General features: G+C 70.5%; 35 protein-coding genes (1 of these 35 only partly in view). 16 read left to right on the top strand and 19 right to left on the bottom strand.

Going from position 1 to position 42,809, the window contains the following annotated elements:
- The 4 genes from ACZ53N_RS15455 to ACZ53N_RS15440 all read left to right on the top strand — a co-directional run.
- A partial coding sequence (locus ACZ53N_RS15455) for a transposase family protein (protein ID WP_469141355.1) occupies positions 1 to 536 on the top strand: 536 nt, incomplete at its 5' end.
- 210 nt (positions 537 to 746) lie between these two features.
- Positions 747 to 1,826 carry a YihY/virulence factor BrkB family protein gene (locus ACZ53N_RS15450; protein WP_469141354.1) on the top strand — a complete coding sequence of 360 codons (1,080 nt, stop codon included), beginning with the start codon at positions 747 to 749 and terminating at the stop codon, positions 1,824 to 1,826.
- Positions 1,827 to 1,927: 101 nt separating this feature from the next.
- On the top strand, positions 1,928 to 2,587 hold the full coding sequence (locus ACZ53N_RS15445) for an NADPH-dependent F420 reductase (RefSeq protein WP_469141353.1): 660 nt from the start codon (positions 1,928 to 1,930) through the stop codon (positions 2,585 to 2,587).
- A 184-nt stretch (positions 2,588 to 2,771) separates the two neighbouring features.
- A complete protein-coding gene (locus ACZ53N_RS15440) occupies positions 2,772 to 6,626 on the top strand; it encodes a wHTH domain-containing protein (RefSeq protein WP_469141352.1) in 3,855 nt (1,284 codons plus the stop codon).
- An 18-nt stretch (positions 6,627 to 6,644) separates the two neighbouring features.
- Here the strand turns inward: ACZ53N_RS15440 and ACZ53N_RS15435 are convergent, their stop codons facing one another.
- The 4 genes from ACZ53N_RS15435 to ACZ53N_RS15420 form a co-directional block, all read right to left on the bottom strand.
- A complete protein-coding gene (locus tag ACZ53N_RS15435; RefSeq protein ID WP_469141351.1) occupies positions 6,645 to 7,061 on the bottom strand; it encodes an SHOCT domain-containing protein in 417 nt (138 codons plus the stop codon).
- Between the two features lie 74 nt (positions 7,062 to 7,135).
- Positions 7,136 to 8,485 (bottom strand): hypothetical protein, encoded by a 1,350-nt coding sequence (locus ACZ53N_RS15430; protein ID WP_469141350.1) that lies wholly within the window; start codon positions 8,483 to 8,485, stop codon positions 7,136 to 7,138.
- Between the two features lie 38 nt (positions 8,486 to 8,523).
- Positions 8,524 to 8,721 (bottom strand): hypothetical protein, encoded by a 198-nt coding sequence (locus ACZ53N_RS15425; protein WP_130880756.1) that lies wholly within the window; start codon positions 8,719 to 8,721, stop codon positions 8,524 to 8,526.
- Between the two features lie 129 nt (positions 8,722 to 8,850).
- Positions 8,851 to 11,583, bottom strand: a complete 2,733-nt coding sequence (locus ACZ53N_RS15420; protein WP_469141349.1) for a winged helix-turn-helix domain-containing protein — start codon at positions 11,581 to 11,583, stop codon at positions 8,851 to 8,853.
- 437 nt (positions 11,584 to 12,020) lie between these two features.
- Here ACZ53N_RS15420 and ACZ53N_RS15415 point away from each other — a divergent pair, with 437 nt between their 5' ends.
- Together ACZ53N_RS15415 and ACZ53N_RS15410 are read left to right on the top strand one after the other, a co-directional pair.
- Entirely contained in the window at positions 12,021 to 13,427 is a 1,407-nt protein-coding gene (locus ACZ53N_RS15415) for a DUF2252 domain-containing protein (protein ID WP_469141348.1), read from the top strand.
- Positions 13,428 to 13,554: 127 nt separating this feature from the next.
- Positions 13,555 to 14,649 (top strand): PP2C family protein-serine/threonine phosphatase, encoded by a 1,095-nt coding sequence (locus tag ACZ53N_RS15410; RefSeq protein ID WP_469141347.1) that lies wholly within the window; start codon positions 13,555 to 13,557, stop codon positions 14,647 to 14,649.
- Positions 14,650 to 14,717: 68 nt separating this feature from the next.
- On the opposite strand, the gene ACZ53N_RS15405 is transcribed toward ACZ53N_RS15410, so the two are convergent.
- Genes ACZ53N_RS15405 through ACZ53N_RS15395 form a run of 3 tightly spaced genes read right to left on the bottom strand, consistent with a single transcriptional unit; the run spans position 14,718 to position 17,878 of the window.
- On the bottom strand, positions 14,718 to 15,866 hold the full coding sequence (locus ACZ53N_RS15405) for a trypsin-like serine peptidase (RefSeq protein WP_469141346.1): 1,149 nt from the start codon (positions 15,864 to 15,866) through the stop codon (positions 14,718 to 14,720).
- A 45-nt stretch (positions 15,867 to 15,911) separates the two neighbouring features.
- A complete protein-coding gene (locus ACZ53N_RS15400; protein ID WP_469141345.1) occupies positions 15,912 to 16,754 on the bottom strand; it encodes a hypothetical protein in 843 nt (280 codons plus the stop codon).
- A gap of 32 nt (positions 16,755 to 16,786) precedes the next feature.
- Positions 16,787 to 17,878, bottom strand: a complete 1,092-nt coding sequence (locus ACZ53N_RS15395; RefSeq protein WP_469141344.1) for an alpha/beta hydrolase — start codon at positions 17,876 to 17,878, stop codon at positions 16,787 to 16,789.
- Between the two features lie 196 nt (positions 17,879 to 18,074).
- On the opposite strand from ACZ53N_RS15395, the gene ACZ53N_RS15390 reads away from it, so the two are divergent.
- Positions 18,075 to 19,046 (top strand): LuxR C-terminal-related transcriptional regulator, encoded by a 972-nt coding sequence (locus ACZ53N_RS15390; protein WP_469141343.1) that lies wholly within the window; start codon positions 18,075 to 18,077, stop codon positions 19,044 to 19,046.
- A gap of 58 nt (positions 19,047 to 19,104) precedes the next feature.
- On the opposite strand, the gene ACZ53N_RS15385 is transcribed toward ACZ53N_RS15390, so the two are convergent.
- Positions 19,105 to 19,503, bottom strand: a complete 399-nt coding sequence (locus ACZ53N_RS15385; protein WP_469141342.1) for a nuclear transport factor 2 family protein — start codon at positions 19,501 to 19,503, stop codon at positions 19,105 to 19,107.
- 241 nt (positions 19,504 to 19,744) lie between these two features.
- On the opposite strand from ACZ53N_RS15385, the gene ACZ53N_RS15380 reads away from it, so the two are divergent.
- The 4 genes from ACZ53N_RS15380 to ACZ53N_RS15365 are packed head-to-tail and all read left to right on the top strand — an operon-like array spanning position 19,745 to position 24,729.
- On the top strand, positions 19,745 to 21,160 hold the full coding sequence (locus ACZ53N_RS15380; RefSeq protein ID WP_469141341.1) for an NAD(P)/FAD-dependent oxidoreductase: 1,416 nt from the start codon (positions 19,745 to 19,747) through the stop codon (positions 21,158 to 21,160).
- A gap of 11 nt (positions 21,161 to 21,171) precedes the next feature.
- A complete protein-coding gene (locus ACZ53N_RS15375; RefSeq protein WP_469141340.1) occupies positions 21,172 to 22,170 on the top strand; it encodes a terpene synthase family protein in 999 nt (332 codons plus the stop codon).
- Positions 22,171 to 22,199: 29 nt separating this feature from the next.
- Positions 22,200 to 23,402 carry an acyltransferase family protein gene (locus tag ACZ53N_RS15370; RefSeq protein ID WP_469141339.1) on the top strand — a complete coding sequence of 401 codons (1,203 nt, stop codon included), beginning with the start codon at positions 22,200 to 22,202 and terminating at the stop codon, positions 23,400 to 23,402.
- On the top strand, positions 23,386 to 24,729 hold the full coding sequence (locus tag ACZ53N_RS15365) for a cytochrome P450 (RefSeq protein WP_469141338.1): 1,344 nt from the start codon (positions 23,386 to 23,388) through the stop codon (positions 24,727 to 24,729). The genes ACZ53N_RS15370 and ACZ53N_RS15365 overlap by 17 nt, the downstream gene beginning before the upstream one ends.
- Here the strand turns inward: ACZ53N_RS15365 and ACZ53N_RS15360 are convergent.
- Positions 24,698 to 25,627 (bottom strand): helix-turn-helix domain-containing protein, encoded by a 930-nt coding sequence (locus tag ACZ53N_RS15360; RefSeq protein WP_469141337.1) that lies wholly within the window; start codon positions 25,625 to 25,627, stop codon positions 24,698 to 24,700. The genes ACZ53N_RS15365 and ACZ53N_RS15360 overlap by 32 nt on opposite strands.
- Positions 25,628 to 25,762: 135 nt before the next feature.
- Here ACZ53N_RS15360 and ACZ53N_RS15355 point away from each other — a divergent pair, with 135 nt between their 5' ends.
- Positions 25,763 to 26,458, top strand: a complete 696-nt coding sequence (locus tag ACZ53N_RS15355; protein ID WP_469141336.1) for an SDR family oxidoreductase — start codon at positions 25,763 to 25,765, stop codon at positions 26,456 to 26,458.
- Positions 26,459 to 26,491: 33 nt separating this feature from the next.
- Here ACZ53N_RS15355 and ACZ53N_RS15350 read toward each other — a convergent pair whose 3' ends face one another.
- The 5 genes from ACZ53N_RS15350 to ACZ53N_RS15330 form a co-directional block, all read right to left on the bottom strand.
- Positions 26,492 to 27,196: a restriction endonuclease gene (locus tag ACZ53N_RS15350; RefSeq protein WP_469141335.1), complete on the bottom strand. Its 705-nt coding sequence runs from the start codon at positions 27,194 to 27,196 to the stop codon at positions 26,492 to 26,494.
- A 199-nt stretch (positions 27,197 to 27,395) separates the two neighbouring features.
- Positions 27,396 to 28,013 (bottom strand): pyridoxamine 5'-phosphate oxidase family protein, encoded by a 618-nt coding sequence (locus ACZ53N_RS15345; protein WP_469141334.1) that lies wholly within the window; start codon positions 28,011 to 28,013, stop codon positions 27,396 to 27,398.
- A gap of 38 nt (positions 28,014 to 28,051) precedes the next feature.
- A complete protein-coding gene (locus ACZ53N_RS15340) occupies positions 28,052 to 29,221 on the bottom strand; it encodes a globin domain-containing protein (protein ID WP_469141333.1) in 1,170 nt (389 codons plus the stop codon).
- Between the two features lie 493 nt (positions 29,222 to 29,714).
- Positions 29,715 to 30,659, bottom strand: coding sequence for a VOC family protein (locus ACZ53N_RS15335; RefSeq protein ID WP_469141332.1), 945 nt, complete (start codon positions 30,657 to 30,659; stop codon positions 29,715 to 29,717).
- Positions 30,660 to 30,780: 121 nt separating this feature from the next.
- Positions 30,781 to 31,920, bottom strand: a complete 1,140-nt coding sequence (locus ACZ53N_RS15330) for an FAD-dependent oxidoreductase (protein WP_469141331.1) — start codon at positions 31,918 to 31,920, stop codon at positions 30,781 to 30,783.
- A gap of 325 nt (positions 31,921 to 32,245) precedes the next feature.
- Between ACZ53N_RS15330 and ACZ53N_RS15325 the strand changes: the two genes are divergently transcribed.
- A complete protein-coding gene (locus ACZ53N_RS15325) occupies positions 32,246 to 33,178 on the top strand; it encodes a LysR family transcriptional regulator (RefSeq protein WP_469141330.1) in 933 nt (310 codons plus the stop codon).
- Positions 33,179 to 33,187: 9 nt separating this feature from the next.
- Here the strand turns inward: ACZ53N_RS15325 and ACZ53N_RS15320 are convergent, their stop codons facing one another.
- Both ACZ53N_RS15320 and ACZ53N_RS15315 read right to left on the bottom strand, forming a co-directional pair.
- Positions 33,188 to 33,904: a DUF6585 family protein gene (locus ACZ53N_RS15320; protein ID WP_469141329.1), complete on the bottom strand. Its 717-nt coding sequence runs from the start codon at positions 33,902 to 33,904 to the stop codon at positions 33,188 to 33,190.
- Positions 33,901 to 34,971 carry an AfsR/SARP family transcriptional regulator gene (locus tag ACZ53N_RS15315; RefSeq protein ID WP_469141328.1) on the bottom strand — a complete coding sequence of 357 codons (1,071 nt, stop codon included), beginning with the start codon at positions 34,969 to 34,971 and terminating at the stop codon, positions 33,901 to 33,903. The genes ACZ53N_RS15320 and ACZ53N_RS15315 overlap by 4 nt, the downstream gene beginning before the upstream one ends.
- 159 nt (positions 34,972 to 35,130) lie before the next feature.
- On the opposite strand from ACZ53N_RS15315, the gene ACZ53N_RS15310 reads away from it, so the two are divergent.
- Positions 35,131 to 37,473: an NACHT domain-containing protein gene (locus ACZ53N_RS15310; RefSeq protein WP_469141327.1), complete on the top strand. Its 2,343-nt coding sequence runs from the start codon at positions 35,131 to 35,133 to the stop codon at positions 37,471 to 37,473.
- A gap of 42 nt (positions 37,474 to 37,515) precedes the next feature.
- On the opposite strand, the gene ACZ53N_RS15305 is transcribed toward ACZ53N_RS15310, so the two are convergent.
- From ACZ53N_RS15305 to ACZ53N_RS15295, 3 genes are read right to left on the bottom strand one after another with little or no spacing between them, the layout of a single operon-like run.
- Entirely contained in the window at positions 37,516 to 38,745 is a 1,230-nt protein-coding gene (locus ACZ53N_RS15305) for a beta-ketoacyl-[acyl-carrier-protein] synthase family protein (protein ID WP_469141326.1), read from the bottom strand.
- On the bottom strand, positions 38,745 to 39,014 hold the full coding sequence (locus tag ACZ53N_RS15300) for an acyl carrier protein (RefSeq protein ID WP_469141325.1): 270 nt from the start codon (positions 39,012 to 39,014) through the stop codon (positions 38,745 to 38,747). Before ACZ53N_RS15300 ends, ACZ53N_RS15305 begins: the two co-directional genes overlap by 1 nt.
- Positions 39,015 to 39,052: 38 nt before the next feature.
- Positions 39,053 to 39,892, bottom strand: a complete 840-nt coding sequence (locus tag ACZ53N_RS15295) for a methyltransferase domain-containing protein (RefSeq protein WP_469141324.1) — start codon at positions 39,890 to 39,892, stop codon at positions 39,053 to 39,055.
- Positions 39,893 to 40,173: 281 nt separating this feature from the next.
- On the opposite strand from ACZ53N_RS15295, the gene ACZ53N_RS15290 reads away from it, so the two are divergent.
- Together ACZ53N_RS15290 and ACZ53N_RS15285 are read left to right on the top strand one after the other, a co-directional pair.
- Positions 40,174 to 41,517 (top strand): condensation domain-containing protein, encoded by a 1,344-nt coding sequence (locus ACZ53N_RS15290; protein ID WP_469141323.1) that lies wholly within the window; start codon positions 40,174 to 40,176, stop codon positions 41,515 to 41,517.
- A 36-nt stretch (positions 41,518 to 41,553) separates the two neighbouring features.
- A protein-coding gene (locus tag ACZ53N_RS15285) for a condensation domain-containing protein (protein ID WP_469141322.1) crosses the window boundary here: on the top strand, positions 41,554 to 42,809 show its 5' portion. It continues 115 nt past the right edge of the window; 1,256 of the gene's 1,371 nt are visible here — the first part of the coding sequence; it begins with the start codon at positions 41,554 to 41,556; the stop codon falls past the right edge of the window.

The following is a 42,809-nucleotide window of genomic DNA, read 5'->3' as shown; positions in this document are numbered from 1 at the left end:
ACGCCCAGGCCGAAGGCATCGAGCTGAGGCTGGATGCCACTGAGATCCAGGTCCGCCGTCCGCCGGCCGGCCGCGGCGGACGACGCGCGTTCGTCTCCGGGAAGAAGAAGCAGAACACCATGAAGGCCACCATCATCGCCGACCGGCGTGGCCGCACGTTATGGACTGATGCCCTGCGACCTGGGCGTATGCACGACGCCACGGCCGCCCGCAACGAGGGCATCGCTGTCTGCTTCCAGCACTTCCCCGACGTCGAGGTCCTCCTGGACGACGGCTACCTCGGCCTGAGCCGTGACCACCGCGGGCAAGCGATCACACCGCCCAGAAAACCGCGGCCGGGAGCACTGCCCGGCAGAGTCGAACAGTGGGAACGAGACCGCCACGCACACTCGTCCGACCGCATCACCGTCGAACACGCCCTCGCCGACCACAAACGCTGGAAGCAACTGACCCGCTGGACCCACAGACGCGACCGCCTGCCCGACACCTACCGTGCCATCGCCAACCTCGTATCTGACCGCTACACCACCGCCTGAGGACAGGCAATGAGCAGGTCAAACACGCCTCATCCGCTATCACGCACCAGCTCGTTAGAGAGCTTTCTAAGCTTTAGGGGTGCCCCTGGATGCAGGTCAAGCGTTGAGGCAGACCCGCCGCCGCCACCCGTGTGGGCCGTGTGGGTGACGGTGCGGCAGCGCTTCGTCCGTCGGGGTTAGCGGGAACGGGGAGCGGTTACCCGTACGGGCATGGCACCGATGTGGCAGCACAAGCGCGGGAAGGAACAGCCCGGGGACGGCCGGGACACGTCCGGGGACGGCGGGAAGAGCGCCGAGCCGGGCCGGGGCCCGGGGCCGGACCCGCAGGTGGAGCGGGAGGCTCCGGACGATCCGACCGCTCTGGGCAAGAAGTCCTGGTGGGCGGTGCTGCGGCGGACGGTGACGGAGTTCAAGGACGACGAGCTGGCGGACCGGGCGGCGGCGCTGACCTACTACGCGGTGCTGGCAGTCTTCCCCGCCCTGCTGGTGCTGGTCTCGCTGCTCGGCGTGGCGGGCGAGTCGGCGACGAAGAGCATCCTGGACAACCTCAAGAAGCTCACGCCCGGCCCGGCCCGCGACATCGTGACGGACGCGGTCGAACAACTACAGGGCGCCGGGGGTGTCGGTTCCGTCCTGGCCGTGGTCGGATTGCTGGCCGCGCTGTGGTCCGCGTCGGGATATGTCGCGGCGTTCATCCGCAGCTCCAACGCCGTCTACGACATGGCGGAAGGCCGTTCGGTGTGGAAGCTCACCCCGCTGCGGCTGGTCCTGACGGTGGTGCTGGTGGCGCTGGCCTGCGCCAGTGCGCTGATCGTGGTGTTCACCGGCGGCCTCGCCCGGCAGGCCGGCACCGCCCTGGGACTCGGTGACACCGCCGTGACGGTGTGGTCGATCGCCAAGTGGCCGGTCTTGCTCCTGCTGGTCACCGTCATGATCGCGATCTTGTACTGGGCGGCACCGAACGCGAGGAGCCGAGGCTTCAAGTGGGTCACCCCGGGCAGTTTCCTGGCCCTGGGGATCTGGATGATCGCCTCGGCGGGATTCGCGCTGTACGTGGCGAACTTCGCCTCGTACAACAAGACATACGGCACCCTGGCCGGGGTGATCGTGTTCCTGGTGTGGTTGTGGATCACCAACCTGGCGATCCTGCTGGGCCTGGAGTTCGACGCGGAGCTGTCCCGTGAGCGCGCGATCATCGGCGGCCACCCCCAGGACGAGGAGCCCTACGTCGAACCCCGTGACACCAGCAAGTGGAGCGAGAAGGACCGGAGGGAGGCGGGCGACACCTGACTCCCGCTCGACGTCCGAGGCCCGGAGCCGGAATAGGCGCCCCGCACACGAGGTTGTGAGCAGGCACGACACCCCGTCGCCAGGCCTCTGGAAGGACTCCCATGAAGTTCGGCATCATCGGCGCCGGCAACATCGGCGGAAACCTCACACGACGGCTCACCGCTCTCGGCCACGACGTATCCGTCGCCAACTCACGCGGCCCGCACACCCTCACCGCACTCGCCGAGGAGACCGGTGCCACCCCCGTCACCGCGGCCGAGGCGGCGCGCGGCGCAGCGGTCGTCGTGGTCACCGTGCCCCTCAAGGCCGTACCGGACCTGCCGTCCGGACTGTTCGACAAGGCCGCGGAGGACGTCGTGGTCATCGACACCGGCAACTACTACCCCAAGGAGAGGGACGGCCGGATCGCCGCCATCGAGGAAGGTCTGACGGAGAGCCGTTGGACCGAGCAGCACCTCGGCCACCCCGTCATCAAGGCGTTCAACGGCACTTACGCCCAGGACATCCTCGACAGGCCTCTGCCCAAGGGCCACCCCGAGCGGATCGCCGTGCCGGTGGCGGGCGACGACGAGACCGCCAAGAAGGCCGTCCGCGACCTCATCGACGAGCTCGGTTTCGACACCGTCGACGCCGGCGGCATCGACGACTCCTGGCGCCAGCAGCCCGACACCCCCGTCTACGGGCTCCGGGCCGGCACCGAAGCGGTCGGCAAGGCCCTCAACGAGGCGTCCCCGGAGCGACCGGAGGCGTTCCGGGCGTAGAGCGTCGGACTCCGGGCGACGCGGCCTCGTCGCCGGGTGCGAAGCGCCGGTCCTGGTGCGGGGGTTGGGGAACTCCCCGGGGGCTCAAACGCTCGCCGTCGGCTCCGTTCTCGCCCGATCCGCACCGCCCAGGGACGCCGGGCTCCTACACTGGGCCACCGTCGCGGCGGCGTGAGGGGGGCGGATGCGGCAGGACGAGACGTGGAACGAGGTGTCGGGTTCCGCGGTGGGCGCCCTGTTCCAAGCGGGAACCATCAACTTCCACAGCTGTCCGGTAGGCCCCGCCCCGGCCCCGGCCGACCCGTGGGTCGAGTCGGCCGCGGACTCCACCGTGTGGCAGCACGTCCCGGCCGGGCGCAACGCCGACTTGTTCCGGCAGCACGTCGCTGAGGCCGTCGCCACGCTGGCGCGGTTGCGTGAGGCGGCGGAGTCGGAGACGACTGCCGACCCCTGGCGGGACGGCGGCTTCGTGCCGCGGTTCGCCGAAGCCGTGGAATGGCTGCTCGGCGAGCCCGACCCCGAGCGGCGGCTGGACATCTATCCGGCCGAGGCGGCCCTGCTGGTGCTCATGCCGTTTCTCCACCGCGCGCAGTGCCTTCGTCTGACGGCCTCGCTCGCACCCGTCGTCGAGCCGGGCCGACTCGGCCGGATCGCCGGGGCGCATCCGCTGCGGACCGCGTTCGAGGTGTTCTCCGAAGGACACGACCTCCTGGTCGAGCGCGGACGCCGGCGTCCCGACGCGGCGGAGCCCATCGGCTGGTGGCTCTTCCACCGCTGGCTCGCCCAGCGGGAGGAGTTCTCCGATCCCGTCGTCGTCCAGCAGCTCCTGCGGGCCGTCGGCCCGTCCGCCGAGGCCCTCGGCGAGACGCTCGACCTCCGACGCGTGTGCCGCTTCTTGCACGGGCTGCGACGTGGCCCCGGTGTCTGTGACCGCGAATACCTCGATTCCCTCCCGACGGACGACTCGGCCCGGATCCGCCGCGGCGGACAGCAGCGGATCCGGGATCAGCGCCTTGGCCTCCTGCTCACGCTGGCCCACGGCATGAGCCGCGAGATCACGGCACTGCCGCAGATCGTGGTGGAACACGTCGGGATCCCCTTCCCGGTCGACCTGGGACAGCTGCGGCAGACCCTGGACTCGTCCGGATGGGGCGGCTCCCACGATCTGCCCGTCCTCAGGGCGGAGTGTCGTCATGAAGCCGTGATCGAGGGTTTGCGCGAGTACGCGGCCCGCGCGGACGAACTCCTGGCCGCTGTCCGCCGCACCGCCCACGAGCGCGTCACCCAGCCGATGCCGCCGTTGCCCGCCCGCCTGTCCGCCGACGAGGTGACGCCCTCGGAGGGCGCCTTCACCGGCTGGGCCGCCTTCCGCCTCGACGAGCGCCGCGTCCGCGACCTCCTCATGGGAATCCAGCTCTACAAGGACCGTGACCTCGCCGTCCGCGAGCTCTACCAGAACGCCCTGGACGCGTGTCGCTACCGCCGGGCCCGCACCCAGTACCTGGACCGGACACGGGAGGCGTCCTACGCCTACGAGGGCCGTATCGACTTCGAGCAGGGCACGGACGAGGACGGCCGCGAGTACGTCGAGTGCCGCGACAACGGGGTCGGCATGGGAGAGTCCGAGCTGCGCGGCGTCTTCTGCCGGGCGGGCTCACGGTTCGCCGAGCAGCTGGACTTCACACTCGAACGCGCGAAGTGGGCACAGGCCCGGCCGCCGGTCGAGTTCCACCCGAACAGCCGGTTCGGCATCGGTGTGCTGAGCTACTTCATGCTCGCCGACGAGATGCGGGTGCGTACGTGCCGCATGGACGCGACAGGAGAGCTCGGCCCGCTCCTCGAAGCGCGCGTCTTCGGCCCGGGGCACTTGTTCCGCATCGTGCGGTTGAAGGAACACGGGCGGGAGGCGGGCACGCAGGTCCGTCTGTATGTGCGGAAGCAGGAGACGTCCTGGTCCTGCCTCGACGTCCTGGAACGGGTCCTGGGGATCGCCGAGTTTCCCACCGAAGTGGCGCACGGATCCCGGCGCGCCCGGTGGGAAGCACATCTGCTCAAGACCAGAAAGGCACCTGCTGCCGAACGCTTCGGTCTCAACGCCCACGGCGTGTCGCAACCGTGGCGGCGAGCGCCCGACGGGTTGCAGCTGACGTGGTGTGAGTACGGTGGTGCGCTTCTGGTGGACGGTCTGGTCGTCGAGCCCGGAACGCGCCGCGGAGTTCTGTCGTCCAGCCCGTCGGGGATGACCGGCGCGGTGATCAACTTGACCGGTGCTCTGGCACCCGAGCGGCTCTCGGCCGACCGGCGCACACTGCTCGACGACGTCTCGGACCGGCTTCGGCAGGTGTGCGAACGGGCCGCGGCCGCGCTGTTCGCGGGCGGCGGGGCGTTGCCCGGCTACGCATGGATCTGCCGGGTGGCCGAGAAGAGCATGGTGCTGGGCGACCTGCTGACGACGGCAGCCATCGGGGCGGACGTGCGAATGGAGTTCGCCGACCGGAAGTTCGACATCGCGCGCACGGGTTGTTTTCTTGCCGACTCCAAGGTCCTGCCGGCTGAGCTCTTCGGAGGCGGCGGAGGGGGCAGCCGATGGCTGCCCGACCCGTGGAAGTCGCCACGGGGGCATCCCCCCGACGCCATCCTCCTGTGGCGGCTCCTCGCCCACCGGCCCCATGCTCTCCTGGCACAGCTGGCGGAGTCGTGTCCCGAGATCACCGAGGTCAAGGCCGTGCTAGCGGCGTTACCGTCCGACAGGGACCTGCTGTCCGCTCCGGCCCTCGATGGCGGCGAGCCGTTCTGGAACTGGTCCATGGACTCCCGCTACATAGCGGACCACCTGCGCACAGTGGCCGAGACCTGGGGAGCGGACCTGCCCGCGCTGGTGCACCGGGCCCGGGTCCTTGGAGCCATGCCGGGCCACGCACCGGCCAAGTTCGCCGAACTCATGGAGGAGATGGGTGAATCCGCTGCGGACTCCGCCGCGTCCATCGTCTCCGAGTGGCGCCGTTGCGGCATCGACGTGCCCGAGAGCTACGTCGAGCTGGCCACCGCGGCACGGCGAGACCCCTTGCTGCAACGGGATCTCGGGGACCGGAAGGGCGCCTTGGGCTGGGTGGACCCTGAAAAGACGGTCCCGCCCGGCCATATCGCGAAGGCCGGCCTGCTGCTCGGGCTGCCGGTGAGTGAGGTGTGCGCACGCCTCACGGAATACGGGCTGAGTATCGATGCCGAAGGACTGCCGGAGCGGCCCGGCGCCGCAGTGGCCACGCTCCTCAGCGAGCGGGCGGATGGCCTGTGGCCCTGGCTGAGCCGCTCCCAGGAGATCCCTCCAGGACATGTGGCAGCAGCCGCGCACGCGCTCGCTCTCGGGCCGCGCGACGTCCTGGACCGGCTGGCAGGGCTGGGTTTCACCACACCGCTCGCCTTCCCCGGGGACGCGGAACCCGATGACGCCGACTTTCTCCGCAGTGGGTCGGACTGGCCGCTGCCCCCGCACAAGCCTGTCCCCTATACGCACATCTTCGACTCGGCACGCCGCCGGAATTGCTCGCTGAGGCATGTGATCGACCGCATGCGCGCTTACGGCTTCACGGTTCCTCTGCGGCCGCCGCGCTACTGCACGGCCCTGGACAAGGAGTTGCTGCGGCGGGAGGGTCCGCTGGAGTGGACCGGGGTCACCACCGCGGACGCGATGCCGTTCGCCCATGTGCTGGTGGCGGCCCGCAGTCTGCTGATGAGCCCCGGGGCACTGGCGGAGCGGCTCACCGGCTACGGCGTCACCGTCTCCTGCCCGGACGTCCCGGCAGGACTGTCCTTCGCCTCGGCCCTCGAACTGCTCAGGATCAGTGAGGGCGAGGACATGTTCCTGACCATCGACTGCGAGGTGGACCTGTACGACCTCATCGAGAGGTCACGCGCCATGAAGACCTCGATCGCCCGAACGGTCCGGTGGCTGCGGGAGCTGGGCATCCCCGTCCCCGACCTGCGGGAGATCGTCCGGTCCGCCCTCGACCGCGTTCCGGGACGGGTCGGCGGCATCTAGCGAACGGGGGACGCGCCCTCAATGCAGGATCTTCTCCTTGGCCCGGCGGAACTCGTCGTCGGTGATGTCTCCCTTGGCACGGATTTCCGAGAGCTTCGCGAGGGCTTCCACGTCGCTGGTGTAGTCCGGGCTGCCGACCGTCTCGCGAATGTAGTCGTCGACTGCCTGTTGCTGTGCCCGCGCATGGTCCCGCTCGCGCCGGCCCATGTTCTTGCCTCTGGCGATCACATAGACGAAGACGCCGAGGAAGGGCAGTCCGATCACGAGGACGAGCCACCCCGTCTTGGCCCATCCGCCGAGGGAGTCGTCGCGGAATATGTCTGCGATGACCCGGAAGAGCAGGAGGACCCACAGGACCCACATGAAGATCCATACCGCGGTCCAGAACGCGCCCAGGACCGGGTAGTCGTAGGCCAAATACACGTAGGCGTTCATGTTCTCTCTCCTCCTGTCGTCTCCCCCCGATGCGTTCCAGCGTGTCCGGGCCGGGGTCCGTGCGCCTCCCCCGTCTAGGGCGAGGACCGCGTGCGACGATCGCCCGTCGCGGTGTCGCCGGAGGCCGCGGCGAGGATGCCGAGGAGTATCAGTACGGCGACCACGATGCCGAGGACCAGCGCCACGGAGGCGGGGGTGGGGTAGTTCCACAGGATCAGGGCCAGCCCGCCGCCGGCGATGACGATGCCGGTGGTCCAGCCACGGTGGGTGTCCAGCCAGTGTCCGGTGCTGCCGGTGCGCGCACCGGAGTGGGCCATGGCCCGGCCCGTGGCGCCGGTGGCCCGGGCCGCCACCGAGCGGAGGAACCGGGCACCGCGTCCGGGACCGTACAGATAGCCCGCCAGCACGGTGATCACCGAGATGACGAGGACCGTGAGGGTGCTCGCCCGCAGGAAGCGTACGAGCGTGTCGTACATGGGGGCAGCCACGTCCGGTGGCAGGACGTCGGAGGGTACGGAATCCAGATAGACCCGCCGCATGACGGCGAGACCGACGAGCAGCACGACCATCATGACGCCGACGCCGAGGCCCGTGGCCATCAGAGCCACCCGGTGCGAGGGCGCGGCCCGGATACCGAGGGCGGCGAGGACGACCACGGTGACGGGCAGCCAGATACCGACGACGTTGAGCAGGCGCATGGCGTCCTGGGCGTTGTCGAGCTTGTCGGTCTTCAGCAGCGGGACCGTCCTGTCGACGTCGGGGATGTCCGCGGCCTTCTCGTAGCCCGCGTCCACCAGCCGTTGCTTGACGTTGTCGATGACGGTCCCCATGTCCAGGACGATCGTGTCGTCCTTGGCCTCGACGGCGCTGTTCCCCTCGCCGGTGAGGGTCTTCACCACGGCGGCGTGGGCGCGCCGGTTCGCGCCGTCCCACGCCTGGGCGAACTGGTCGCTCTTCACCGCCCCGGCCACCACATCGTGGACGGCCGAGTCGAGCGCGTTCTGCAGCGCCCCGTTGAGCGAGGGCGTCTTGTCCACCACCCCGGGCGGGGCACCGGCCTTGGCGAGAGCCCCGCCGAGGGCGTCCGTGATGCTCTTGACGTCGACGTTGCTCACCACTCGTTCGGTCAGCCGGTCGGTCACCAGATTCTGCACGGGGGGATCGGTGGCGATCGGTGCGACGGTCTGTACGTACCGGCCGGTATCGGAGACCTCGGCGTTCACCCAGGTGGCCACGACGGCCAGCGGCGAGAGGAGGAAGGCCAGCACCAGCAGGACGGAGGCTCCCGCGTAACGCGTACGGCGGTGACGGGCGTGGGCGGTCCTCCGTAGACGTTCGTATTCCTCGAGTTCGGCGGCGCTCAAGGATTGTTCGGCCCCGGAACGGCCGCGGCCTCGGGAGGCGGAGGCATCGGACGGGTCCATGGTTTCCTCCGTTCGTGCGCGATTGCGGTGGCGACCGGTCAGTCCGGAAGGCGGCGCATCTCTTCGACGTGCAGCCCCAGGTCCTGGAAGCGGGCGAGGAGCCCGTACAGATGGGCCTCGTCGGTCACCGTGCCGAAGAACAGCGTCTGCCGTGGGACGGACGCCCTGTCGAGCTCGGGAAAGGTGTCGGCCAACGGTGTGGAAACACGGCCGGTGACACGGAATTCGTAGCGCATGCCCGTACCGGTCCTGCCTGCTCCGGGGACTCTTCCTCTGTCATGCTGTGCGCCGCGCGGGGTGAGGGGCATCCCCCCGCGCGGGTGAGCCGGCACGGGAGTGGCGGTCGGCGGAGCCGACCGACCGGGTCACACGATGTGCAGCTCCTTACCGAGTTCGACGGCCTCGCGACGGCGGGAGACGCAGAGTTTTCGGTAGACGCTCCGCAGGTGCGTCTTGACAGTGTTGGCGGACAGGTGGAGTTCGTCGGCGATTTCGTTGGTGGACAGCATCCGCGCGACGCAGGAGAGCACCTCCCGCTCGCGGCCGCTGAGCGGCTCGACGAAGGCGGGGGTGCGCGGTCCGTCCGGTCGCCGGGTGCTGAGCCAGGAGCGGGAGAGTCGGGTCCCGTCCTCGCCGTCGGCCCGCTCGAGCAGGTGCCGCAGCCACGGCCCGGCTTCGGTGAAGGGTCGGCGCAGCTGTTCGGGGCGGGCCGCGTCCAGAGCTTGCGCCAGCGGATCGTGGGCGGCGTGGGGATCGTCGCCCAGCATCGCGATACGGGCCCGCAGCAGTCGGATACGGACGTGGTCGACCAGGTTCGACCGGTGTGAGCGGTCGGCATGCGCCAGGAGCCGCAGGGCGCGGTCGATGCGTCCGGCCGCGAGGTGGGCGTGGGCCAGGGCGACGGTGAAGGCCGGTCCGTCGCTGTCGCCACCGTGCAGGGCGGCGACAGCGGCCTCGTGGTCTCCGCGGGCCAGGACCGCCTGGGAGCGGGCGACGGCGAGGCGCTCGGCCGGCCATGTCATGGGGGGCTGCCCGGGTTCGGCGAGGGTCGCAAGGGCGGCTTCCCACCGCCCTTGCGTCACCTCGAGGCGGGAGCGCAGGACGGCGCTCTCCGCGACCATGACCGGGTCGTCGTGGGTGTCGGGGCACGCCATGGCCCGTTCGAGCTGGTGACGGGCGGTCCGGGAGTCATCGCGTTCGAACGCGAGGGCGGCCAGTGCCAGGTGACCGGCTCCTGAACGGCGGGCGGGAGACAGTCCGTGCCGGTCGGCCACCGCGAGGGACCGCACGGAGTGGTCTTCCGCTGCCGTCAGGGCTCCTACGGCGCTCTCGGTCAGCGCGAGCTTGCCGAAGGGCGCGTGGAGCACGAGGTGGGTGGCGTCGTCCGCACAGGCCTCGACGGCGTCGGTGAAGGCACGGCGGGCGTCGTCGAGGCGACCGGACCGCAGGAGCGCGCAGGCCAGCCCGTGCAGCCGCAGAGCCTTGAGCTCCGGATGCTCCTCGATTCGCCACCGTGCTACCCGCGCCGCCATGTCCTCGGCGTTCCGGGCCATTGCCTCGGCCGCCGACCCCGGGGTGGCACCGCTCTCCGGGTTGTACGACTCGCAGAGCAGCTTCAGGAGGGCATGCGTCAGCTCGGCCTCACGGCCGGGCGGTGTGCTCCCGCTGTTCATGAACCGCTCGGCTGCCGTGAGCTGCTCGCGGCAGCCTTCGGGGTCGCGACGGGCCAGGCGGCAGGCTCCCGCGACGAGGGCGGGCTCGACGCCGGGGGTGTCGTCGGGCATGCGGGAGAAGAGCACCGGGAGGCGGCCCTCGCCGGGGCCGGCGAGCAGGGGCCCGACCATCAGGTTGCGGATGGCTTCGGCGGCTCCGTAACTCCAGTCCCCGGCCGCCGTCGCGTGTCCGAGGGCTTCGGCCGGACGGCCGGCATCGGCCAGCCAGCGCGCGGCACGGCCGTGGAGTCGCGGTGCGAGACCGGGCCGTCGGCTGCGCAGGTGTGCCTGGAGCACCTTGGCGAACAGGGGACGGAAACGGCACCAGCGGGTGTCCGCGATCGGTTCCACGAAGGCACCCTCGCGGACGAGCCGGGTCAGGATCTCTTCGGCGTCCTGCCGCCCCGTCAGCGCGTTCGCCAGCTCGGGGTGCACCTGGCCCAGGATGCTGGTGCGCAGGAGCAGTTCCCGGGTGGCGGCGGGCTGGGCCTCGAGAACCTCGGCGAGCAGGTAGTCGGCCACGGCGTGTTCGGAGGCGGCGAACGACCGGGCGAAGCCGTCCGGGTCGTCGGACTTCCGCATGGCCAGGGCGCACAGTCTCAATCCGGCGGCCCAGCCGTCGGTGCGGCTCGTGAGGGTGCGGACGGTACTGTCCGTCGTGGCTGGATCGTGCTGTCGCAGCAGAGTCGCCGCTTCGTCCGATGTGAACGTCAGGTCGGCACTCCGGATTTCGGTCAGGCGGCCCTCCGCGCGGTAGCGGTGGAGCGGGAGCCGTGGGTCCATCCGGCTGATCAGGACGAGGCGGAGCTGCGGGCCCGCGTGTTCGAGGAGGAAACCCAGCCCCTTCGACACCTCCCGGCCGGGCGCCTTGGCCATGTCGTCGAGCACGAGCACCACGGGGTGGGGCAGGTGTTCCACGGCGGAGGCGAGCCGGACGAGCAGGGAGCGGCCGATGCTGTCGGGGCTGGTGGGTGTTCCGATGGTGGCGGGCAGTGAGGGAAGCGCACGCCGGAAGGCTTCGAGGACGTAGGACCAGAAGAAGCCCGGGGCATTGTCGTCGGTGTCGAGGGTCAACCACGCGACCGGCCCCGGGGGCGTGGCGAGCTGTGCCCAGGAGACGGCGAGAGTCGTCTTTCCCGCGCCCGCCGGGCCGCTGATCAGGGTCAGCGGCCCGTTGACGCCGGAGCTGAGGCGGTCCAGGAGGCGCTGTCGGGGGACGCATGTCCCGGGGAGGGCGGGCACCGAGACCTTCGAGGTCAGCAGTGGGTCACCGGACCAGGCCAGTGCTGCTCCGGTGGCGGTGCCGACCGGTCGCCGGCCGGGCGCCCGGCCGCTGTGGGACCCCTTGCCTTCTTCCGTGACAGCGGGGAATCCGGACGTGGGCATCCAACCACCACCAGGGTGCGGGTCTCGGGCTCCGCCGCCGGGACCTTTCCCGCCGGGGCGCGCTTGCCTCGTCGTGTGCCGGGCCGTGCTCCGAACCCGCGACTTCCATGGTGCCCGCTCCTCTCGGCGGCTGCCACGCGGGACGGCGATGCGCGGTAGGCGGGCCTGCCGCGCATCGGTGTGCCCGGTGCGGGCCGTGCGAGCGGCGGCGGCTGACGCGAGGGTTGCCCTGGGTCCGCCGACGGGGGTGGGGAGCGGAGCGGCGGCTCACCCGCTCCGGGTGATGCGACGCCGTCGTCCCACCCGGAACATGCGGGAAGGAACCTCAGGTCCGGTGTCCGCACGTCCCGGCGCGGAGTCGGCCGGCATCGCAGGTGTTCCCGAACCGCGCCGGCTGCCGGACCGGCGGACCCGCGCGAGAGCGAGGAGACTCGGTGATGACTGCGACGACCCCGCATCGCCACCCGACTCCGGAGGAGCGGGCGGCGCGAGGCAGAGCGGCCCGCGGCATGGTGCCCCGGTCCGGCCACGCCGCGTTCGCGCCTCGGGACGACCGGCCGGATCCCGTGGAGGTCATCGAGCGGCAGTCCGCCGAGCGGGTCCCGGAACTCGTACCGATCCGCTACGGACGAATGCTCGAATCACCGTTCCGCTTCTACCGCGGCGCGGCCGCGATCATGGCTCTGGACCTGGGGGCGCTGGACCACACCGGCATCACGACGCAGCTGTGCGGGGACGCGCACCTGCTGAACTTCCGCCTGCTCGCCTCCCCCGAACGGCGCCTGGTCTTCGATATCAACGACTTCGACGAGACACTGCCCGGACCGTGGGAATGGGACGTCAAACGGCTCGCGGCCAGCCTCGTGATCACCGCCCGGGCCAACGACTTCTCGGCCGGACAGCGCGCCGGCGTCGTCCGCGAAGCCGTCCGGGCGTACCGGGAATCGATGCGGGGGTTCGCCGGGATGCGCAATCTCGACGTCTGGTACGCGCAGGCGGACACGGAGAAACTCAGCGCCCTCCTCGGTGACCGGCTGGCCAAGAGCTCCCGCCGACGCCTCTCCCACGCGCTGGACACGGCTCGGACCAGGGACAATCTGCAGGCCTTCGAGAAGCTCACCAGGGTCGTCGACGGCAGTCGGCTGATCGCCTCCGACCCACCGCTCCTCGTACCGCTGAGAGACCTGCTCTCCGAAGCCGAGCGTGCGGGGTTCGAACAGGACCTCCGTGAGGCCATCGAGCGGTACGGCACCAGTCTCACCTCCGACCGCCGACACCTCCTCCGGCAGTTCCGGATGGTCGACATCGCCCTGAAGGTGGTCGGGGTCGGCAGTGTCGGCACCCGCTGCTGGGTCGTGCTCATGCTCGGCAGGGACGATGAGGACCCGCTGCTCCTGCAGGCCAAGGAGGCCGCCGCCTCGGTCCTCGCCCCGCACGCCGGGCGGAGCGAGTACGACAACCAGGGCCGGCGTGTGGTCGCCGGGCAGCGATTGATGCAGGCCGCGAGCGATATCTTCCTCGGCTGGGACCGGGTCACGGGTGTCGACGGACAACAGCGTGACTTCTACATCCGCCAACTGCGCGACTGGAAGGGCATCGCGCGACCCGAGACGATGAAGCCCAGCGAGCTGAGGTTCTTCGCGGGCCTGTGCGGCGCCACGCTGGCACGCGCCCATGCCCGCTCCGGGGACCGGATCGCGATCGCCGCCTATCTGGGCGGCGGTGACGTCTTCGACCGGGCGCTGGCCGAATTCGCCGAGGCCTACGCCGACCAGAACGAGCGCGACTTCCAGGCCCTCACCGACGCCGTTCGCACCGGCCGGATCACAGCCGAGACCGGCTGAGCCGTCGGGCGAAGGCCCCGACCGACCGGGCTCGAGCCTTGGTCGTATCGGGTGCCACGCCCCCGGACGGGCAAGAGCCAGGCCGAAACATGCGAAATGTCCACTTTATGCAGATATGCTATGTATCATGATCAAGCCTGGACAGTCGCGACTCCGCCGTCCCAACGGCCGGTGGTCCTTTGTCCAGCTGTCCCCGGTGCTCCTGACCGTGGTCATCGCCGGCCTGGCGTACTCCACGCCCCCCGACATGGCCTTCAGCCGCATTCTGCCCGCGGCCCCCGCTCTCGCGGCCGCCATGTGGCCCGTGCTCCCCACCGTGCTGCTGGGGACGGTCTGCTTTCTGCTCATGATCGGCCTCAGCCTCGTGTTCCCCGGCCTGGGTGCGTGGTACACGGTGGCGGGCATTGTCGCGGTCACCGTGGCGGCCGCGTACGGAAGCCATGTGCGCCTCCAGCGGGAGCAGTCCCTCTTCCAGGTCCGGCTCGTCGCCGACGCGGCACAGCAGGTGGTCCTCAGCCCGATGCCGCGCCGCTTCGGGGGCGTCGAGATCGAGTCGCTGTATCTCGCGGCGGCCGCGGAGGCCCGTATCGGCGGCGATTTCTACGAGGTGGCCGACACGCCGTTCGGGGTCCGGTTGCTCATCGGCGATGTGCGGGGCAAGGGACTGCCGGCGGTGGGCGCGGCCGCGGCGGTGGTCAACTCCTTCCGGGAGTCGGCCTACGACGAGCCCGACCTGGGCGGCATCGCCCGCCGACTGGAGGCCAGCAGCAGCCGTTACAGCACCGCGTTTCCCCCTGAGGACCTGATGGAGCGCTTCACCACCGCCGTTCTCGTCGAGATCCCGCACGAGGACGACCTCATCAGGGTTCTCAACTGCGGGCATCCGCCGCCGCTGGTCCTCGGCCGGGAGGGGCTCCGCGTCCTGAATCCCACCTCTCCCTCACCGCTCCTCAACCTCGCGGACCTGATCGGCGATCACTACAGCATCGACACCTTCTCCTTCGCACGCGGCGACCAGTTGCTCCTCTATACCGACGGCGTCACCGAGGCCCGCGCCCGCAACGGTGAGTTCTTCCCCCTGGCGGACTGGATGAGCCGGCAGACCCCGGCGCGGCCCCGCGAACTGCTCGACGGGCTCCACCGTGACCTCCTCCACTACAGCAGCAGAGGCCTTGACGACGACATCGCCGCTCTCGCCGTGCACCTGCACAAGAGTCGGTAGGCCGAAACCACCGGGCGTCGGCACAGGGGAAGCCGGCGCCCGGTGGTCGTGGGCGTGCCCGTCGACGGTCAGCTGCCCGACGGGCTCGCCGACTGGGCGGCGTTGTACACGGCCTTCTCCTCGTCCCCCAGGTGGGTGGAACTCAGATTGGGGCCCTGCACCCAGCCGAAGAGGCCGATGATCTGGCCGGGATCGTCGTACCGGGAGAAGACCCCGACCTGGACGCCCTCACCGGTGGCGGGGTCGAAATTCTGCAGCAGGGGGCCGCCGCTGGTTCCTGGTGACAGCGCGCCGCGCATCACGTCGCTGTAGAAGACCGGGTCGTTGCGGGTGGTGCCCTGGGCGGCCATGAGGCTCCGGCCGTCGAAGGTCCGCTGGAGTTGCCGGGACACGTTGCCGGGACGGTAGTAGTTGCGTTCGTTGATGGTGGGGTAGCCGAAGACGTAGTTGTTCTGGTTCTGCGGCTGGTTGAAGCCGATCTGCTGACCGCCGGTGACCTGGCCGATCGGCCGCGGATCATCCGGGTTGTCCACCAGGACCGCGGCCATGTCGTGTCCCAGCAGCCAGTCCGCGCTCTGGCTCCAGGTCTTGGTGATCCACTCGCGGGTCACGCCCCAGACTCCGTACGGGGCGATGTCCTTGCCGGGCAGTGCCGTGCTGGAGGTGTGGCGCTCCAGGTTCGCGCCGTTGAATCCCGGCACGAAGACCATGTTGGTGATCATGGTGTTCCCGAAGCCCACATTGATCGGGGTGTGGATGCGCAGACAGTGGGCGGCGGTCACGACGACGCTCTGGTTGGCGCTGTTCACCACGTCGCCGGAGCACGCGGTCGTCGAGACGGCGCCGGTGACCACGTCCTTGTTCTGGATGAAGAACTTGCCGGCGGTGCGCGAGACCAGCCCGGCCTTCCCCGGCCACGGCTTGCTGAGGTCGTCCCAGCCCCCGGGGGGCGGCGTCGCGTCCTGGTCCTCGTGGTTGAGGCCGGTGGCAGCCATCTTCTCAAGGGTCCAGAACTCCACCTCGGACCGGAGCTTCTGCTGATAGTCGGCACCGGCCGGGACCATCGGGGTCAGCTCGAACGCGGGGACATCGGCTCGCGCCGGGGGCGCGGCGGTGAGCAGAGCGGCCACCAGTCCGATCACACCGAGCATGGTGGTTCTCGTGCGTCTCGCCAGCTTTCCGATGGGCAACGCCTTCTCCTCCTCGAGGGTGTTCATGAGACGGATGGGATGTGCGGCCTCGCGGCCTTCACGACCCCGCTCCTACGGGTTGGTGGTCACCGTGAAGCCGGCGCCGAAGACGCCGGCGGGGGCGGCGGCATCCCGGGCCCGCAGGTCGGCGAGGATGTTCGCCGAGCTGGTGTACAGGAAGGGCGGCAATGCCAGAGTGATCCCCTTGGTGATGCCCGCCCACGGGCCCGAGGCCTTGAAGCCGTTGGCCTGGGAGGGCAGTTCGGTCCCGGGGACGTGCCAGATCGCGGGCCCGCCCGAGTCGCCCTTCATGTTCACGGCCGCCGATCGGTAGATGCCGGCGGTGTTCTCCATGATGGTTCCGTACCAGGCGCCCGTCTGACCCGACGTGATGAGCTCGTTGCCGCCGGGAGCGAGCAGTCGCTCGTTGTCGAGTGCGGGGTTCAGGGCGTTCGGGCTGACGGATCCGCCGGGGACCTTCACCATGCCCGTCTGCTTGAGGTACGGCCCCTGCGAGGAGAGCGTCACCTGCGGGACCAGCTCGATGATCATGTAGTCCTTGGTCACGTGACCCGTCTGCGAGCCCTCGGGGTCCTTGAAGTAGCGCACGTGCCCGATCGGCCCGAACCCGGTGTCCGCCCGGTCGTAGACGGGAGCGACGTTGTCGGGGATCTCGCGGTCCGCGTACCTGGCATCACGAAGGCAATGGCCTGCCGAAATGGCTATCTTGTGCTCGTACTTGTCCGTGCCCACCGCGCCGATCGTGCAGAAGGCGTCGGGCATCGACGGGCTGAAGATGATCTGCATCGCGTTGTGTACGCGCTTGCCCTCGGCCTTGGCAGCCTGTGCGGCACCGACCCCCAACGTCCAGATGACCGCCAGGCTCAGCAGGAAAGTACACAGTCTCTTGGTCATGCGTGGATCCCTGTCTGTCGGGGAACGGGCGGTCAGGCGGACGCGAATGCTGCTTCGAGTCGCGGAACGAAGTCCACGAGGTCCTGTGCCCAGCAGCCGTAGTTGTGGCCGCCGTTGCAGCCCTCGCCCCAGCCGGAGCCGTTGCCGTAGTCCACGTAGTGCGAGGGGTACCCGAGGGCGTCCAGACGCTGCTTGGCGTGCTCGGACGCGGACTGGACCCAGAATTCGGGCTCGGCGGGGTTGCCACCGCCGTTGCCGGTGTAGATCGTGACGCCCATGCCGGCCCGGGCCAGCACGTCCATGTGCGCCACCGGGTCCGCCTCGTTCCAGCGCCAGTCGAAGTCGAACACCGGATACGGCGTGCCGAAGACCGCGTCACTGGAGACCGTGGGCCCGAAATTGAGCGAGCAGGTGGGGCTGGAGGTACCGCAGAGCGGAGCGCCGATATTGGTCAGCGTGGCGACGACGGCGGCGCGCATGACGGCGTGGTTGCGGGAGAACTCATTGGCACCCGACAGCGTGGCGACCTGGCTGAAGAGGTCGGGGTGGCGCTGGGCGTAGTGCAGGGCACCGAAGCCGCCCATCGACAGACCCGCGACCGCCCGCCCCTTCTTCGTCGCGAGGGTGCGCAGGTTCGCGTCGATGAACGGGATCACCTGGTTGATATGGAAGTTCTCCCAGTTCTGCGCACCGGCGGCGGTGCCCTGGTCGAGCCAGTTGCTGTACCAGCCCCGCCGGCCCCCGTCCGGAATGACCGTGATCATCGACTTGGCCGCGCGCAGGGCGGGGTAGGCCAGATTCGGGTTCCCCGGATCGTCGGACGCCCCGTGCAGGAAATACAACACCGGATAACGCTTGGCGGGATCGGCCAGGTAATCGCTCGGCAGCAGGATCCGGATGCGGTGCGCACCGGCGACCTGGGGCGTGTTCACCGTGACCACGAACTCCGTGGCGGAGCCGGTGGCACTGCCGACCTGGGTCAGGCCGAAGCCATCGGCCATCTCCGGCGGACCCGATGCCGCCTCGGCCCGTGCGGAAGGCGCACCCAACAAGAGGAGGGTGGCGGCCAGGGTGGCGACTGCTGCCTTCACGCGCAGGAGCCGGGTGGGCAGGACTGATCTCATCAGTTGTCCTCGGACTGGGCGGGGGCTGGGTGCCATGGGACTGGTGTTCAGCCGGACACCGGAAATCTCATCGCAGCACTCTGGGTAACGCCATACTCTGCGGGTGGCGCACCTGCGCCAACGGCCCAGGTGCGCCACCCGCGCCGTAGGCTTCAGGGGCCGGTCGGGCCGGCTCCCGTACGGCGAAGGAGATGTCGTGCACGACGTGTTGGACCCGGACTCCGACCGTGGACGCGTCTACCGGTGCCTGGTCGGTCATCCGCGGGTGACCGTGGCCCAGTTGGCGGCCCGGGCCGGGCTCGGTGAGGCCGTCGTCCAGGCGGTGCTGAAGGAACTCGCTGCCGAGGACGTCGTCGTGGCGACCGATTCCGGGGTCGGGGAGGCCTTCTGGGAAGCGTTACCGCCCACGGAGGTCGTCGAGACGCTGCTGCAGCGCGATGCCGCCGTGCGGGCATCGCTGCGGCAGGCCGGGACGGAACTGGAACGGCTCTACCGTTTCGCCAGGCGGGATGCCGGTCACTACGGCGCGCTGGAAGTCGTCGAGGATGCCGCGCGCGTCCTGACGGTCAGCCGACAGATTCAGCAGTCGGCGCGCCAGCAGATCCGGGTCATCGACGTGCCTCCGTACTCCGGGACGTCCGACTTCTACCTCGCTCAGGAAGTGCTGCAGCGCGAGCGCATGGCCGCGGGAGTCGTCTACCGCAGCATCTATCACGGATCCGCCTTCGACGACCCCATCGCATGGCCCAACATGGCGCGCATGATCGAGGCCGGGGAACAGGCAAGGACGCTGGACGATCCGCCCATGAAGCTCGCCATCGGCGACGACGACCTGGCGGTGGTGACCCTCGCCGCCGACGACCACCCCGGCGTCGTCTCCCTCCTGATCCGTCCGTCGGGCCTGTTCCAGGCGCTGTCCAATGTGTTCGAGTCCTTGTGGCGACTTGCCGTTCCGATATCGGCGGCGGGCATCGGCACACAGATCGACGCCCGGGACCGCCAGATCCTCACGCTCATGGCGAGCGGTGCCACCGACGACGCGATCGCCAGACATCTGGGCGTGGGCCGGCGCACCGTTGTGCGCCGTGTCTCCGCCCTCCTGGCCAGGCTGGGCGCCACCACCCGCTTTCAGGCGGGGGTCCAGGCGGCACGGCGCGGCTGGCTGTAAGGGCATTCCACTCACAGGTTTCGCAGCCGCAGCCGGGCGTCGGTAGCGGCCCCCGAGGTCAGGTCCGGTCGTGCCAGGCGAATGCCGCGATCCGCCAGCCTTCCGGGGTGCGGACGAACTGGATGGTCTTCGTGCCCCCGCCCTCGAACGGCTCGCCGTCCAGGATCCCGGACTTGCGGTACCCGCCGAACCGCGACGCGATATCGCCCGCGATCTCGGTACGTTCGGAGGTCTCCCACTCGGAGAACTCGACCAGCCGACCATCCGTCAGCAGCCGGCGGCGAGGCTCGATGAACTCGTCCACGGTGTAGACCGTGAACTCCGGGCCGGTCTTGACGATCACGCCCTCGGGAAGGACCAGTCGGCGGATCCGGGCCACATCGGCGGCCTTGCCGCCCCGGTTGTCGAAGGCGCCGAAGAAGTCTGCGGTCACCACGTCGATCTCCGCCTTGGACATGGCGCGACAGTAACACCGAAGGGGCGCCCGACACCGTCGGCTCCGTCGTCGAATATGCATCTGGAAAATTCCCTAGCCGGCTTGGTGTTGCTCTTGTGACGCAAGTAGCCAGCAGGGCATGCTCCCTGCACCTGATCGCGATATCCATCAATAAAGACACCCATAAATCGCCAAGAGCCGTGAAACAGCTTCCGCCTGGCTTCTCCGTGTTTCACCGCGTACGCCGAACCTCAGGGGGATCATGAAATCCCGGATCACGGCCCTCGAGAACTCCCAAGCGGTGGTGATCGGAGGGGGCATCGCCGGGCTGTTGACGGCTCGGGTCCTCGCCGACCACGTCGCCCATGTCGTGGTCGTGGAGCAGGACCGATTACCGGAAGGGCCCGTGCCACGGCGCGGTGTGCCGCAGTCCACGCATGTGCACGGCCTGGGGGTGCGCGGCCTGCGCACCATCGAGGGTCTGCTGCCGGGGTTCACGGGCGAACTGACCGGGGCGGGCGCCCCCTTGCTGGACCTTGCCGATGATCTCGCGATGCGCAATCCCCACGGCTGGGCGGCGGTCTTCCCCTCGGGGCTGGGTTTCGTGTGCGCCGGCCGCCCCCTGGTGGAGTGGACGGTCCGGCGCATGGTCCGTTCCGCGCCCAACATCACCTTCCGTGAGGGCACCCGGGTCACGGGTCTCGTCGGAGACGCGACAGCCGTCACCGGCGTGCGGGTGAGAACCCGGGGAGGCCCGGACGACGACCCGGTGCCCCTGCCCGCCCACCTCGTCGTCGACGCCACCGGCCGGGGCTCGGCCGTGGACCGCTGGCTGGAGGAACTCGGCTGCGCACCACCGCCGCAGGAGGTCATCGACCCTCACCTCGGCTACGCGAGCCGCCTCTACCGCATACCGGAGGACCACCGGGCGCCGTGGCGCTCGTGCTACATCCAGGGCGGCCCGCCCGGACCGCTCCGCAGCGGTGTCCTGGCCCCCCTGGAAGGCGGACGGTGGATCGTCACCCTGAGCGGCAGTGGCGCGGACCGCCCCACCACCCGCGAACAGGACTTCCTGCCCTACGCCCGCGGCCTGGCCGACCCGCTCATCGCGGAGGCGATAACCCACGCGGAGCCGCTGACCGACATCTCGGGCAGCCACGCGACCAGCAACCGCCGTCGGCTGATCCGCCCCGGGGCGCGACAGCCGGGCAATCTGCTGCTCACCGGCGACGCCCTGTGCTGCTTCAACCCCGTGTACGGGCAGGGCATGACCGCGGCCGCCCTGGGCGCCGTCCTGCTCGGTGAGTGCCTTTCCGGCCCCGCCGGGCTCCCCGGCCTCTCCGAGAGGTACCACCGCCGATTGAGCACCCTCACCGGCACCTTCTGGGACATGGCCGCGACCGCCGACAACCTGCTGCCCGGCACCGACGGCACACCGCCCACCCGGCCCCAGCGCCTGGCCTCCCGCTACCTGAGCCGGGTACAGGCCGCCGGTACCCGTGACCCCCGGGTCCATCAGGCCTTTCTCGAGGTTCTCCATTCGTTGCGCCCACCGTCGAGCCTGTTCGCACCCCGCACCGCGATCCGGACCCTGCTCCCCCGGGGCGCGGGGCGGCGCCTGCCGCAGGCCCGCCCGGCGCTGACAGCGCCCGGCAACACATCGGACCGACTTCGCTGAGGACGTGCGTCATGCTCGATCAGTCCCTGCAGATACCGGTACCGCGACTGCGGTGCCCCTTCCCCCCTGCCGTCCACCCGGCCGCCGAGCGCCTGGAGGAGTCCGCCATCGCGTGGATGTGGCAGTTCGGCTTCATTCGCGACGCGGCCGAGGAGAAAGCCGCCCGGGCCGCCCAGTTCGGGCGGCTCGCCGCCCTGACGTACCCGTACGCGAGCCTCGAAGGCGCCCAACTGGCCTGCGACTGGATGATCTGGCTGTTCCTCCAGGACGACGAGTACATGGAGCGCGCCGCCGAGGACGGTCGGCTCCTGGACTGCGCGCGGCACACCCTCCGCTGTCTGCGGGTCCTGCACGACCCCGACGCCCCACCGGGTGACGACCCCTACATCCGTGCCCTGCACGACCTGTGCGCGCGCACCGCTCGGCACGCCGGTGCGGAGCACTTCCAGCGGTTCCTCTCCGGCCTGCACGAATACTTCACCGGGGCGGGCGCCGAGGTCGTCTACCTCTCCCACCGCGCGATGCCCTCCCTGGAGGAGTACATCGCGCTCCGCGAATCCAGCATCGCCCTGCGCTCCGTGATGTTCGTGCTCCTGGAGACCGCGGGCGGCTTCCCGCTGCCCGGCTCCCGGTGGAGCGAGCCGGAGCTCCAGGCGCTCGCCCTCTCGGCGAGCCGGGTGAACTCCTGGATCAACGACATCCTCTCCGGGCTCCGCGAACTGCACTGGCCGGGTGCCATCAACCTGATCACCGTCCTCGCACAGCATCACGGCTGCACCCCCGAAGAGGCGATCGGACGAGCCGTCGCCTACCACGACCGGGAACTCGCGGACTTCCAGGAGTTGAGCCGACGGCTCCGGCAGACCGACGACGACCCGCGGATCGGGCGCTACCTCGACGCGCTGGCCGCGTGGACCCGTGGCAACCAGGACTGGAGCCTGACCTGCGGCCGGTACCACGTGGAGAGTCCCGACCTCGGTGTGACCGGCCCGCAGCACTTCGGCGAATGACGGGGCACGGACGGCGAAGGGAACACGTCATGCCCGCGGCTTCCCCCGGTCCGGCGGCGCCGGACTCCTCCTCCCCTCCCCGGGACCTGCCGAGTCTCACCGGCTACCGCTTCGTCCTGGCCCTCGTGGTGCTCGTCTGCCACGCGGCCTTCATCTCCTCCGTCTACCGCGACAAGCGGCTTCACGACCTCCTCGGTCTCACCCTCCCGCTGGCCACCGGAGCGGTCGCGTCCTTCTTCCTGCTCAGCGGCTTCATCCTGACCTGGTCGGCCCCTCAGCACGAGCCCAGGCGCCGGTTCTGGCGACGCAGGTTCTGGAAGATCGTGCCGAATCACGTGGTCGCCTGGCTGGTCGCCGTGGTGTTCCTCATGACCACGGCCGGAACGACGGGCATGCTGGCCACACCCACCGACGTCGAACCGGCTTCGGCCCTGGCGAACCTCGTCCTGATCCAGAACTGGGTACCGGACGAGCACTACTACGTGGGCCCCAACGTGCCCGCCTGGTCGATCTCGTGCGAAGCGTTCTTCTATCTGCTCTTCCCCTTCCTCCTGGCGGCCGTCCGCCGCATCGCCGCACCGCGCCTGTGGCGCTGGTGGGGTGCGGTCGCCGCGGCGATCCCCCTCATGGCGCTGGTGAGCCTGCTCGTCAACGGGCCCACGCTGTACGACTGGCTGCCCCTCAACGGCACCCAGCTGTGGTTCGTCTACGCGTTCCCGCCGGTCAGGGTGCTGGAGTTCACCCTCGGCATCCTCACGGCCCGGCTGGTGCAGGAGGGCCGCTGGATCGAGATGCGCCGCCCGGTGCTCATCGGGCTTGCCGTGGCCGCCTTCGCCCTCGTCCCGGTGCTGCCGGCGACCTTCGTCTTCGGCGCCGCGCTGTGCGTACCGCTGGCGCTGGTCATCCCCGCACTGGCCGGGAAGGACCTCGCGGCCCGCCCGTCCGTCCTCCGGCGCCCGCGCCTGATCGCCCTCGGGCAGTCCTCGTACGCCCTGTACATCGTCCACTACCCCATCATCATGATCGTGCGTCATGTCCTGGGCGCCGAGCGGAAGTTCGGGGTCGTCGCGGGGACGATGCTCGTCCTCGGCATCGTGGCGCTGTCCCTGCTCGCCGCCCATCTGCTGTACCGGTACTGCGAGGTACCGCTCATGCGCCGGTACGCACGACCCCGACCCGCACCGCTCGCCGACCCCGCGACCGCAGGAGATCCCCATGCCCCGACGCGCTGAGAGCCCCGTCCTCCCGCCGGCCCCCGGTGCCCTCCCGGGCCTCGGTCACGTCCTTCCCCTGTTGCGCGCCCCGCTGCCCTTCATCACCTCCCTGTCGTCCCGCGGTGACGTGGTCAAGGTGCGCATCGCCCACATGCCCGCCTACGTGATCACCGACCCGGAGCTGGTGCGGCGGGTCCTGGTCACCAGCGACCACGACTTCACACAGGGCCGCGTCTACGAGAAGCTCGCCCAGTTCCTCGGCGAGGGAGTCGGAACGACCTCCGGGCGCAAGCACCGCAGGCTGCGCCGGCTCATCCAGCCGGCCTTTCACCGCGACCGCATCGCCGAGTACGCCGACACGATGCGGACCGCCGCCGAGAACACGGTGGCCGACTGGCGGCCCGGACAGGAGATCTCCGTCGACAGTGCCATGAACGACATGGCTCTGACGGCTGTGACGGCCTGCCTGTTCGCCACGGAGATGACCCCGCGGGCCGCCGCGGAGTTCAGGGAGAGCATCCTCACCCTCTTCCACGGCGCGGTCCTGCGCACCCTGCTGCCCACGGCGTGGGAGAAGCTCCCCACTCCCGGCAACCGCCGCTACCGTCGCGCGATCACGGTGGCGAACAGGGTCATCGACGAGACGATCACCACCTACCGCGCCCCCGGGCAGCGGCGCGCCGACATGCTGACCCTGCTGCTGGACTCCCGTGACGACGACGGGGACGCCCTCACCGACCAGCAGATAAGCGATCAGGTGATCACTTTCCTGTTCGCCGGTGTGGAGACGACGGGCGCGACCGTGGCCTGGGCGCTCCATGAGCTCGGGCGCCACCCCGAGGCGGAGAAGCGGCTGCACGAAGAACTCGACACCGTCCTGGGCGGCCGGCCCCCGACGTGGCAGGACCTCTGTGCCCTGCCCTACACCAGCCGGGTCGTGACCGAGACCCTACGGCTGCACGCGCCCTGGCTCATCCTGCGCCGCACCCTCCATCCGGTGCGGCTGGGCGATGTCACGCTCCCCGAGGGCGCCGAGGTCGTCTACAGCCCCTACGCCCTCCAGCGCGACCCGCGGCACTTCCCCGACCCGGAACTCTTCGACCCGGACCGCTGGCTCCCCGAACGGGACGGAGCCGGCCCCCGGGGCGCCTTCGTTCCGTTCGGGGCGGGCGTCCACAAGTGCATCGGCGATGCCTTCGCCCTGACGGAGATCACCATCGCCCTGGCCGTCATCTGCTCCCGCTGGCGCATGCGCGCCCGGCCGGGCGTCCCCGTCCGTGAAGTGGCCGCGGCCACCACCCACCCCAAGGGCCTCACCATGACCGCCGAGCCGCGTTTCCCCTGACGGCACCGGCCGGAGCACTCAGGGGGCGGCGTGCGCCGACCGCTGCCGGGGCGCTGTGCTCGGTCATGGTCTGGGTGCCGATGACGTCGAGGAGGCTCAGCCGGTCGCAGGCGTCGCTTCCGGGGGCGGCGGTGTAGGCGACGATGCGTAGATCGCTGCCGGGCACCATGAGGACGTCGCAGTCGAGGCTGAGAGTTCCGACCTCGGGGTGGTAGACGGTTTTGGCGTCCGCCTCGTGGACGCCCACGATGCCGGTGTCCCACAGCCGTGCGAAGTGGTCGCTGGTGCCCCGCAGGTCCCTGATCAGGGAGCGCAGACCGGCGTCGGCGGGGTAGCGGGCGGTCGCCGCTCTGAGATCGGCGACCACGGCCGCCTCGAACCGGGCCTCCTGCTCGGTGGTGTGACTGACCCGGCTGGGCAGGCCGGCGAAGTGGCGCCAGATGACGTTGCGCTCGCGGCCCCGCTGCCCGGACGCGTCCCCGAACAGGGCGGCCCACAACGGGTTCCACAGGATCAGGTTCCAGGCGGCGTCGTGCACGCTGAGCGGGGTGCCTCCCAACTGGTCCAGCAGCCTTCGCACCCCTGGGGGGATGTGAGTCGACAACTGCCCCGGACCCGGCGCGGCTTGGCCCGCGAGCAGATACAGGTGCTCCCGCTCCACCGCCCTCAGCCGCAGGGCGCGGGCCAGCGCGGACAGGACCTGCGGGGACGGGGAGGTGGCCCGGCCCTGTTCCAGACGGACGACGTAGTCCACCGACAGACCGGCGAGCTGTGCCAGTTCCTCGCGTCGCAGCCCGGCGGCGCGCCGTACCCCGCCGACGGGCAGTCCGACGGCGGCGGGGGTCGTACGGTCGCGCCAGCCGCGCAGTGCCCTGCCCAGTTCTCCGGATTCCTTCACGCCCCCAGTATCCGGCCACCGCGCCCGGACAGCCTGGTACTGGCAGTCCACAGGCAGAGGCGGGTACTGCCTGTTCGTGCGCGGTGCGGTGAGGGTGGAGGCATCATCGACCCACCGGATCAACGGAGTGAGCGCATGACCACCACACTGATCACCGGAGCGAACAAGGGCCTCGGATTCGAGACGGCCCGCCGCCTGATGGAGGCCGGGCACACCGTCTACGTCGGGGCACGCGATGACCGGCGCGGTCGGGTGGCGGCCGCGGAGCTCGGCGCCCGCTTCGTCCGGATCGACGTCACCGACGAGGACTCCGTCAAGGCTGCCGCCGAGTTCGTCCGCGAGGAGGCCGGGCGCCTCGATGTCCTGGTCAACAACGCGGGGATCGGGGGCGCTGGCAAGCCGGTCGGCGACGTCACCGGGGCCGACATGCGGGCCACCTACGACACGAATGTCTTCGGCGTGGTGCGCGTCACGCATGCCTTCCTGCCGCTCCTGGAGGCCAGTGACGCCCCGGTCGTCGTCAACGTCAGCAGCGGTCTGGGCTCTCTCGCGGCGACCGCCGATCCGTCCCGCGTCGAGTTCCAGGTGGTGCTGCTGGACTACAACTCCTCCAAGTCGGCGCTGGTCATGGTCACCGCGCAGTACGCCAAGGCGTACCCCGCCATCCGGTTCAACGCCGTCGACCCCGGCTACACCGCCACCGACCTCAACGGCCACCGGGGCACCAATAGTGTCGAAGAAGGGGCGGAGATCATTGTCCGTATGGCCGCCATCGGGGCCGACGGCCCCACCGGTGGCTTCTTCGACAAGGCCGGCCCGGTCATGTGGTGATGAGGCCGACTCCGCGCGGGTCCGGTCGGTCCATCACTCCGCATCCCACGGGCTGGGGCCGGTGCCGACGGCCCACGCGGTCAGCTCCTCGGCACCGAAACAGCCGATCCCGCACTGAGCGGCGTATTCGGCGCCCGGTTGGGTGAACCCGCTCGTGGTGACCACGGTTGCCGTGTGAGCGCCGTGCACCGCGAAGCACGTGCCGCCGAAGCGCTGGAGGTCCTGTGATCCCACTTTGTGGTCCGGGGAGTACCTCTTGCACTGGATCACCACACGCCGCCCGTCGGGCGCGGTGGCCACGACATCGGCGCCCAGGTCCCCGGCACCGCCGGTGACCTGTACGTCCGAACACCCGTCACGCTTGCACAGCTCCGCCACGGCCTCCTCGAACTCGTCGGGGCTCATCGACTCGTAGGCAGGCACCGGGGAGGGTGCTGTAACGGTCGGCGCCGAGTCGGGAACGTCCGCGTATTCCCCGACGGGTTCCGGTAGTGACAGGGCCCCCGCGGCCTGCCGTAGGCGATGGCGCCGGCGCAGCACAGCGGTGGCGGCCACGAACAGCGCCGCTCCCGCGGCCAGGGCGCTGAGGGGATGGTCCGCGGCCGCCGCGGCCATGACGCGCACCGTCAGACCCGCCCCGCAGATGAGGGCAGCGATCAGCCCGAAGCACAGCGCCAGTTGACGCAGACTGAAAGGGGCCTGTCGGCCGGATCGCTCCCTGGGGCCGGGAATGGTCATGGCCGCTGCTCCCCCTCACGTCTCGACTTCAAGATCGTCGGTACGTCTGCCCCGGCGCGCCGCCCCTACACCGCGCCCTCGTCGGCCGCACGGCGGACAGCCACTGCCCGTACGTGGAGGTCGGCGTACTCCGGGCGTGAAGCCGAAAACGCACGGCCTATGGCCTGGCCTCCGCCGCGCGGGGAACGCTGCCCCCTGTTCACGGAAGGCTCGGCCAGTGCGCCGCATGCGGCTTGGTGAAATAGTCCGCGTCCTTGGGGCGGGCCGTGTCGCGGCCTGCGGGGCGGGGGGCCGGCTCCAGGTGGGGTATGTACTTGGAGCAGTGGATGTAGGCCTCCTCGATGGTGAGGTGGACCCACATTTCCGGGCCGCGCCCGGGTGCGACGTCCGTGGGCAGACCGGGATGGATGGCGCGCAGGTCCCTGTCGTGGTAGAGGTGGGCCACACCGTTGACGTGCAACCCCACGTGATGGTGGGTGAAGTCCACGAACAGCATGCCGAGATGAGGGTTCTCGATCATGTTGCCGGCGCTGGCCAGCACACCGTTCCCACGGAATTCCGGGTAGGCGAGCGTATGGGCGTCGAGCACATGGACGAACCCCGGCGGCCCGGCCCGGAAGCTGGCATCGCACTCACCGTGGGAGTCGGCGGTGGCGAGGAAGACCATTGCCTGGCGGCCGATGAACTCCCGCATCTCGGGGGTGAGATGGGGACGCACCTGCTGATCGTAGAACCGGGCTGCACGGTCGGCGGTTCCCAGCTGCTGTTGCAACTGGTGCTCACCCGCTGATCCGAAAGTCGGCGGAGGCAAGGTCACGAGAGGTTCTCCTGGCAGGGCGGGCGAGCGGGTACAGCTCAGGGGGTGGACAGGACCGGGGTCTCGAACGGGTCGTAATGGATGCGATCGGGCCGGGTGCCGGCCAGGGCGAGCGCCTCCCTGGCCGAGACGACCATCTGAGCCGGGCCGCTGAGGAATACGTCGTGCTGGTGCCACGGCCCGTACTCGGCCAGTACTTCCGTCAGGGACCCGCGGAATCCGTGGGTGTGTTCATGGGAGACCGCACCCCGGATGGTCAGCCAGTGGTGCCGTTGCGCCATCCGGAGCATGTCGTCGACCCCGTACAGCTCGGCCCCGGTCCGGGCGCCGAGGAACAGGTGCGCTTGCCGGCGTCCCCCTCGGCGGGCGACCTCTTCGACGAGCGCGCGGATCGGGGCGAGACCCGTACCACCGGCCACGAGGAGCAGTTCGCTGTGGTCGTCCGCCACGTCGAGGACCATGTTGCCCATGGGTGGCCCCAGCCGGATGACGTCGCCCACCACCGCTCGGTGCACCAGTGCGCCGCTGACCGAGCCGCCGGCCACCGCGCGCACATGAAAGGTGAGCGTGCCGTCCTCGCGAGGCGCGTTGGCGACGGAGTAGTGGCGCCATCGTTTCGGCCACCAAGGCGTCTCGACGCTCACGTACTGGCCCGCGGCGTACTCGTAGGCCATGTGGGGGCGTACGGTGATTTCGGCGATGCCATGGCCGCGCGAGACCCGGTGCACCACCGTGGCGGGCCACACGGCGGGCCGTACCGCCTCGTCCTGTTCGGCTGCACTGATCATGACGTCGGCGACCGTGCCGTATGCCTTCGTCCAGGCGGCGGCGATGTCCGCGGTCCAGGCCGGCCCGGCGAACCTGGCCAGAGTGGCGAGGAGGCACTCGCCCACGGCCGGGAAGTGCGCGGCGAGGGTGCCGAACTTGCGGTGATCGCGACCGAGGTGCCCGCAGAAGCTGACGAGGTTTTCGGGGTCGTCGACCAGATCCACGATGCGCAGCAGCGCCCGCAGGAGGCGATCGCGCTGGGCGTCCATCCCCTGGGGGAACATCGGGCGGACTTCGGGGTAGCGGGCGAAGAGAATCGCGTAGAAGTAGACCGTTATCTCCCCCGCGAAGGGCTCGACCACCGACAGGGACGTCCTGATGAGTCCTATCTCGTGATCCGACAAGGGCGCTTCGGCGGCCTGTGGCTGTCCGGTACGCATGGCCTGGGCAGGTACCCGGTCCTGCGGAGCCGGGCGTGCGGAGGTGCTGCTGGAACGACCGATCCGGAATCTCAAGGGGCCAGCGCTCCCCCATCCGCTGTCGGATGTGACTTCCACCGGGCATACCGCGAGATGTCATCGCCCAGGACGCCTCGCCCCCGAGGCGCACGGACGGTGAAACCTTCACCGGATCTCCCTCTGGAGGGAGCGGCTTGGGAGTCGCGTGGGGCCAACATAAGTCCTCATTGGAGTGCGAAGGCGACGAAGCGGACGGGGTGCTTCCGGATGCCACCTGATCCTGAATGAGGAGCACGGAGGGAGGAAGGGCCGCACCCACTAGAACTCGGGACAAGTTCTTGTTGCCTTGCACTGGCCGAACCCGACCGGTGTGATGACTTGAGGGATATATCGACCGGCCCTCGCCCCGGCGCGCCTGCGGGAAGTGCGCATCGACCGCCCTGCGGAAAGGGGAAGGGCAGGCACCCCGGGACGCTCAGACCGGCGGGGCGACGAAGCAGCCGCGGTCGACGTCGTTGAAGGACTCCTCGGCGACCAGCTCGTTCATGGGATTGGCCGTGCCCCACTGGTCGGTGACCTCGGGCTGCGAGAAGTCGTAGACGTGCGGGTGCCAGGTGTCCTCGTCGAGTTCTTCGAGCTCGGTGGTGTACTCGACGGTGTTGCCGTGCGGGTCGAGGAAGTAGGTGAAGGCGTTGTCGCCCGCCAGGTGCCGGCCGGGGCCCCAGATCTTACGGAAGCCGGCCCGCAGCACCCGGCCGGAGCCGCGCAGGTACTCGTCCAGGCCGCGCATCTCGAAGGAGATGTGGTGCAGCGAGGTGTGCGGGCCCTTGGCGAGGGCCATGGAGTGGTGCTGGGTGCTGATCCGCAGGAAGTGAATCAGGTCGCCGACGTCCGGGGAGCTGAGGGTGTCACTCAGCGCGAAGCCGAGGTGCTGCTCGTACCACGCCTTCGTCCTGGCCGGATCCGGGGAATTGAGCACGACGTGGGAGAGGCGGACCGGGATCGCTTCCTTCTCCTCGATCCTGCGGTGCCGGCGGGCCTCGACGTCGGCGGAGACCTCGATGGTGCGGCCGTCGACGTCGAAGAAACGGAAGCCGTAGCCGCCGCCGGGGGTATCGATCCTTCCCGGCCGCGAGATCAGCCGCACTCCCTGGGCGAGGAGCCGTTCGGCGAGGGTGTCGACGTCGGCCCGGTCCGCGGCACCGTAGGAGACGAGGTCGAGGCGCTTCTCGTCGGCCTCGCGCAGCCGCACGATGTACTGCTCGGGGGAGCCTTCGGCGGCGAGGAAGGAGATGCCGGAGTCCTCGGTGACCTTGGTCAGGCCCCAGACGCCGGCGTAGAAGTCGAGCTGCTCGGCGTAGTCGGGTACGGCGAGGTCGACATGGCGCAGGTGGGTGAGCAGACGTCCGTTCGGTGTCATGGTCGGGTCCTCCTGGGTGGGGGCGCGGCAGGGCGCCCGGGGAGTCATCGGTGCTCGTATCGACAGGGCGAGTCGGAGCCGTGCAGCGGGCGACCGGCTCCGGGTGGAGGTGCGTGAGCGCTTACGGCAGTTCCTTCAGTGCGTCCGAGGTGCGGCCCAGCAGGCCCGAGACGTCGGCGTCCCGCACGCCGTCCAACTGCCACTGGCCGATCCGGACCGAGGTGTCGACGACCATCCGTACGCGCGGCATCCGGCGGTCGCGGTAGGCGGTGAGCAATGCGTCGTCCCAGACCTCGTGGGTGCTGAGCAGCTCGGCGAGGACCGACGCGTCCTCCAGCGCCATGGCGGCCCCCTGGGCGAGGGTGGGCGGGCACGCGTGGGCGGCGTCGCCGACCAGGACGACACGACCGCGGTGCCAGGCCCCTTCGACCAGATGCCGGGTGCACCAGGTGTAGTTGACCTGCGCGGAGTCGGTGATCGACGCGCGGATCCCGGGCCAGTGGCCGCCGTACCCCTCGGCGAGACGGCGCATCTCGTCGGCGTACGACGACGGGTCGATCGACGCCCGCTCACGGTTGGCCTCGACGAGGAAGGCGTACACCGTGGTGTCGCTGGTGGGGCAGAATCCGGCGATGTAGGCGGGGCCGCCGTACACCAGGTGCGTGCGGGTGACACCGGCCGGGCGCGGCGCGGGAGTGCGCCAGATCGCCATGCCGGTCGGTACGGGCTTGTCGGTGATGCCGATGAGCCCGCGCGTGGCGGAGTTCAGGCCGTCGGCCGCGACCACGAGGTCGTAGCGGCCGCTCGTGCCGTCGGTGAAGGTCACGTCGACACCGGTGGCGTCCTGCGCCAGCCGATCCACGGTGCAGCCGAGCCGGACCCGCGTTCCCGATTCCTGGACCGCTGCCATGAGGATCCTCTGCAGCACGGGGCGCCGCATGCCCAGGGTGGCCGGCAGGTCCTCACCGCCGGTTCGTACGTCCTGCTGGGTGAGTACCTCCGTTCCGTCGGGCGTGAGGAGGGTGACGCCGTCGCTGCTGCAACCGAGCTCGCACGCCCGCTCCAGGATGCCGATCTCGCGCAGCACCCGCAGGGCGTTGCCCTGAAGGGCGATGCCGGAACCGTGGACGTTCCCGTCGGCCTTGGCCTCGACGAGGTCGACGCCGAAGCCCGCTTTGCGCAGCAGGACGGCGAGTGCGCTGCCGGCAGTGCCACCACCGATCACGAGAACGGTGCGCGTGAGCGGATGCGGGTGTGTCATGTCGGGTCCTCGGGGTCGTCGGGCCTGGCCTTGGCGGCTCCGGTTTCGACGCGCGGACGCTCCGCGGCGCGTCGTCGAGCACCCGGCTCAGGTCCGGCACGCGGTCCTTCACCACCAGGCCCGGAAACACAGGGCGTCCCGGGGAAGAGAACGTAGCGAGCGCGAAAGGGACGTGAAGTACGGACGACTGCGGGGTTGTTGGCCACGGGAGTGCCTCCTACCGGGTTGGCATCACTCTGCCCCGCCCACCACAATCAGGGAAATCAATCTTCCCTATGGCAACCATCCGCCGCGTGGATATCTCCACGGAGGGCATACCACCGTAGTGAACCTCTCCCGACTCGACCTGAATCTCGTCGTCGCGCTGCGCGCACTGCTGGAGGAACGCAACGTCACCCGCGCCGGCGAGCGCGTCGGGTTGAGCCAGCCCGCGATGAGCGCCGCCCTCTCCCGGCTGCGGCGGCACTTCGGCGACGAACTGCTCACCCGCGTCGGCAACGCCTACGCGCTCACCTCGCTCGGCGCCGCCTTGCGCGACCGCAGCGCCACCGCCTGCGATCTGCTGGACCGCGTCTTCAGCAGTCAGGCCGACTTCGACCCGGCCACCGCGTCACGCGAGTTCACGCTGCTGGGATCGGACTATGGAGCGGCCGTCTTCGGTGCCCCGCTCAGCCGCGTCCTGCACGAGGAGGCGCCCGGCGTCCGCGTCACCTTCCAACAGGCCGGCCCGGCCGTCGTGGAGAACCCCGCCACCGTGCTGAGTACGGTCGACGGCCTGCTGATGCCGCACGGCATCATCGACGGCCTCCCCGCCGCCGATCTCTTCCAGGACCGCTGGGTGTGCCTGGTCGCCGACGACCACCCGGAAGTCGGCGAAGAACTCTCCCTCGACGATCTCGCCCGTCTGCCCTGGGCCGTCTACCAACGCCCTTACGACGCACCGGCGGCCCGACAGCTCAGCATGATCGGCATCACTCCGCACGTCGAGGTGTCCGTGCACACCTTCCAACTGCTGCCCTACCTGGTCGAAGGCACCCACCGTGTCGCGATGATCCAGGAACGGCTGGCCCGGCGCGCGGCGAGCCCGGCCGCCGTACGGGTGCTGGAGTGCCCCTTCGCGGCGGTGCCGGTCCACGAGGCCCTGTGGTGGCATCCCGTACACACCCAGGACGCCGCGCACATCTGGCTCCGGGAGACCGTCACACGGGTCGGAGAACAGCTCGGCGGCCCTCGCGCCGGGGCGCCGGGCAGCAACTGACCGCCGGAGTCAGCGCCTGCCGTCCGGCCCGAGGTGCTCGACGAGCGCGCTGAGGACGAAGAGGTTCGGGATCCCGGAAACCCCGGGGCCCGGCCCGTGCCACCTCCCGTCGATGTCGAGCCCGACGGTCTCCTCGCGGATCCTGAGGTGCCGGACCTGCGGCCACCGCGCGCAGACCTCCCCGTATCCGATCTTCTCGCTGGTCAGCCAGATGTCACCGAAGGACAGGCGTTCGCCTCGGTCAAGTGCGGCGAGCGCGCGGGGCAGTTGGGCGCGGGTGACGCCCCGCTGGATCTCCGAGTGCCATTCCGCCGCGTCGCCGTGTTCCGGCCTGCCGTGCAGCACCACCCTCTTCCCGTCGGCGTCGGTGAGCGTGCAGGAGGTGCCGACGGGGGGCGAGCCGTGCGGGTGAGGAGTGCTCGTCCGGAATACGGAGGTGTCGGCGTAGCGGATGACGTGGATCCGCCCCTTGACGGCAATCGTCAGCCCGTGTGCGTACAGGTCCAGTCGCGCGTCATCGCGCCCTTTCGTCGCGGTCGGCCCGCCGTGCCGGACAAAGGCCGGCAGACCGCGGATTCCCCGGGCCCACGAGGGCTTCGCGCGTGTCGTGTACGCGGCCGCCGCGTAGGTGGCACGCCGCTTGCCGAGGTGCTCGTGGCCGGCTGCTGCCGAGATCCTCGCCAGCAGCAGTTCCTCGCTGCGCGTGCGCCACGTCGGTCCGGTCACCGCGTCGTTCCGGTGAGGTCGAGGCAGGATTCGTCTCCGCGCAGGATCATCCCGTGCGTCCGCCGGAGCACCCGGCCCGGGGAGACCCCCAGGTCATCGGCCAGACGGCGGCGGGTGCGGTCGAACACGGCCAACGCGTCGGCCTGTCGGCCGCTGAGGTACAGCGCGCGCATGAGCATCGCGGCGACCGATTCGTCGAGGGGCTGCGCCCCGGCCAGGGCCGAGAGCTCGGCGACCGCTTCGGAGTGCCGGCCCAACCGGAGCTGCCAGTCGAGTTTCCGCTGCACGAGGGCGTCCCTGCGCGCGGTGAGCCGTAGCCGCTCCAGCTCGGCCAGCGGCCCCGGCAGGCCGGCCAGGGGCTCGCCACGGAAGAGGTCCAGCGCCCGGGAGCAGGCATGGACCGCCTCGGCCAGTCCGCCCGCCCGCTCGGCGGTGCCGGCCGCGGAGATCAGCTCCTCCACGCGTGCCACGTCCACGGCGACCGCGCCGGGGAGCAGCCGGTAGCCGCACCGATCGCGCTCGATGGCCGCGACCGGGCTGCCTCCCACGCGCAGGATCTTGCGCAGCCGGTAGATGTACACCGGCACCACGTTCGTGCTCGGCGGTTCCTCCCCCCACACCCCGTCGAGCAGTTCGTGCTGGCTGACCGTCCGGCCCGGGCACAGCGCCAGCGCCGTCAGCACGGCTTGCTGACGCAGGTGCCCCAGGTCCAGAGGCTGTCCGTCGCGCCATGCGCGCATGGGGCCGAGCATCGATATCCGTATCCGCGGTTCGGGCGTGCGGCGGGTGGCCGTCGGTGGCATCGGGCCTGCCGCCCGTCTGCGGGGGCCGCGGCCGGGGGCGACCAGGCCGCAGTCGAAGGCGTGGACGATGGCGGCGGCCCGGTCGCGCAGCCCGAGGGTGACGAGGATCCGTGCGAGGTGCCCGGCCACGGCCTCCTCGGGGATGGCGAGGGCGGCGGCGATCTCGTCGTCTCTCAGGCCGCAGCCGACCGCGTAGAGCACCTCGCGCTCCTGATGTCTGAGCACGGTGACGGTCGGCTGGGCGGTGGTCGCGCTGATCGGCATGGTGGCTCCCGGTCCGGGCTGCTTCCTGCTGCGGATGCCGTCGACGCTGGTCCCGGCGCCGTTTTACGGACAGGCCAGAAGACCGGCCGTATCCGGCCGGTCGTCACGCTAAAGTCCGCCACCTGGGGAAACACACATTCGAGGGGGAGGCCGTGACCTGTGGCCAGTGAGTTCAGCGCGCTGTTACGGCGGCTGCGGCACGACGCGGGAATGACTCAGGAGACCCTGGCGGAACGCGCCGGAGTGGGCGTACGCACCCTCCGCGGGCTGGAGACCGGCGAGCGCACCGACCCCCGGGTGACCACGGTGCGGCTGCTGGCCGACGCACTCGGGCTGGCGGCGGAGGAGCGCGAGGAACTCTTGGCCGCTGCCATCCGCCGGACCGGGCACGGGATGCGGCCGGACGACCCGGCCGATCACGTCCCACCGGTCGTAGGGCAGCCGGCCTCGCTGTTCCAGGAGGCCCTGGACGGCATCGGCGAGCAGCTCGCGCAGGCGGTGGCCGCTCGCTGGCAGCGTGAGGAGGAGCACCGGCAGATCCACGATCCCTACCCGCTTCCGGTGCGCTGGCGGTCGGCGCCCGAGGAGCTGACCGACCATTGGGCCAACATCCACTGCCTGCCCGCCGGGGTCGGGCGCGGTCCGCTGGACCTGAGCGGGCGCCTGGACGAGATCGTGGGCACATACCGGCGGATCCCGTCCGGACGGCTGGTGGTGCTGGGCCGGCCCGGCTCCGGGAAGACGATCCTCGCCGTACGGTTCGTCCTGGACCATCTGAAGTCGAGAGCCCGGACCGATGCCGTACCGGTGATCTTCAGCATCGGCTCGTGGGATCCCACCGCCATCACGTTCCGGGACTGGCTCATCCGCCAACTGACGCGTGATCACCCGGGGCTCGCCGCCCCTGGGCCCGCCGGGCCGAGCCTGGCCGCCGCACTGGTCGAGAGCGGCCGGGTGCTTCCTGTGCTGGACGGCTTCGACGAGATCGCCGACGGTCTGCGCCGTCCCGCACTGGAGGCGCTCAACGCCACCACCCTGCCCCTGCTGCTGACGAGCCGGCCGTCCGAGTACGCCGCCGCGGTGGCGGAGACCGACGTGCTCACCTCCGCCGCGGCGGTGAACCTCACCGATCTCACCCCGGGCGACCTGGCCGACTACCTGCCGCGCACCACGCGCAAGGCACGCGGCGGGGATCCCGCCAGGACCTCCTGGGACCCGGTGCTGAGCGAGCTGCGGGAGCGACCGCACAGCCGGGCCGGCGCCAACCTCGCCGCGGTGCTCACCACCCCGCTCATGGTGACGCTCGCCCGTGCCGTCTACAGCGACACCCCCGGCCACGACCCGGTCTCGCTGCTGGACACCCGGCGATTCGGCAGCCCCGGTGAGGTGGAGGAGCACCTTCTCGACAAATTCGTGGCCGCCGTCTACCGCCCCCGGCCGGAACACCGCCCGGGCAGCGGTCCGCGCCGCGACGTCGACCCGGACCGCGCCCGGTACTGGCTCGGTTACCTCGCCCACCACCTGGCCCGGCTCGACAGCCCCAATCTGGAGTGGTGGCGGCTCGGTTCAGGTCTGCGCCGCTCCACCCGCACGCTGGTGACGGCGCTGATGACCTGTCTGGTCACCGGGCTGGTCGACTGTGCCGTCGGCACCCTCTTCGACTCCCTCGGATTCCAGCTCGCGGACGCGCTGGCCGTAGGGATCATCGCCGGGCTCATGTTCGGGACCACGTACTGGTTCATGGTCGCGGCCAGGAACACAGCGGTCGCGCCGTCCGGCGTGCGCCTGAGGATGTCCGGCAGGCCGGGGAAGGCGCGGAGGGCCGTCCCCCGACTCGTGATCGGCTTGCTGGGCGGACTCGTCTTCGGCTTCGGCTACGGCTTCGTCCGCGGAGCGCACAACGGCATCCTCCGCCACGTCGGGCTGCCGCACGCCCTGCAGGGCGGTCTCTGTGACGGCATCATCTACGGGCTCGTGTTCGCGCTGGCGGCCGGCCCCAGCTTCGCCCTTCTGAGTCTTCTCGAGACGCCTCTCGACATCGGGTCCGCCATCAATCCGGTCAGCCTCCTGCGCACCAACTTCCGCACGGTCGCCGCTCAACTCCTCGTCTGGTTCCCCACATTCGGCATCCTGGTCGGCTTCGGTGCCGAGGTGGTCACGCGTCTCTCGCCGGCTCTCCTCGGCCCGATCGTGTGGAACACCACGTCCTCGTTCAAGCTCGGCCTCATCAGCGGGCTCGGCGGCGCCCTCAGCTACGCCCTCAGCCTGACGGCCTGGGGCCAGTGGGTGGTCCTCTCCCGGATCTGGCTGCCGCTGACCGGTCGGCTGCCCTGGTCCGTCGTCGCCTTCCTCGAGGACGCCTACGAGCGGGGTGTCCTCCGCCAGGCGGGCGCGGTCTACCAGTTCCGCCACGCGCGCCTGCAGGACCACCTCGCCCGCACCTACCGGGGACCCCGCGTCCCCCGACAGCCGACCGGGCCGCACGGCGCCGCTCCCCCGTGACAGTGGCGACCCCCGGCTGCCCCGGGTGGAAGCCCGGTGGGGTCACGCGGCGCCGAACACCACCGCCGAGTTCTGGCCGCCGAATCCGAAATTCTGCTTGATGGCGACGTCGATCGAGGCGGGCCGGCCCACAAGGGGGGTGTAGTCCAGGTCGCAGTCGGGGTCGGGGTTCTCCAGGTTCGCGGTGGGCGGCACGAACTTCTCGCGCATGGCCAGCAGGACGCCGACGCTCTCCAGCACCCCGCACGCGCCGCAGGCGTGGCCGATGACCGATTTGGGCGCCGTGATCGCCACCTGCCGCGCGTGCGAGCCGAACGCGCGCTTGATGGCCGCGGTTTCCGCCCGGTCGTTGAGCGGTGTCGACGTTCCGTGTGCGCTGACCAGGTCCACGGCAGTGGTGTCGAGGCCGGCGTCGGCGCAGGCCAGCTCGATCGTCCTGGCCGCCACCGAGCCGTCGGGCCGGGGGGCCAGGGCGTGGTGGGCGTCGCAGGTGGACGCGGCGCCGAGCACCTCGCCGTGCACGGTCGCGCCGCGCGCCAGCGCGGACCGCTCGGACTCCAGCACGAGCACGGCGGCTCCTTCGGCCGGCACCATGCCGTCACGGTCACGGTCGAACGGGCGGGACGCGCGCACCGCCTCGGCCGCGGGGCGCCGGGAGAGCGCGTCCAGCAAGCAGAAAGACGCCAGGCACGGCAGGTCCAGCCAGCTCTCCACGCCGCCGACGAGCACCACGTCGGCGGTGCCGTCACGCACCGCGCGCATGCCGGCCGCGATGGCGTCCGTCGAGGACGCGCAGGCGGTCGAGAGGGTGAGGACCGGGCCGGTGATGTCCAGCTCCTGGGCGACGAACCCGGCCGCCTGGTTGGGCAGCAGACGGAGCAGCCCGAGCCGGTTCATCTTCGACCACCCGCTCTCGCGCAGAACCGTCACGAGTTGCGCGGTCTCGTCGAGCCCGCCGCCGCCGGTGCCGACGTACAACGCCCCCGGCGCCGTGCGCAGCCTCGCGTCCGCCCGTGCCTTCATCGCCGCGGCGAACAACAGTTGCTGGAAGCGTGAGGTACGGCGGACCTGCTGGGCGGACATGTGCTCGCGGGGGTCGAACCCCTTGACCACGCCACCGACCTGGCACGGCAGCGGTTGCTCGAGTTCCAGCGCCGAGATCGCGGGCCGTCCCGCGGCCAGGGCGTCCCACAACTCGTCCGGTGTGCCGCCCGCGCACGACTCGACGCCGATGCCGGTCACCAGCACGCGGTGGCGCGCCGGCTCGGACATCACAGCGCCCCCGACATCGCGTCGGCCACGTCTCCGACCGTGTGGAGGTCGGCGATCCTGATGCTGGTGTCCGCCAGCTCGACCCCGAATTCCTTCTCCAGCACGGCGATGAGTTCGAGCGCCTCCATGGAATCGAGACCCAGCACCGGCCGACCGGGATCAGCGGCGTAGAAGAGGGCCGAGTCGCGGGTGATGGCCACCTGGGATTCGCCCAGGTCCGGCCGGATACCGATGATCGCTTGGGTTACCACGTTCAATGCCTCGGTCATGAGGACTTCCCTTTCTGAGGATTTCACAGCTCTGAGGTTCACGGCCGGATCGCGGAGAAGTACACGCAGCGCCGCGTGATCGTGAACGGGGCGCGCTCGTATTGCTTTTCCATCGTCTCCGTGAGGAGTTCCGCGGCGGTGTGCCGGTCGATCCCGGGCAGCGCGGCGGTGGCGAACATGGGAGTCGAGCACAATGCGGCGAGAAAGCGCGGGCCGAGGGTGAAAGCCCGCTCGGTGGTGACCACTTCGGTGAAGCCGCCGGCGGCGAGGGCCGCCTGGTAGTCCCCGACGCTCCTGCGCAGCCCCGAGGGCCGACCGGCGGCCGACCGGGTCAGCGGGAGCCCGCGCGTCCGGGCGACACTGCGGGCCGTGCCGACCAGGTCGGCGTACAGGGGCAGGTCGGCCGCGGTCTCGGCGCCCGAGTAGAAGGCGGAGTTGAACACCAGGCGTCCGCCACCGGCGAGGACCTGCCCGATCGCGGCGAGCGCCGCGTCGAGGTCCGGGACGAGATGAATGCAATTGGCCAGCACGACGGTGTCGAAAGTGTCCGGTGGGAACAGCCGGGAGACCGATGACGCGTCGCCCACGACGAATCGGGCCCGGTCGCCGAGACGGGCCCGTGCCGCGTGGAGCAGGTCCGGTTCGGGATCGGCGCCGACCAGGGACATGGCCGGGTCGCGCAGGAGCAGTTGCTCGCTGACGGCTCCGTCTCCGCACCCCAGGTCGAGGACGGACGGTCCGGAGCCGACCGGGACCAGGTCGAGCAGCGCGCGGTTCAACTCGGCGTATTCCGGGTCGCGACGCAGTGCGGCGTAGTCCGAGGACGGTTCCGTACAGCCCGCGAATGGGGAGGATCCGGTGTCTGCTCGTGCGTTCATGAATTGACCCTCCAGCGGCGCGGCCAATGAATCGGCGCGGTGCGGAATGAATGACGGGGGCCGAAGCTACCAGCGCGTCCGAAGAGCAACAAGAGCGGTTTTCCCCGGGCCGGTGCCCCGATCTGCGTGACCAGCGGACACGGCTCGATTTCATCTTTGTTTCATCGCGACCGGATAGCTTCGGCCGGCCGCACCGAGGCGTCATAAGGAGAGCATCGTGATCGTGATTCAAGGCCGGCGTCGCACCCTGTCGATTCGGTGAGACATTGAAGTTCACAGAATTGGGTGACAGCACGGTTCCCGCCGGCCGACTGGTGTTCTGGACACCGACCGCCCCCGACTCGGCCTGGGCGGACGACCCACGAGCGCCCGCGCTCGTCCACGAGCACCATGTGCGGGCCGCGGCCGCGCGGGGACCGCGGCACGTCGATCCGGCCTGGGTCGGGGTGTCGTTCGGGGTGGGCCGGGTCAGCCGGCACCGGATCGGTTCGGCGTTCTCGGCTTGGCTGCGCGGTCACGAGCACCTGCGGAGCCGGCTGGTGCCGACCCGCGAGCGGTGCGTACGCCGCACGCTCCCCGCGAGCGCGGTCGCGCTGCGGAAGGAGGACATCGGCGACTTCGCCGACGGTGCCTCGGTCCGACGACAGATCGAGGCCTTCTTCGACCGTGGCGCCGCCCCACTGGGGTGGCCGCACGTGGTCTTCGCGACGGTCGAGGGCACGAGTGGGGTGACGGTGTTCGCCGGGGCGGATCACGGCATCGTGGACGGCTACACGCTCGCGATGATCCCGGGGCAGATCCGCGGCCTCCTGGCAGACCGCGCCGAGCACCTGCCCGGGCCGACCTTCCTGGACTTCGGCGCCGAGGAACGGAGCCTGGTCGACCGGCTTCCGGTGGAGTCCGAACACGCGGACCACTGGCGGACTCTGCTCTGTGACGCCCACGACAGGACACCCGCCTTCCCCCTGCCACTCGGCGCGTCCGAGGCCCGGCTCACGCAGCGCAGCGCCTACCGTTGGCTTCTCGACGAACCCGCGACCACCAGGTTCGCCGCCGCGTCACGACAAGGGGGAGGCAGCACCGCCGCAGGGCTGCTCGCCTGCCTCGCGCTCGCCGCGGGGAAGATCGCGGGTGAGCGGCACCTGTCCGTGGTGAGCCTGGCCAACACCCGGCCCGACCGGTGGCGGACGGCACCGGGCTGGTTCGTCGGCCTGCACCCCGTCCGGATCCCGACGGCTCCCGGGGCGGTCTTCACCGACACCGTCGCCCTCGCCGCCGCCGAACTGCGGCGCCGCAGGCCGGGCCCGGGCAGTTCGCTGCCGCACATCAGCCGGATGCTGCGCCGGGAGATCCACCCCCGTTTCGTCGTGTCCTATCTCGACGTACGCCGGGTGCCGGGCACCCCGCCACGGCAGGAAGACACGATGCTGCGCAGCCGGATCCACGGCCCGGCCGAGGTGTACGTGTGGCTGACCAGGAGCGACCGCGGCGTGCACGTCTCGACTCGCTTCCCCGACACGGTCGTGGCGCGCGCGAACGTCGAACGCTTCCTTCTGGCCGCCGCGCACGCCGCCGCCCGCGCCGTGGACAGCCACCGTGCCGAAGCGGTGCCCGCGCCCGTCTGACCTGCCGCCCCATGAAGGAGGAGACCTACCGTGCGTATGACCCAGATACTCGACTGGCGCCCCGAGCCGGGTGAGGTGGTCGAGTTCGAGCTGACCACCGACCGGGCACCTGCACCGCATCACGTACCCGCCTCGCACTTCCAGGAGTCGCACTTGCGGTCGGCGACCGCCCACCGCGCCGCCGGACGACGGCAGTCGCCCTGGGTGGCCATGGCGTTCGACCTGGCGGGCCGGGCCGACCTGGACGCGCTCACCGACTCGTGGCAAGGGCTTGTGCGCCGGCACGAGGCGTTCCACACCTGGTACGAGCCGGAGTCCGAGAACCTGACGGGATTCCGTCTGCCGCCTGATTCCCTCACGGTCCGTCCGGTGCGCATGGGCGACCTCACGAGCGCGGATGACGTGCGTGCCTATGTGCACCGGCGGATCGACGAGCAGACCACAACGGGCCGACCGGGTCTGCTGGCCGGAGTGATCCGACGGGACACGGCGTCCACGGTGTTCTTCGCGATAGACCACTCCTACACCGACGGGCACTCCCTGGCGCTGCTGTTCGACGAGATCCGCGCCCGGTACGACGCGGCCCGCGTCGGCACCTCGGTCGACCTGGCACCGGCCCCCGGCTACCTGGACTGCAACCGCCGCGAACGGGAGCGCTCAGCGTCGCTGACGGCAGCCGCGCCTGAGCTCGCCGCGTGGTCGGAGTTCCTGGCCGCGGGGGACGGTGGCTTCCCCGGCTTCCCCGTCGAGCTGGGCAACGACACCGACGAACTGCTGACCGGCACGCGGCTCCAGTACCCGGTGCTCACCGGTGCCGAGGCACGCGCGTTCCGTACCTATTGCGGTCGGCACGGCGGTGGGTTCGGCGCCGGTGCCTTCGCCGCGCTGGCCCTCGCGCAGTGGGAGTTCACCGGCAACGACGTCTACCGCGTGCTCACCGCCGTATCGACCAGGGCCTACCCACGGCTGCTCCAGGTGCACGGCTGGCTGGTCAATCTCGCGCCCTTGATGTTCCGGTTGCCCGCCTCGCCGACTCTCGCCGACGCGATCGGCGCCGCACAGCAAGGCTTCCAGCGCGCCCGCGCGGGCTACGACGTGCCGCTGCACCGCGCACTTGAACTGCTCCTGGAAGACGGCGAGGTCCCGAGCATTCCGCCCATGGCGTCCTATGTGGACGGCCGGACCGCGCCGGGCGCCCGCGACTACCTGAGCGCCGACGCGACCGTTCTGACCGGCCCCGACAACGCCAGTGGCGTGTCACTGTGGTTCAACTGGTTCCCCGACCGGGCCGA

The sequence above is a fragment of the Streptomyces sp. NPDC033229 genome (assembly GCF_055576875.1).
Note: the sequence above shows the minus strand (reverse complement) of the source record. Positions and strands in the feature narration are given on the sequence as shown.

Coding starts and splice junctions, on each gene's coding strand:
- ACZ53N_RS15335 (WP_469141332.1), bottom strand. CDS start 30,659: ATGACACCGAACGGACGTCTGCTCACCCACCTGCGCCATGTCGACCTC.
- ACZ53N_RS15410 (WP_469141347.1), top strand. CDS start 13,555: ATGATCAAGCCTGGACAGTCGCGACTCCGCCGTCCCAACGGCCGGTGG.
- ACZ53N_RS15300 (WP_469141325.1), bottom strand. CDS start 39,014: ATGACCGAGGCATTGAACGTGGTAACCCAAGCGATCATCGGTATCCGG.
- ACZ53N_RS15405 (WP_469141346.1), bottom strand. CDS start 15,866: ATGAACACCCTCGAGGAGGAGAAGGCGTTGCCCATCGGAAAGCTGGCG.
- ACZ53N_RS15420 (WP_469141349.1), bottom strand. CDS start 11,583: ATGCCCACGTCCGGATTCCCCGCTGTCACGGAAGAAGGCAAGGGGTCC.
- ACZ53N_RS15340 (WP_469141333.1), bottom strand. CDS start 29,221: ATGCGTACCGGACAGCCACAGGCCGCCGAAGCGCCCTTGTCGGATCAC.
- ACZ53N_RS15435 (WP_469141351.1), bottom strand. CDS start 7,061: ATGAACGCCTACGTGTATTTGGCCTACGACTACCCGGTCCTGGGCGCG.
- ACZ53N_RS15295 (WP_469141324.1), bottom strand. CDS start 39,892: ATGAACGCACGAGCAGACACCGGATCCTCCCCATTCGCGGGCTGTACG.
- ACZ53N_RS15370 (WP_469141339.1), top strand. CDS start 22,200: ATGCCCGCGGCTTCCCCCGGTCCGGCGGCGCCGGACTCCTCCTCCCCT.
- ACZ53N_RS15350 (WP_469141335.1), bottom strand. CDS start 27,196: ATGACCATTCCCGGCCCCAGGGAGCGATCCGGCCGACAGGCCCCTTTC.
- ACZ53N_RS15365 (WP_469141338.1), top strand. CDS start 23,386: ATGCCCCGACGCGCTGAGAGCCCCGTCCTCCCGCCGGCCCCCGGTGCC.
- ACZ53N_RS15415 (WP_469141348.1), top strand. CDS start 12,021: ATGACTGCGACGACCCCGCATCGCCACCCGACTCCGGAGGAGCGGGCG.
- ACZ53N_RS15400 (WP_469141345.1), bottom strand. CDS start 16,754: ATGACCAAGAGACTGTGTACTTTCCTGCTGAGCCTGGCGGTCATCTGG.
- ACZ53N_RS15330 (WP_469141331.1), bottom strand. CDS start 31,920: ATGACACACCCGCATCCGCTCACGCGCACCGTTCTCGTGATCGGTGGT.
- ACZ53N_RS15395 (WP_469141344.1), bottom strand. CDS start 17,878: ATGAGATCAGTCCTGCCCACCCGGCTCCTGCGCGTGAAGGCAGCAGTC.
- ACZ53N_RS15425 (WP_130880756.1), bottom strand. CDS start 8,721: ATGCGCTACGAATTCCGTGTCACCGGCCGTGTTTCCACACCGTTGGCC.
- ACZ53N_RS15440 (WP_469141352.1), top strand. CDS start 2,772: ATGCGGCAGGACGAGACGTGGAACGAGGTGTCGGGTTCCGCGGTGGGC.
- ACZ53N_RS15305 (WP_469141326.1), bottom strand. CDS start 38,745: ATGTCCGAGCCGGCGCGCCACCGCGTGCTGGTGACCGGCATCGGCGTC.
- ACZ53N_RS15375 (WP_469141340.1), top strand. CDS start 21,172: ATGCTCGATCAGTCCCTGCAGATACCGGTACCGCGACTGCGGTGCCCC.
- ACZ53N_RS15430 (WP_469141350.1), bottom strand. CDS start 8,485: ATGGACCCGTCCGATGCCTCCGCCTCCCGAGGCCGCGGCCGTTCCGGG.
- ACZ53N_RS15315 (WP_469141328.1), bottom strand. CDS start 34,971: ATGCCGATCAGCGCGACCACCGCCCAGCCGACCGTCACCGTGCTCAGA.
- ACZ53N_RS15445 (WP_469141353.1), top strand. CDS start 1,928: ATGAAGTTCGGCATCATCGGCGCCGGCAACATCGGCGGAAACCTCACA.
- ACZ53N_RS15450 (WP_469141354.1), top strand. CDS start 747: ATGGCACCGATGTGGCAGCACAAGCGCGGGAAGGAACAGCCCGGGGAC.
- ACZ53N_RS15385 (WP_469141342.1), bottom strand. CDS start 19,503: ATGTCCAAGGCGGAGATCGACGTGGTGACCGCAGACTTCTTCGGCGCC.
- ACZ53N_RS15380 (WP_469141341.1), top strand. CDS start 19,745: ATGAAATCCCGGATCACGGCCCTCGAGAACTCCCAAGCGGTGGTGATC.
- ACZ53N_RS15355 (WP_469141336.1), top strand. CDS start 25,763: ATGACCACCACACTGATCACCGGAGCGAACAAGGGCCTCGGATTCGAG.